We start from the raw sequence: 57074 nt of genomic DNA, 5'->3' as shown, positions 1-57074 counted from the left end.
CCAGGTAGCGGGTGCGCAGCTCTTCCACGTTGGGATAGAGCATTTCGGGAATGAATGCGCCGCCAAATTCGCCGTAGTAGCCGCGGGCGGTGGGTTGCTGATAAGAGGGAGTCATGACAGTTAGTAGTATATACTCAGGATGGAGTAGTTAGACTTTTCAGGAGTGCGGCGGCCGCAACGCGGCCAGCATCTGCCCCACCCGGCGAGCGTCTTTCACACCGGGCGCGGTTTCGAAACGGCTATTTAGATCCACTCCAACCAAGCCGGGAAGTTGTAGCGTAACCAGTTCGGCGGCGTGCTCCACCCCCAGCCCGCCCGCCAGGAAATACGGCACGGGCAGGTGGTAGTGTTTCAACAAATCCCAGTCGAAAACGGCGCCGTTACCGCCCGGCGCGGCCCCTTTGGTATCGAAAAGAAAAAAGTCGCAATGCGGCACATAGGGCATTAAGGCATCGAAATCAACGGATTTGCCCACCGAAAAAGCTTTCATTACCAGCAGCCCGGCCTCGTTCAGCTCTTCGCACTGCGCGGGGGTTTCCTGGCCGTGCAGCTGCACGGCGCCCAGCCCAAACCGCGCGGCGGTGGCTAGCATCGTTTCGGTGGTTTCGTTCACAAACACCCCCACTTTCCAGATGCTGGCGGGCAAGGCTTGCACCTGTGCCGGGGCCAGCACATCCCCTACAAAACGCGGGGAGGCGGGCGCAAAAATAAAACCCAGAAAGTCGGGCTTTAGCGCCGCCACTTCTGCCAGGGCCGCCGCGTCGCGCATGCCGCACACTTTCACCAGAAGCCGGGAGGGGCCCACCAACCGAGTAGCGGACTCTGACGCCTGGCCCGGCCCGGGCAAGCCGGCCGCCAAGGCAACATCAGCGGGTAAATGGCGCGGCGTTTTCATGTTTCGAAGCTGACTACGAAATGAGAGCTGCTTTGGGCAGCGCGGCGATTTCCTGCACCAAGGCGGCACAGGCGCGCTCGGGCCGGGCATTGCGCATAAAGGCTTCGCCCAGCAGAAAGCCGCGGTAGCCCACCTCGCGCAGCTGCCCAATGGCGGCCGCACTGGTGATTCCGCTCTCCGAAACCTTGACGAAGTCGTTGGGAATGGCGGTGGCCAGCTCCAACGAGGTGTCCAGACTCAGGCTGAAGTCGTGCAGGTTGCGGTTGTTGACTCCCACCAAATCCACGGCCTCGGCATTTACTGAGCGGGCCAGCTCTTCGCCATCGTGCACTTCCAACAGGACTTCGAGACCGAGCGAACGCGCCAGGCCACCCAACGCTTTGATTTCCTCCGGCGAGAGCACCGCCGCAATCAGCAGCACGGCGTCGGCCCCAATGCTCTTGGCTTCGAGAATCTGGTATTCATCTACCACAAAATCTTTGCGCAAAATGGGGCAGAAATTGAAGCGGCGCGCCGTGGTCAGGTCCTCGTTTTTGCCGCCGAAAAACTCCGCATCGGTTAGGATAGACAAGGCGGCCGCGCCGGCCTGCATGTAGCCCAGCGTGGTGCGTTCTACCGGCGCGTATTGGTTTATCCAGCCCTTGGAAGGCGATTTGCGCTTGAACTCGGCGATGAGGCCGCTGCCGTTTTCCCGCAGCAAATACTGGCGGAGCGACAGCGGCTGCGACGCGAAGTACAGGCTGCTTTCGAGCAGTTTGATGGGCACCAGCTCGCGGCGGGCGGCCACTTCTTTCCGCTTGTGCGCGACGATGGTTTGGAGGATGGTAGGCTGGGACATGGTTAGGGAAACAGGCAGGCAAAGCTTTTGCTTCGCGCAACGTTGATTAGTGAGAAAATTGGGCTGGAAACGCCACCATTATTTAAGGCTGAGCATGGTTTCGAAAGCGCGTTTGGCGGCTCCGGAGTCCAACGATTCGCGGCTTTGCGCCAGCGCGTCTTCCCAGTTCAAGCCGGGGCGGGCGCATTGCAGAGCAAGGGCGGCATTGGCGGTCACCACGTTGCGCTGGGCAGCAGTACTCTTTCCATCCAAAACCTGCTTGAATAGCTCGGCGGCGGCGGCGGCGGTGCTGCCGCCGGCCAAATCAGTAGCGGTGCAGCCGGCGAGACCCAACGAGTCGGGAGTGAGCAGCCGCTCGCCATCAAAGGACGACACCACTTTAGCCGGGCCGGTAAGGGCCAATTCATCGTAGCCATCCAGGGCGTGCACCACGGCGTAGCGTGTGCCGGTGGGCTGCATCAGGTAATGATAGACGCGCTGCAGTTCCAGGTTGAACACGCCCAGCAGTTGCGCGGCCGGCCGGGCCGGGTTCACCAGCGGACCGAGGATGTTGAAAAATGTGCGCAAGCCCAACTCGCGGCGCACCGGGCCGGCGTGCCGCATGGCCGGATGGAAAGCCGGCGCGTGCAAAAAGCAGATGCCCGCTTGGTCGAGTTGCCGCCGCAGTTGGTCGGAGGATGCCTCGAAATCATAGCCGTGGTGCGCCAGCACATTGGAAGCCCCCGATACCGACGACACGCCAAAGTTGCCGTGCTTGGCCACCTTCACTCCCGCCCCGGCCACCACGAAGCAAGCCAGTGTGGAAATATTGAGCGTGTTTTTGCCGTCACCGCCCGTGCCCACGATATCCAATACCTCGTTTGTACCCAACTCGGGGTTGCGGCTCAGGTCCAGCAAAGCCTGGCGGAAACCCGCCAGCTCCGCCACCGTGATGGGCCGCATCCGATAAACAGCCAGGAACGCGGCGGTTTCAGCCGGGTTAGACCCGCCCTCGCCCAGTTGCCGCATGGCGGCGTGCGCCTCGGCGTGGGTCAGGGGCTGGTGGTCAAAAAGCTTGGTGAGAATCTGTTTCAAAACAGTCGGTTGGTTCTCGAACGTCATGCTGAGGGAAGCCGAAGCATCCCTACTGCGCAATTCAATTCATTATTGGTTTACTCTCGTGGTGTTATGCTTCGGCTTCGCTCAGCATGACACCACTTAACTCATTTTTCAACTCTTAACTCAACCAATTTTCCAGCATTTTGTGGCCGTGCTCGGTGAGAATACTTTCCGGGTGAAACTGCACGCCGCGCACGTCGAACTGACGGTGGCGGAAAGCCAGTACCTCGCCGTTGGCGTCGCGGGCAGTGGTTTCCAGCTCGGCGGGCATGGTTTCGGGGCGCACGGCCCAGGAATGATAGCGGCCCACTTGGAAACGGGGCGGCAGGCCGGCAAACAGCCGCTCGTCGGGCGCGGTTACTTCCGCTTCGTTGGCCACGCCGTGCAGCACGGCCGGCATGTTGTAGAGTGTGGCGCCGAAGCTCTCGGCCAGCCCCTGGTGGCCCAGGCACACGCCCAGAATGCGCTTGGTGGGCGCGTATTGTTTGATGATTTGGGGCATCAGGCCGGCTTCGGCCGGAATGCCGGGACCGGGCGAGAGCATGATGGCATCGTAGGCGTCCACCGCCTCGAGGGGCAGCTGGTCGTTGCGGGTCACGGTCAGGTTGGCGCCGTGGCCCAGCTCGCGCAGCAGATGCACCAGGTTGTAGGTGAAGGAATCGTAGTTATCGAGAACGAGGATTTTCATGTCTGAATGGTCGGGCTTACTCCTATTTAACATCGGTGGCGGCGAGGAGCGCCGCCCGCAGTGCGCCCAGCTTGTGGTGCACCTCCTCCAGTTCCGACTGCACGCTGGATGCGGCCACCACCCCAGCGCCGGCCTGGAAATACAGTTGGTTGCCAGTGCTCAAAAACGAGCGAATCATGATGGCGTGGTTGAAATTACCGTCAAAGCCCAAGTGGCCGATGCAGCCGCCGTAGTAGCCGCGGGCGGTGGGCTCCAGGCCATCAATCAGCTGCAGGGCCCGGTGCTTGGGGGCGCCCGAGAGCGTGCCGGCCGGGAAGGTATCGGCCACTACCTGCAGGGTATCGGTGCCGGGGTCGAGTTCGGCCGTGACGTGGCTGACAAGGTGAATGACGTGGGAATAAAACTGGATTTCGCGCAGGGTGCGCACTTTCACCTGGGTACCATGGCGGGCCAGGTCGTTGCGGGCCAGGTCCACCAGCATCACGTGTTCGGCGTTTTCCTTGGGGTCGGCGGCGAGGCGCTGGGCGGCGGCGGCGTCGGCGGCATCGTCGCCGGTGCGGCGGTAGGTGCCGGCAATGGGGTACAGGCTGGCTTCGCGGCCCTGCACCAGCACCTGGGCCTCGGGCGAGGAACCGAAGATTTTATAGTCGCCGTAGTCGAAGTAGAACAGGTAGGGTGAAGGATTGATGGACCGCAGCGCCCGGTACACGTTGAACTCATCACCGGAAAAGCCCTGCTGGAACCGGCGCGACAGCACAATCTGGAATACATCGCCGCGCAGGCAGTGGGCCTGCCCCTGCGTGAGCCGCGCCAAAAACTCGGCATCGGTCTGGTTGCTGGCCTCCTCGCCTACCGTTGCGAAGTTGAACACCGGCACGCTGGGGTTGCGCACCAGGTTTTCGAGCCGTTCAAGGCCATCGTTTGGGGCTTCAACACCAGCCACGCCGTGCTCAAACAGGAACAGCTCCTGCCGGAAGTGGTTGAAGGCAATGACGTAACGATACACGCCGTAACGGATAAGCGGCACGTCGCCGGCCGGCACCTTGCTAGCGTCGAAGGTCACATCCTCGAAACTCTGCACGGCCTCGTAGCCCATGTAACCGAAAAGGCCCGTGTTGATGAACGGCATCTTCGCCGCAGCGGCATGGGGCACGAAGGCGGCGGCAAAGGCCCGCAACTCGGCCAGCGCCTGCCGCGGTTCACGCAGCTGCTGGCTGGTGGTGCGGCCGTCGGGAAACGATTGGCGCAACTCGCCACCGCGCCGCAGCTCAAACGTTCCCAGCGGCTCGCACACCAAGTAGCTGAAGGCGTTTTGCTGGCCGTGGTAGTCGGCACTTTCCAGCAGTAGGCAATTGGAATACTGGTCGCGCAGGCGCAGGTACAAGCCCACCGGCGTGACGGTGTCGGCGAGCAAGCGGCGGTGGGCAGTGGTGAGTTGGTAAGACACTGGAAGCGTGGTTTGGCAAGCGAGGCAAGTGGCAGGCCTCTGTTGGAATTAAATGCAAAAAGCCCGGCTAGCGGCCGGGCTTTTTGTGGTCAATGGCAAAATCACGGGTGACTTCGCTAGGCGCACAGGCAGGCCGGTCCGATGTTTCGGAGCTGCCACCACCAAGCCTGGGAAGTACGATGTAAGGTCATGTTTGGAATATGCGCTTTTCTGAAACGCGACGCAAAGATATGGCGACTTTGTTAAAAAACCAGCAACACCAACCAAAAAATCCTGCGATACTGACAACGGATTTTCAGTATCGCCAACATTATCACAAATTGCCTTTATAACTACTTGGCCGATTTCAGGTTGCCTGCAGCCGAGCGAAAGAGGAACTGATACGCCGCCGGAAACTCCCGCTGCCAGAACCACTCCCGGTGCTCTCCATCGGCCGGGGCGTGAAACGACAGGTTGGAAGCGGGCACGCCCTGGGCCCGCAGCTTATCGCGCCAGGCCGTCATGAGCGGCAACATGGTTTCGGATTCCTTAGGCCCACACACGAAATAGAAGCGCGTGGCCGCGGCCGCCGGGTGCGTTTTGGCAAAAGCCACCAGGGAATCGTTGCAAACCCAAAAAGCCGGCGAAAAGGCCCCGACTCGGCCAAAAACCCGCGGGTACTTCAACGCCGCGTATACTGAAATCAGCCCGCCCAAACTGGAGCCGGCAATGCCGGTGTGCGCGGCGTCGGGCCGGGTGCGGTAGCGCGCGTCGATGTAGGGCTTGAGGGTGCGGGCCAGAAAATCGACGTATGCGCCGCCCTGGCCGCCGGCTTTGATTTCGGTATTGCGCCAGGGAATGTATTCGTCGGAGCGGTGCTGGTTGTCGTTGTCAATGGCTACAACGATGCAGCTGCTGGGGTCCTGGCCCAGGGCGCGGAGGCGGTCCAGGGTTTCGTCAACGCCCCATTCGCCGCTGTAGCTCGTGGCTTCGTCGAACACGTTCTGGCCGTCGTGCATGTAGAGCACGGGGTACCGCTGCTTGGGCTTTTTGGCGTAGTCGGCGGGCAGGTACACCAGCACACGGCGCGAGCGGCCCAGCTCCGGAATCTGAAACTGCTCGCTCAGTACCTGCACCTGCGGCGAGGCTGTATGCTTCTTGGGCACCGCTTGGCCGGGCTCGCTCCAGTTGAGAATTTCGTGGGTGACGACGGCTGCCTGTTGCAGGTCGGCTTTGCGGTTGGCAATGGGTTCTTTGTTGGCACCGGCTTCGGCGGTTGCCCAGCTGCCCCTGGTGAACTTGTATTCCACAGCCCCGAGGCTGGCGGGCAAGGTAATCTGGTAGGTTCCGTCGGGGCTTTTGGCGAGGCGGTACGCGGAATTGCGCGGGCTCCACATATTGAAGGAACCCGCCACATAGAGCGTGTCGGCCGCGAGCGTATTGGCCGGGACGCGGCCCACTTTAAGCACAGTCTGGGCAGCGGCCGGTGCCGCGAGCGCGACAAAAAGGCCCATCCTACCCAACATTGGAATCAATCGCATACTTCTGTTTAAAAAATTTTAGCGCACGGTTTCGCCGCTGCCCGCGCCGCGTTCGGCCGAGTCCATTTTGCGCAACGTGTACACGGCCCGCACCGAATCGATGCCCGGCAGGCCATTGGCCTGAAAGTCAAGCAGGGCACCTTTTTTCTGCGGGCCTTTCACAAAGTGGCGGTACTCTTCGGCCGATTCGCGCACGACGTAAAGCGTGCCCGACGACGGCACCCGCAGCCGCGAGTAAAAGCTGCGGCCATCGCCGGCAGGGCGGCGGGTATCCTCGGCCACGGCGCTGGTTCCCAGCAGGCGGTACTTGGTGTCGTCGCTGCCCGGTAGGGGGCGGTTGCTGAGCCCGTCAACGAACACTTCGCGGCGATTCATGAGCTGCTCCAAGTCCAACGACTTGAGCAGGCTTAGGTTTTCTTCGGCCATGATGAGCTGTTGCACCGACTTGCCCGGCGCGGCCTGCTCGTAGTACACCAGCACCGGTTTCTTCAGCTTAATCTTGCCCACAAACACTTCCGGCGCCCCGTCATCGTCGCCCCCGGCCGGTTTTTGGCCGGCTGAATAAGCCGACGGCGGCCGCTTGCTCTTGGCTCCCGCCCCCAATTTGCTGTTTTTAGCCGGCGAAGGCTTTCGCGAGGCAGACCGCGACTGGGCCAGCGCACTGGTCAGCGTGGCCGCAAGCAGCCACACCACGAGCAGGAAGTGCTTTTTCATTTTCTTAGGGAAAGCCAAATGTAATTAGGAGATAATGGCCTTGCAAGGCCATTGCCACGCCACGCAAGCCAGGGTAGTACCATTACGTAATCTGTGGCACTTGCCAGGAAGCGGACAGCCTAGAGGACCAGTAGGCGCCTCAATTCAGGAACAAATGCGTCCATTTTCTGCCAATCGGGCGCCACTAAATCCCGAAAAAGAATTAGTTTTCACCCCCTCACCCCTTGCGGCATTGCAAATTTCGGGCACAGAATTCTACAAAAAAATCAGCAACTTAGCAGCAGGGCAATTCAGATTCCAAGTTCTGACTATCAAAGATTTACATATTTACTACCAGTCCTTATTTCTCTCCCAATCGTTTGATGAGTTTTATGAAGCGCATTGCCCAACTGATTTTCGTTGTAAATAGTTAAATTTAAGCAGTTTATTCAATTGCACAACGCTCGATGATAGCGCCATATTCGTAAACTTCGATTATTCCTCTCCGTCAAAACGCCGCTGAATACACGCAAAAAATCCATTGTAAAAACCGGCTTAAAAGGGGCTTACATGCTATTTATTAGATAACTTGCACCCTGTTTCCCAAACGTTTTTTTTACTTTCTCCCACCACTCACATTTTCCCACCAAATTCTTGTTTCCCATGAAACACCCTTATCTAGCGAAACTACTGTTTCTGCTATTATTCGCGGCCTTCGGTTTTCCTTCGGGAGCCTATGCCCAGACTGGCTCCATCAGCGGACGGGTTACCGATGGTAAAAACGAAGGCATTCCCGGGGCTACGGTCCTGATTGAAGGCACTTCGCTGGGCAGCTCATCCAACGTTGATGGCACCTACAGCATTCAGAACGTACCAGCCGGGGCCCAAACCCTGGTTGTCTCGTTTGTGGGCTACAACACCGTCCGCCGTCCCGTAACGGTGGTGGCCGGCCAGAACACGGAAGTAGCCGCTAGCTTGGTTGAAAACGCTACCCAGCTTTCCGAAGCGGTGGTAGTGGGCTATGGCACGCAGCGCCGCCAGGACGTGACCGGGGCCGTGGCCACGGTTGACTCCCGCGAATTTGTGCAAGGCCAGGTAACCAACCCCGAGCAGCTCATTCAGGGCAAAGTGGCCGGGGTGAGCATCACCACGGCCGGTGGTGCGCCGGGCACGGGCAGCGTTATCCGCATCCGCGGCAACTCGTCGCTCAATGCCAACAGCGACCCGCTGTATGTAATCGACGGCGTGCCGGTTGACAAAGGCGACATCAGCGGCGTTTCCAACCCCCTCTCGTTGATTAACCCCAGCGACATCGAAACCTTCACGGTTCTGAAGGACGCTTCGGCCACGGCTATCTACGGCAACCGGGCTTCGGGCGGCGTAATCCTCATCACCACTAAGCGTGGCCTGCAGGGCGAGAAGCTACGTGTAGAGCTGAACTCTCAAACGGGCATTTCGACAGTTGCTCAGCGCTATAAAATGCTTTCGACCGAAGAATTTCGTCGGCAGATACGGTTGAACGGCTCGCCATCTCAAGATACTACACTGGGCGATGCCAGCACCAACTGGCAAAACGAGATTTTCCGCAGCGCTATGACTTACGATAATACAGTCAGTCTGATTGGTAGCGTATCAAAAGTACCATTTCGTGTTTCTTATGGCAATCTGTATCAGGAGGGCATTGCCATCACCAACCAGTTGAAGCGCAATACTGGTTCAATTAGCTTAACTCCTACTCTGCTCAACGACCGGTTGCGCATTGACATAAACGCCAAAGGCAGTGTGGTAGACAACCGCTTTGTGAACTACGGCTACGTGGCAGGCGCCGCCCTCTACGACCCAACCCAGCCCGTCCGTTCTAGTGACCCTGAGTACACGCGTTTCGGCGGTTATTATCAGTATCTGAATCCCTCTTCTGGCAATCCATTGGGTAACGCCCCTACCAATCCCGTGGCGGCTATTAACAACGAGAACAACACCAGCCGGGTGAAGCGTCTAATTGGTAACGTGCAGTTTGACTATAAAATCCATGGCATCGAAGGCCTAAGGGCCAACCTCAATCTTGGCCTTGACGCATCGCGCAGCGAGGGCAGCAACATTATTAACCCAAATGACTTTGGCACCTTCAACCCCGACTCACAATTGCCGGGCTTGAATGGCTCTTATTCCCAATATGCCCAAGACCGGGACATGAATCTGCTCGAAACTTATCTTGCTTATGGCAAGCAGATTGGCGGCACCAAATTCGACGTGCAGGGCGGCTACGCCTATCAATCGTTCGTGACACAAGGCCCCAACTTCCTGCGCTTCCGCTCCGACCGTACCACTACCTACGTGAAAGATGATACCTTGAGTGTGCCGCTTTATTACAGCAAATATGTGCTGTTGTCTTATTTCGGACGGGCTACTATGAACGTCCAGGACAAGTACCTTGTGACGGCCACGTTGCGTAACGACAACACATCGCGTTTCAACAAGGCCTACCGTAGTGGTTGGTTCCCAGCATTGGGCTTGGCTTGGCGCGTGAAGAACGAAGCTTTCCTGAAAGACAACACCTTCTTCTCAGAATTGAAGGTGCGGGCTGGCTACGGTCGCACGGGTCAGCAGGATGTCGGTGGCGTGTACGACACCCAAGCACGCTACTCGCCCGGTGTTGCTACCTCCCAGTATCCCTTTGGCAATTCCCCAACGGGTTCGGGTGGCTTAACTTATAGCCCACGTGGCTATAATTCGGTGCTTACTTGGGAAACTACCAACACTTACAACGCAGGCTTGGACCTGGGTTTCTTAGACAATCGCCTTACAGCTACCTTGGATGTGTATCAGCGCACTGCCAGCGACCTGCTGGCCGAAGTTGACCAGACGGCTGGTTCGAATTTTACCAACCGTTTGAATGCCAACATTGGCTCGTTGCGCAACCGCGGGGTTGAGTTAGGACTGAACTACGGCATTTTGCGCAACGAAAACTTCACCTGGGACGTGAACCTGAACGGCGCATACAATGTTAACGAAATCACCGACTTAGGGCGTCAATTGGAAACATTTCCTGGTTACCTAGTTGGTGGCATTCCTGGCGGCACCGGTGGCACCATCCAAATCCAAGCCGTGGGCCAACCATCTAACGCCTTCTTTGTACGTCGCCAGGTATATGGTCCTGATGGCCGGCCCGTTCAGGGTTTGTACGTTAACAGCGACCGTAACCCCAACAACGTTAATGCCGGCGACTACTTCTACAAGCAGCCGGCACCTCTGGTTACGTTGGGCTTTAGCTCGAACATAGTGTACAACAAGTTTACGATGGCCTTTACATTGCGCGGCAACCTTGGCAACTACGTTTACAATGCCAACGCGGCGGGCCTAGGTACTTACGCCAATGCGCAAGAATCGGTCAACTTCGTAAACAACCTGAACCCTGACATCCTCAACACTGGTTTTTCCCGTCGGGAGTTGTACTCGGATTACTACGTACAGAATGCTTCGTTCCTGCGCTGCGAGAACATCTCGCTCGGTTACAATGTTGGCAAAGTTCTCGGAGCTTCTTCGCTCCGCGTTACGGGTAACGTGCAGAATGCCTTCCTCATTACGAAATATGAAGGCGTCGACCCTGAAATCTTCAGTGGCATTGACAACAGCTTCTATCCACGTGCCCGCACCTACACGCTCGGCCTTGCCCTCGGCTTTTAAAATTCCCACTACTCATGAAAAACAATTTATATCGTGGGCTAACGGCCCTGACTTTGAGCACGGCCCTGCTGGGGCTGAGCACATCCTGCACCAAGGACCTCGACCAAACGCCGAAGTATGAGTTGTCGCCTGATAAGGTTTATGTTGGGCTAAACGGTTACAAGCAGGTGTTGGCCAAATTGTACGGCGGCTTCGCCCTATCCGGCTCGAACGGCCCTGATTCAGGTGATATTACCGGTATTGATGCGGGTACATCCAATTATCTTCGTCAGCTCTGGAGTGCTCAGGAAATTACCACCGACGAAGCCGTTATTGCCTGGAACGACCCCGGTCTGCAGGATTGGCACAACCTAAACTGGGATTCCAACAACCCCCTCATTCGTGGCCTGTACAACCGCTGCTACTACCAGATAGCCACCTGCAACGAGTTCATCCGTGAATCTGCAGATGATAAGCTCGGCAGCCGTTTGGCGGGTGCCGAGGTGGCTCAAGGCAAGGTGTTTCGCGCCGAAGCTCGATTCCTGCGAGCGGTTTCGTATTCGCATATCATCGATTTGTTTGGAAACGGTCCCTTCGTAACAGAAGCAAACGAAATCGGTGGCGCGGCACCGCAATACTATACCCGCAAGCAGCTTTACGATTTTGTAGAATCAGAATTACTAGCCCTTACTACGGAGTTGGCACCGGCTCGCACCAATGAGTACGGCCGTATCGACCAAGCTGCCGCTCACGGCTACCTTGCTCGGTTGTACCTGAATGCCGGCGTATACACGGGTACTCCGCAGTTCGCCAAAGCCGCTGATGAAGCTAAGAAAGTTGTCGACTCGGGCTATACACTCGTGACGGCTGCCAGCCCAGCTTCGTCGGCTTATGGCCGCAATTTCTTGGCGGACAATAATCTCCCCCCGGCTGCTAATGAAATCATCTGGCCTGTCATCTTCGACGTGTCGCGGGTACAGAGCTATGGCGGCACCACCTTCCTAGTTAACGGGGCCACCAGCGGTGTTGATGGGGCGTGGCAGCGCTATGTTGGCCAATCTACCGGCTGGGGCGGTTTGCGCACCACTAGTGCTTTGGTAGACAAGTTTTTCCTCGCTGGAGGCGATACCCTAAAGGATACCCGCGGTCGGTTTTGGACCCCAGGCCAGACGTTGGCAATCAACGACCTTAGCCAGTTCACCCAGGGCCTAGGTGTGACCAAGTACCGCAACATCACTTCGGCGGGTGTCGGTCAAGGCGGCCCTCAAAACTTTTCGAGCGTCGACTTCCCCATGCTGCGCTTGTCGGACATGATGCTCACTTATGCCGAAGCGGCTATTGAAGGCGGCGGCAGCCGCGCCACTGCCCTTGAGTATGTAAACCAACTGCGTGCCCGTGCTTTCAAAGGCTCGACCGGTGCTATTACAGATGCTCAAATGACGAAGCAGTTCATCCTTGATGAGAGGGCCCGCGAGCTGCACTGGGAAGGTACCCGCCGTACCGACCTCATCCGCCACAACCAGTTTACCACGGCCACTTATCTCTGGCCTTGGAAAGGTGGCGTAGCTGCTGGTCGTAGCGTTGACGTTTACCGTTCGCTGTTCCCAATTCCATCGTCCGATATCACGGTGAACCCTAACCTAAAGCAAAACCCGGGTTACTAATTCATCAAAAATGGGATGGGTCGCGCTGGCGTGGCCCATCCCATTTTGATTTAAAAATCTTTACAAGAACTACTTTTCAAATCCCTGTCTGCTTGGTTACGATTAACCAATGCAACTGTTTTTTTGACGTACAACACGACACTTTTAAGAAAACCGATTTGTTGCATTCAGGAGTATGTACAGTTCTTGTTATCACCTCATCATTAAATCAACAATCATGAAAAATTGGCTTACCCAAGTGGTAGCAGGTTTATTTGCCTTAGCAACTCTTGCATCTTGTGAAAAGGATGAAGTAAAGGCAACCGTAACGCCTTCTAATTCCATGAAAATCACTGCTTCCACTAACAGTATTGTGTTATTGCAGGCTAACGAAGCCCAAATAGCTTCAACCTATACTTGGAATTCCATAACTTCTTTCAGCATGAGTAATGCTGAAAAAATGGCTGCTCCAACTCCTACATATCAGATTCAGTTTGCTAAATCTGCTGAATCGTTTGGTTACAATGGTTTTGTCGACGCTGGCACAAGCACAACCACAGCAGTGACAGTTAAGGACATGAACACGGCATTGCTCAAGGTTGGTCTTGCACCAGGGATTTCGACCACCGCGTACGCACGAGTTGCGGCGGTAATTGGCACTGATGCACAAAAGTTTCACTCTGAGCCCGTAGCTTTCACAGTGACACCTTATCAGGTTTGCTTGCCTCCCAATACCGATGTGTATTCCATCATCGGCCCAGCGGGCATCGATTGGAACACCGATGTGCCTTTGGTGTACAATTGCGTGACCAAAACCTACGACATCACGCGGGCTTTGAACGCCGATGAATTCAAGTTCCGTCTCAATGCGGCTTGGACCACTAACTACGGCAGCAGCGTTAACACGGGCGGCCCTGTGGCTCTGAATGGTGGCAACATCAAGGTTGCTACAGCCGGCACGTATACCATCAAGCTTGACGTTGCAAACCTGACGTATACCATCATTCCTCAGTAAAGGAATTCAGAATAAAAGCATTGGCTTTATTGCCTTAAGTTTTTATTTCGATTAAGCTAAAAGAAGCCGTTGGTAATCCCAGCGGCTTCTTTTTTTGTATGTAAGTGACCAGCATACACTGGCGCTTGTTGAGGGCATTTTTTAGGGCCGGCATGTTAAATATCAGTTCACGCTGAGCGCAGCTAAACCGCTCTCCCGCACCTCTCATGCTGAATCTGCGAAGCATCTTATCCGGTTAGAATCATTCGTTTTTCAGTGATAGGATGCTTCACAGGCTCAGCATGACAAGAGGTGCGGGAACTAGAGAAACGCATCGCTCAACTTATGACCGTTCCTGCTAAGGCGAAACCCATTGGCTGACCTGCTAGCAAAAGCAGATTTCCAGTTGGGAGCGAGGCACAAAAAAAGCCCCGCTGTGAATTCACAGCGGGGCTTTTGCGGGGTTAGGGAGTAATTACTCGATAACTACTTTGCCGCTGGTTTCCTGGCCACCAACGTTCAGTTTTACCACGTAGATGCCGGCACGCAAGCCGCTCAGCTTGTATGACTGCTGGCCAGCCTGGGCACCGCTGTTCGAACGAACCTGCTTGCCAGTGGCGTCATACACGTTCAACGACACTTGCTGCTTGCCTTGGGGCACTACGTACGTCACGTTCACGGCCGAGCCGGGATTGGGGTACACGCCGAAACGCAGGGCAGAAGCTACTTCGCTGCGGGTTGCGAGCAAGCCCGAACCCAACTGGTAGGTCAGGAATTGCTTGCCGGCAATGGCGGTAAAGTCCTGGTCGGCATCGAAAGCAGTAGCGCGACCAACTACTGGGGGGAAAATATCGGTAGTGAAGATGCCGCCATCGTTGGTGTACGCAACGAACATGTCAACGGCGCTGGTGGCTGTGAGGCCGAGGGCTGCCAAGTCGAATTCGAATTCAAGGGCCGAGTTGTCGGTGTTGGTAAGAACACTGGCTGCGTTGGTGTAAGCCACACGAGCATCCTTCAACGGACCGGTAGTAGCGGAAGCCGTGAGGGCAGTTCCTGGTTTCACGTTGCCTTGGTAGGCATCGGGAACACCACCGGTCACGTTGCCACCCGAATAATCTGCGAAGCTGAAGTAGCCACCATTGGCTGGGGTAGCGTCGAAGTTCACCCGGATGCCGTAATCAACTTCGAAGTCCATCGTGGGCTTGTGCTTCAGGGGGCTGTCGCCAGCGGCGCCGCCAGCCAGCTTAGTACCGGCCGCAACACCCGTTTTGCCGGGCACGTTCAGGTAAAGAATTACGGCGGGGTAAGTACCGCTTTGCAGGAATGCGCCAACTACTGCCACGTACAGTTTCGTAGCGGAAGCACCTACATATAACGTTTGCAGGCCTCTATCGGCAACGGAGTGTACGCCGGCGTAGGTGCTCACCAACTGGTATTTGTTGGCGGTGTTGGTAGCAGCGATTTCAGCAGCAGTCACTTTGCCGTCGAGCGTAATCTGGGCCTGGGCACCAAGTGAGCTGGCAACGATTGCGCTGGCAGCGGCGAGGGTAAATATTTTTTTCATGATAACCTGAAAAATGAGAATGGTGAGAAGGATAAAAAGTGAGTTGACGACCGCCAAAACATGGGCTGCAAGGCGGTATTCGAAGTAAATGTAAACAAACCGTCGCTAAAAAAACAATTCCAAACGGTACTGCGGAGCTATATTCCGACTTATTGAGACCACAGGCACTAGTCTGACAGTACGGGCAAATACCCGGCTGGTTGTTACTTTCGCCGTCCCTCCCAATACAAACCGTTATTATGATTCTAATTGCCGACGGCGGCTCGACGAAGTGCAGCTGGTGCCAACTCGACGGGGCCAACAACCGCGTGTACTTTAATACTGAAGGGTATAACCCCGATTTTGTGGACACGGCGGCCATTGTGGCCTCGCTCACCCACCACCTTCCCGACACGCTCCCGCGGGACGAAGTGCGCGAGGTTTACTTCTACGGCGCCGGCGTTTCATCGCCCCAAAAGGCCGAGGTTATCGCCGCGGCATTACGCCAGCTGTTTCCCCAGGCCACGGCCACGGTTACAGAGGATTTGCTGGCCGCGGCCCGCGCCCTGCTCGGCCGCAAGCCGGGCTTTGCCGCCATCCTCGGCACCGGCACGAACTCCTGCATTTACGACGGCGAAAAAATCACCTACAACGTCGATTCACTCGGCTACTTTTTGGGCGATGAAGGGTCGGGGTCGTACTTCGGCAAGCGCCTGCTGCGCGACTACCTCCGCGGCCTGCTGCCCGATGGCCTGGAGGAGTCGTTTCGTGAAACCTACAGCCTGGGTTCCCGCAACAGCATCCTGGACCGCATCTACAACCAGCCGCTGCCCAACCGCTACCTGGCCAACTTTGCCAAGTTTGCCTACGACCACAACAACGTGAGCTACTGCCGCGAAATCGTGCTCGAAGGCTTCGAAACGTTCTTCCAGAACTTGGTGCTCCACTACCCGAATTACCAGGATTATTCCTTCAACTGCGTGGGCTCGGTGGGCTACAATTTCCGCGACGTGCTGACCCAGGTGGCCCGCACGCACGGCATGGAAGTGGGCAAGATTATCCGCTCCCCCATCGACGACCTGGTGTCTTACCACGAAAGCTAAGGTCTTCAAGCAGTCAGTTAGCGCATCGCGGTTAATCGGCATTAAGCAAATAAAAAGGCCGCCTCTTTGCAGAGGCGGCCTTTTTGTTGACCTAACTGGCAAGGCCAGCTCTTCCCGAAGGCAATTAATGACTTACGACCAAGCGGGTAGTCTGGGTGAGCTGCCCGGTGCTGACTCGGACCAAATAGATGCCATTGGCCAAGTTTTGCACGGGCAACGTCAAGTCGTGGGTACCGGCGGATTGCCGCGACAGGGTGACGGTGCGCAGGGTGGCACCCAACACGTTGTGCACGGTCAGGGTGACGGGGGAAGGCGAGGCCAATTCGTACTCGATGCGGGCCACGCTGCTGCTGGGGTTGGGCGCGGCCGTGAGGCGCAGCGCCGTGGTCATGCGGGCTTTGGTGGTCGACAGCAAAACGGCGGTTTTCTTGATGCGCCGCGAGGTGTACACCGTGTATTCGCCGGGTTGCAGGGCAATTTGGGCGTTCACGTTGGTAACGGTGATGCTGTCGCCGCTCAGGTAGTTGTACCACTTGCCGGTTTTCTGGAAGGCCGGGTCAATGGTTTTGGCCGTCACGTCGAAGTTGCCGATAACGGTGACGCTCAGGTTGGCATCGGTGAGGTGAATGGATTTGGTAGCGCCGGTCATCTGCTGCGTGAACGTGCCGGTTTCGAAAACGGGCTGGCTCTTTTTCAGGGCAATCAGGTCGCGGTACACGTTGTAGAGCTTGCGGCGGTTGGCGTTCTGGAAGTAGTTCCACAGGATGGGCTTGTTGCCCACGCGGCCGTTCTGGTCGATGCTGATGTCGTAGCCCACTTCGCCAAACTGCCAAATCATTTTGGGGCCGGGCACGGTGAAGAAGAACGCCGCGCCGGCTTCGTTGCGGGCCAGGGCCGTGTTGAGGTCGCGCACGTTGTGGGCCGGGTTTGCCTGGTTGCCGAAGGTCAGGTTTTTGTACATCAGCCGCTCTTCGTCGTGGCTTTCCATATAGGTCACCAAGTTGGGATTTACCCAGTTGCGGGCGCCGTAGTAGCCGTAGCTTAGGTCGGAGGTGCTCACGTAGCCCATGGTGGCTTCGTTGTAGTTATGGCTCATGTTGCCCCATATCATCATGCCGTAGTCGGCCAGAACCTTCTCTTCGGAATTGTCGGCAAAGTGCTCCAGAATGCAGTACACGTTGGGGTCCACGGTCTTCATGAAGTCGTAGTAATCCTTCCAGATGTCGATGCGCGACTGGTCGTAGGCGCCCCAGGCCGCTACGTTAGTGGCGTTGTTGCGCTGGGTGAAGCCTTTGGACAAGTCGAAGCGGTAGCCGTCGATGCGGTATTCCTCCATCCAAAACTCCATCACGCGCTTCGAGAAGTACTTTGTAAACGGGCTTTCGTGGTTAAAGTCGTAGCCCACGTTGAAGGGGTGGGTGGCATCGGGGTTGAACCACGGGTTTTGCGGCGTGGGCTTGCCGTTTTCAAAATACATCTGCACCATAGGCGACTGGCCGAAGGAGTGGTTGAGCACCATGTCCAGCACCACGGCCATGCCGCGGCGGTGGCACTCGTCGATGAGGCGCTTCAAGTCGTCTTTGGTGCCGTAGTACTTGTCGGGCGCGAAGTAAAACGAGGGATTGTAGCCCCAGCTTTCGTTGCCCTCAAACTCGTTGATGGGCATCAGTTCGATGGCATTCACGCCGAGGCGCTGCAGGTAGTTCAGCGTGTCGCGCAGGGTGGCGTAGTCGTGGCGGGCAATGAAATCGCGCAGGTGCAGCTCGTAAATCACCAAATCGGCGCGGTTGGGGCGGGCGAAGGTGCCGGACTGCCACTGGTAAGCCGCCTGGTTGGTTTGCAGCACCGAGACGTTACCAGTCGTCAGGCCCGTGGGATACGCCTTCAGGTTCGGGTAGGTCACGGTTGGAATAAACCGGTCGTCCGTTTGCAGAATCTTCTCCGAATACGGGTCAGCAATGCGCAACGTGCCGTCTACCAGGTACTGGTAGGCATACTCGCGGCCGGCTGTCAGGCCGTTAATTTGTACCCACCAGCGGTTGCCGTCAGGCGTTTTGTTCATGTAGGTAGCGGTTTGAGCCTGCCAGTTATTGAATTCGCCCAGCACGTACACAAACTGCTTGTTGGGCGCCGTCAGGTTGAGAATAACCGAAGTGCCGCCGGCCAGGTAGGTGATGCCGTCTTTGGCTCCGGCTGGCAACGCCGCCGTCACCACGGTGGGCCGCACAATGAAAATCAGGGAGTCGGAGACCTGCGTGGTTCCGCTGCTCGCGGTGAACTTCACCACGTTCCGGCCCGCCTGCGTGGCCGTAACCGTGGTGGTGAGCGTGGTAGCGTTGGCCTGCTGGGCCACCTGGGTCCGGTTGAGGGAGAAGGACAAATTCGAAGCAGCCGAGGCCGTTCCCGTCACGCTGATGGTGGCGTTGGCGTTCACGAACAGCGGGTTGCCATCCGAATTCGGGGCGGGGCTGGTGATGCGGGCCGAAAGGCCGGCTTGCGCTACGTCGATAAAAATATCGCTGCCGCCCGTGGCGCGGCCCGACCGCGTGCCATCGGCGTTCTTAAACAACATGCTCAACCGATAAATAACCTCGTTGGCAAGCACGCCGGGGTAAAAGGTGCGGGGCGTAAACGTGATGGTGTACAGGTTCGGATTGGTGCTCGAACGCGTCATTTTCGAAGCGGGGTCGCCCGTATTAAAGGGCGAGCTTTTCACGTGGTTCCAGGTGGTGCTGGTGGGGCCCGCGGTCACGACTCCGGTGTAAATGAATACGTCGCCGGTGAAATCTTTGAGGCCGGCGTCGCCCTGCGTGGCATCGAAAATGATGGTAACCGGCGTGGTTTCGGTGAAGAAAACCGGCTGCGTGGTGACTACCTGGGCCTGCGTGGTCCACGCCACCAGGGTAAGCAGGAGGACTGTAATTCGTCGAAGTATTTGCATTGGGAACTGTTAGTGGGAAAGTGAGATGAGATAGCGGAGAGGCCAGCGGCTGAAAACGCAGCTGGGTTGGAGGATAAACGATTCGCAAGATACGGCGACTTGCCCGGCGGCCGGTTGCTCCCAACGTACCTTTGCGGTCAATTTGTGCCCGAATGACGCATTTTATTTACCAGTTGTTTCCACTGCGGCAGTGGTGCTTAGCAGCAGTAGTGGCTGGGTTAATGGTGGCCACGCCCGCGGGCAGCGCGGCGCAGCTTGCGCCCCGCACCGATAGCCTCGCGCGCCCGCTGGCCCCCGCCTTCCCGATGCCGCCCGATAGTGTGGCCCAGCGCCAACGCCGCCTGCGCTGGTTGCTGGGCGGCTCGGCCGTGGGGTACGGCGTCATCTACACCGGCCTCACCACGTCGTGGTACACCGGCGAGCGGGCCCCGTTGCGGTGGTTCAACGATTGGCCCGAGTGGAAGCAGCTCGACAAGGCCGGCCATTTCTGGGGCGCATTCCAAATAAGCCGGGGCGCGGTCGACATGCTGCGCTGGGCCGGGCTGAGCGAGAAAAAATCCGTTTGGTACGGCTCCTTTGTGGGGTTTGCCATCCAAAGCCCACTGGAGCTGCTCGACGGGCGAGACCCCGCCTACGGTGCGTCGGCTTCCGACCTGGCCGCCAATTTCCTGGGGTCCTCGGCCCTGCTGGCCCAGCAGCTGGCCTGGCACGAGGTCCGCATCATGCCGAAATGGTCGTTTCATCGAACTAGGTACGCCCAGCAGCGCCCCAACGTGCTGGGTAGCACTGTGCCGGAGCGCTGGCTCAAGGACTATAACGGCCAGACGTACTGGCTGTGCACCGACGTGGGTGCCTTCCTCAAGCCCGGCAACCGCTGGCCCCGCTGGTTGCAGCCGGCCGTGGGCTACGGCGGCGAAGATTTGGTGTACAACGACGCCGCAACCAATGCTGCGGCAGGCCTGCGGCCCTATCGCCAGTATTATTTATCGCTCGACGTGGATTTGCGGCGCATTCCCACGCGCAGCCCGTTGCTAAAAAAGGTATTCTACACGCTCAGCATCTTCCATTTGCCGGCGCCCGCCCTGGAATTTAACGGACGCAACGGTTTCCGTTTTCACGGACTCTATCTATAAGGTAAACGTCGGTTTTGGTCCGTAAAACACGCTTTCAAAACCCGTCCGCCTCTGCTACCCGTACTTTTGAAGACCCGCTCCCCGTTTATCCGGCCAAAATACCTTGGCCGTGCCGGGGGCAGCAAAGTAAAATCGACGTAATCCCAGCTATATGAACGTAGGAGATAGAGTGCGCCTGCTCACCGGCACCGAAGAAGGAATCGTAACCCGCCTGCTCGATAGCGAGTTGGTGGAAGTAGCCATAGACAATGATTTTACCATTCCCGTGCTCCGCCGCGAAGTCGTGGTGGTAGCGCAGGAAGAGGGCAACAACTTTGACCGCGCCGCCCCCGACTTTCGCGTGGGCCAGGTACCGGGCAAGAATGCCAATGCCAGCAAGAAAGACCGCAGCCAGCGCCCCACAACGCCCGCCGCGGCTAAACCAGCGCAACCCTCGCTGCAAGAAGCACTGGCAGCCGTGGCCTCCAGCGGCGCGGGAGTGGCCAAGGTGGGCGGCGGTACGGCCGCTGGTTCGAGCAAGCAAGCGGCGGCGGCCAAGGGCTTGTTTCTGGCGCTGGTGCACCAGTCGCCCGAATTGTTGGCCGTCACCCTCATCAACAACACGGAGGCCGACGTGCTCTACACCTACGGCGAAGAAACCAGCGCCCGCCCCTACCGCGCCCTGGCCGCCGACAAGCTTGGCCCCAAAGCCAGCACCAAGCCCCTCTCCTTCCTGCACATGAAGGATTTTGAGAACTGGCCGGCCGCCGTGTTCCAGTTGCTGCCCCACCGCCATAACGGCGAATCGGCCTACGAGCTGCTCACCAAGCGCCAGGCGTTCAAAGCCAGCACGTTTTATTCGAGCAGCCGGCCGGCGCCGGTGATTGGCAAGGACGCTTACTTGTTTCAACTCGATGAGAAGGCCGCGGCGGCCATTGCTCCCGAGCAGCTGGCTCAAGCAGCCCCCGTTGCCGCTCCTGCTCCCGCCAAGCCGGCCGGGGTCGATGCTGCGGCCCTAAAGGCCCAGCTCACCGGCGATGCACCCGCCAAGCCGGCGGCGGTAATCGCCGCCACCACGCCAACTCCGGCCGCACCGGTAGTAGCGCCTTCGCACGAGTTCGACCTGCACCTAGAGGCCCTGCGTCCCGACAACAAGGAGGAGCTGAGCAACACGGCCATCCTGCGCATCCAGCTCGATGCGTTTGAAGATGCGCTGAGCCGCGCACTGGCTACCAACATGCACGAAATCGTGTTCATTCACGGCATGGGCAACGGCGTGCTGCGCAAGGAAATCCATCGCCAGCTCAGCCGGAACAAGGACATTAAGTTCTTCGAGGATGCGCGCAAGGAAAAGTTTGGCTTTGGGGCCACGCTGGTGCGGCTAAAGTAAGCGCTTTGTTCGCATAATACTCAAACAGAACGTCATGCTGAGCGCAGTCGAAGCATCTTTACTACGCATTTAGTATTGCGGTAGAGATGCTTCGGCAAGCTTAGCATGACGTTCTTTTGTTTAATTCATCATATCAGACCTCTTTCCGCTTCATGCGCCACCTCTTCTTAGTATCCTCTTTTCTGCTATCCTTCGCGGCCTTGGCCCAGCAGCCGCTGCCCGTGCCGCGCAACCTGCAAGCCACCTACGCCAAGGGCACCCGCGCCGAATCTGGCCTGCCCGGCCCCAGCTACTGGCAAAACACTGCCGACTACGACCTTGCCATCCGCTTCGAACCCACCACGCGGCGCGTGGCCGGCACCGTGGCCATCCGCTACCAGAACAACAGCCCCGATTCGTTGCGTCAGCTATGGTTCAAGCTCTACCCCAACCTCTACCAAAAGGGCGCGCCCCGCAACCGGGCCATCGCGCCGGAAGATATTGGCGAAGGCGTCACCATCTCGGCCCTCACCATCAATGGGGAAGTGTTCGACGTGAAAAAGCTGGCCATTGAGGCCACCAATATGGTGGTGCCGCTGCGCCGGGCCCTTGGTGCGCGGCAGGCAACTACCGTGCAGGTCACCTACTCTTACAACCTCAACAAAGGCTCGCACCAGCGCACGGGAGAAGTGGAGCCGGGCGCCGCGTTTCTGGCCTACTTCTTCCCGCGCATCGCCGTGTACGACGACATTGACGGCTGGAACAAGCAGCCTTATACCGGCGACCAGGAGTTTTACAACGACTTCTGCAATTTCAAAGCCGCCATCACTGTGCCCAAGGACTTTGTGGTGTGGGCCACCGGCGACCTGAAAAATGCCAGCCAGGTATTGACCAAAAAGTACGCCCAACGCCTTCAGAAAGCAGAGCAGAAGGACGTCGTGGCCTACGTAATTTCAGCCGAGGATGCCCAGCGGCGCGACATCACCGCGCCCAATGCGGAAAATACCTGGCGCTTCGAAGCCCAGAACGTGACCGACTTCGCCTTCGCCACCGCCGACCATTACGTGTGGCAATCCACGAGCCTCGTGGTGGACCCCGCCACCAAGCGCCGCACCCGCGTGGACGTGGCCTACAATCCCAAGCACAAGGATTTTGAGGAAGTAATTGATTTCAGTCGCAAAACGGTGGAAGCCATGAGCTACACCTTTCCCAAATGGCCCTTCCCCTACGCCCACGAAACCGTGTTCGACGGCCTCGACCAGATGGAGTACCCCATGATGGTGAACGACAACCCCACCGAAACCCGCAAAGACGCCATTGAGCTGACCGACCACGAAATCTTCCACACGATGTTCCCCTTCTACATGGGCATCAACGAAACTAAATACGGCTGGATGGACGAGGGCTGGGCCACCATCGGCGAATGGCTTATTTCGCCGATAATCGACCCCAAAATAGTGGACGACTACGGCGTGGCCCGCTACGGCACCAACGCCGCCACCGAAAACGACGCGTCCATCGTCACGCTCAGCACCCAGCAGAGCGGCGTGCCCTTCTTCCTGAACTCTTATCCCAAGCCCGGCATGGGCTACCTCTACGTGAAGGATTTGCTCGGCGATGAGTTGTTCACGAAGGCCCTGCACACCTACATCCGCAACTGGAACGGCAAGCACCCCATGCCCTACGACTTTTTCAACAGCATGAACGCCGGTGCTGGCCGCAACCTCAACTGGTTCTGGCAGCGCTGGTTCTTCGACGGCGGCTACCCGGATTTGGCCATCGCCAACGTCACCAAAACCGGCCCCGGCTACGACATCACCGTGCAAGCCAAAGGCAGCAAGCCCGTTCCCGTTGACTTAACCGTGACTTTTGCCGACAACTCCACGCAGAAAATTCACCGCACCATCGCCGTCTGGGAAACGGGCGCCACGTCCGTTACCGTGCCCATCGCCACCAAGCAACCCGTGAAGCGCGTGACGCTGGGCAGCACGCTGGTGTCGGATAGTTTCCCGAAGGATAATGTGTGGGAGGGAAAGTAGAATTTCATAATGACTCTATGTCTTGCCAACTCAGGTTTACTGCCAAAAGCTTTGATGTTTATTCTTACCTGCTTACTTCTAAACTTCACCCTCACGAGATTTTTAAAGCTGGAGATTATCAGCAAACAATTTTGGCTAGTTGGACTACCAAAGATTCAGGATTTTGTGTCACCGCAAGTCACGCTGATTTTAATGATTTCGAAGGTCAAATAGTTGACGCCGAAAAGTTCATTTGGCAGCATATTGATGAATTGGAAGTACTTGGCAAAATGGAAGAGCGGATTACCTACTTCTTTGATTTTGGGTTAACAACTACTCTATTTGAGGAAGATGTCTGGGTTCAATCATTCCATTTTCCTGTAGAGTTTCTTTTGCTTCTCAGCAGAATTGGAGCTGGTCTAGAAATTTCATCTTACTACCCTACAAGCGAGGAAGAGGAGGAAAACAACTCTAATTAATACCCTTACCTTTGCCCATAGTGATGGGTCGCCCTACCGCGGCGCTTTCGGGCGACGAGGAAAGTCCGGGCAACGCAGAGCGCCCTGCTTCCTAACGGGAAGGACTGGCGCAAGCCAGGACAGCCAGTGCCACAGAAAACTACCGCCTACGTGGCCTTTCGGGGCCGCCGGTAAGGGTGAAAAGGTGCGGTAAGAGCGCACCAGCGGGCGGGTGACCGTCCCGGCTGGGTAAACCTCAGGGGTTGAAAGACCAAATAAGCTGGTACGCCGGCGCGGCTTCGGCCGCATCGGCACCGGGCGGCTCGTCCGGCGCCAGCGGGTAGGTTGATGGAGCCTTTCCGCAAGGACTGGCCTAGATAAATGGTGGGGACGCGCCTTCGGGCGCGGACAAAACCCGGCTTACAGACCCATCACCAGAGATGAAAACGGCCGCCCTTGCAGGGGCGGCCGTTTTTTTTACATAAATGTCGTGCTGAGCTTGTCGAAGCACCTCTGCCGCGCCGCTTGTTGTCAAGCTGACGAAGGAAGCATCTTATCACCTCCGAACGAGCTGTTTCAGCATGAGAAGGTTCTTCGACAAGCTCAGGATGACCGTTCTCTTATAGGTGGTTCTGCAATTTTCCCGCTCCGCAATTATTTCTTATTCGTGGCGCGCACGGCTTTCACCTCGGCCCCACTCAGGGCGCTGGCTTTGTTGCCGAAGCTGTTGCGCACGTAGGTCAGCACGTCGGCCAGTTGCTGGTCGGTGAGGTAGTCGAAGGCGGGCATGACATTGGCATACTTTTCCCCGTCCACTTCGACGCCCTGCATGCCGTTGAGCATCACTTTTACCAGGCGGGTTTTGTCGCCCAGCACCCAGGTGGTTTGGGTCAGGGGCGCGTTCATGCGGTCTACACCTCCCCCATCGGCCTGGTGGCAGCTGAGGCAGCTTTGGGCATACAACGCCTTTCCGGCGGCCAGCGAGGCGGCGGGCGCGGCCGCTTTAGCCGTGGGTTTGGCTTTGGGAGTTGCTTTTTTCTGGGCGGCTGCTGGCTCGCTAAACCAAGCTAATACCGCTAGCAATACAAGAATCTGCTTCATTAAAACGAGTTATTTCTTAGCGTAGACAATGCGGTAAACCGTGCCCTTTTTGTCATCGGTCACGTAGAGCGAGCCGTCGGTGCCCTGGGCCAGGCCGCAGGGCTTGTGGTCGGGGCGGCCAGCAGCAGCCTTTTCAGGAGAGCCCGCGAAATTATCGGCGAACACCTCATACTCGCCAAAGGGCTTGCCGTCTTTGAAAGGCTGGAATACCACGTAGTAGCCTTTCTGCGGCTCCGGGGCGCGGTTCCAAGAGCCGTGAAAGGCGATGAATGCACCGTTGCGGTACTTCTCGGGGAACATGGTGCCGGTGTAGAACAGCAGCGCGTTGGGCGCGGTGTGGGCCGGGTAGGCGGCGGCAGGCTCCAGGTAGTTGCCATCGGCTACTTTCTTGCCATCGCCGCCGTACTCGGGCGCCAGCATTTTCTTACGCTGCAGGGGGGCATAATAGATATACGGCCAGCCAGCATTGTCGCCCTTGTTCAGGGCATACAGGCACTCGGCCGGCAGCTCCGCCGACTGCTTGGTGGTGAACAGCTCCGGCCAGTTATCGCTGAGTTGGTCGCGGCCGTGCTGCATCACAAACAGCTGGTTGGCTTGCGTATTCCAGTCCAGACCCACCACGTTGCGCAGGCCGGTGGCGTAGCGCGTGCCGGCGGCGTAGCCTTGATTGAGCTTATCGGCCCGGAACTGCCAGATGCCACCGGCCGAGTCCAAGATGGGGCAATTGGGCCGGCCTTTGGAGCGTTTTTGCCGGTCATTCACCTGGCAGGCGTTGGCGTAGGCCCCGATGTTGACGTAAATATTTCCGGCCTTGTCCAGCGTGATGGACTTGCTTTCGTGCTGCCCGCGGTCAATCAGGCCGGTGATGATTTTTTCGGGCTGCGCCGGATTCGCTACTTCGCCTTTACTGTTAAGCTTGTAGCGGTACACGTCTTGGTCGGAGGAGGCGTAGAGGTAATCCTGGGTGCTGTAGATGCCCGTGCCGCCGTAGTTGCCCAGGCCACCCGCCACTTCGGCTTTGCCATTGGCGGTGGACCGCAGCATCAGAATGCCCTTGCCGGCCGCGTTGGGCCGGTTCAGCTTCACGTAAATCAGGCCCTGGGGCGTGACGGTGATATGCCGGGCGCGGCCGCCGGTTTCGGCAGCTACCAGGGCGCCAAAACCGGCGGGGAGCTTCAGGCCGGCGTTATCGGCATCGGGCACCACCTTGTCTTCGGCTTTGAGGGCGAACAAGGACACGCTCCCAACCAGGGCGGCCGATGCAAGCAGGTAGCGGGTGAGGTTGCTTTTCATGAAGTGAGAAATTCGTTTCAGCTGAGTGTTTGATTTGGACAAACGGACTCGAAGGATGGTTTTGCCGATGGCTACACGGCCAGCACGGCTTAAGTACTCGTTCGTCGGGGTGGCGAAGATAAGGTGCGTGGACAAGGCGTGCCCTCGCACGGGTTCCTTGCGGCAAACCGCAACATGCCGCGGCAGCTCCCGGGTTCTTACGCCAAAGAATATTCTACGGTCGCGTTGCTTTTCATTACTTTCGGCCTCGACTTACCAAGCCCGTTTCCATGCCCCGCATCCTCATTATCGACGACGAACGCGCCATTCGGCACACGCTCAAAGAAATACTGGAGTTTGAGAACTACACCGTCGACCAAGCCGAAGACGGCCCGGCCGGCCTCGACATGCTGATTCAGCAGAAATACGACGTGGTGCTCTGCGACATCAAAATGCCCAAAATGGACGGCCTCGAAGTCCTCACCCGTGCCCAGGCCATGGGCACCGATGCGGCCTTCATCATGGTGTCGGCCCACGGCAGCATCGACACCGCGGTGGAAGCCACCAAAAAAGGCGCTTACGACTTCCTTTCCAAGCCGCCAGACCTCAACCGCCTGCTCGTGACCGTGCGCAACGCCCTCGACCGCACCAAGCTAGTGAGCGAAACCAAGACGCTCAAGAAGAAGCTGTCCGTGGCCAAAGGCTCGGCCATGGTGGGCTCTTCGGCCGCACTGGGCGCCGTGCGCAAGGCCATAGAAAAAGTAGCCCCCACCGACGCCCGCGTGCTTATCACCGGCCCCAACGGCGCCGGCAAGGAAATGGTGGCCCGCCAGCTGCACGAGCTCAGCCAGCGCGCTCAAGGCCCCATGGTGGAAGTAAACTGTGCCGCCATTCCTTCGGAGCTCATCGAAAGCGAGTTGTTCGGCCACGAGAAAGGTTCGTTTACCTCGGCGGTAAAGCAGCGCATTGGCAAGTTTGAGCAGGCCGATGGCGGCACGCTGTTCCTGGACGAAATCGGCGACATGAGCCTCTCGGCCCAGGCCAAGGTGCTGCGGGCCCTGCAGGAAAACAAAATCACCCGCGTGGGCGGCGAAAAGGAAATTTCGGTGAACGTGCGTGTGCTGGCCGCCACCAACAAAGACCTGATGCAGGAAATAGCGGACAAGAATTTCCGCGAAGACTTGTACCACCGCCTATCGGTCATTCTGATTCAGGTTCCGTCCCTGAACGACCGCCGCGAAGACATTCCCGACCTGATTCAGAAATTCCTCAACGACATCGCCGCCGACTACGGCAACAAGCCTAAGAAAATTGATGCCGCCGCGCTGGAGTACCTGAAAGGCCTGGATTGGCGCGGCAATATCCGCGAGCTCCGCAACGTGGTTGAGCGCCTTGTGATTATGAGCGACGACACGATTACGGAAGGCGACGCGAAGGCATTTGCTGGTAAGTAATTTCTTCGATTATTAGATTCCAATCTATCTGTCATCCTGAGTGCAACGACGGACCTTATCAAGCCAGAACGACTTGTTCAGCCGTGATAAGGTCCGTCGCTGCGCTCAGGATGACAGCTTTTTACACCATCTGATTACACCCGCGAACGTCGGAATTATCCATCCGGCCCAGCACCTCAAATCCGCCATCGGGGTGCATGCGGGCGAGGTCTTTGGTTTCGATAAAGGCGCAGGAATCCACGTTAGCCAAATCGATGACGTTGATGGCGCCGTCGGGTCGGAATTCGGCGACCGAGAAGGGGTCGGAAGGTTCGCGCAGCAGCACGCGCAGCGGCGGCGGACAGTGGAAGCGGCCGTCGCCCAGCGAGTAAGCCTGGCTGAGCAGTTCGGTCATGCCGTACTCGGAATGGATACCTGCGGGCCCGAAAGCCTGCTGCAACTCTTGGTGCAACTCGTCCCGAATCATTTCCCGCCGCCGGCCCTTCATGCCGCCGGTTTCGAGCACGGTGAGGCCCTGTAATTCGGGCGCGGGGCCGATTTCAGCGGCGAAATCCAGCAATGCGTAGCTCACACCAATGAGCATCACGCGGCGGCCGGGCACCTGCTTGGCTTCGGCCAGCGCGGCGCGCAGAGCCGCGTGGTCGTGCAGGAAAAACGCGGACTGCGCCTGGCCCGATTGCCGGGCGAAGTAATCTACCATCGCCACCAGTGACGAATTTCCCTGCTCCAGGTACGAAGGCAGCAGCGCCAGAAACGTCCAGTCGCTAAGAGGGCCGTAACGCAGCTCGAAAATTCGAGCGGCATTTTCGCGGTACAGAGCAGGGTCGCGGACCAAGTGGCGGCTGCGCTGCTGCAGCGTGGTGCCGCTGCTCAGAAATTCCTCCTGCGCCTCCCACTCGGCCGGTGCGGTACGCACCTCGTGGGTCTTAAAAAATTCGATGGGCAGGAAAGGTATATCCACGAGCCGGGCCACGGCGGACGGGTCGCGGCGCAGTTGAGCCACGTATTCGGCGTAGGGCGGGCAGTGGGCGGCTTGGTGCCGGAACAGCGCCAGCGCCGCCGCTTCGAAAGTGGTGGGCGTGAGTTGCGGCAGGGCACGCAGGAAATCGGAACGGAAACTCATGGCCTAGCAGCAAGGTTAGCAACGCAGGGCGAACCAACAACTGCCGCTGTTCGTTGGAAAAAATGTACTTTGGGGCCGCTTCGGCCGTTGTGCTCACGTCTATTCACTTCTACTCTATGAACCTGTTTCGTACCCTGAGCAGCGCCGCGCTGATTTGCCTGACTGCTGCGGGCCTCACCAGTTGCCTCACACCGCCGGACTATCCCGACGAGCCGGAAATCGAATTCAAAAGCCTCACCAAGATATACGTGCCCTCAACAGGCGGGCAACTGGCTGCAGATACCCTCCTGTTTGCCATCGACTTTAAAGACGGCGACGGCGACTTGGGATTATCAGACGAGGACATCACGAATGCCCCGTTCAATACCACCACCGGCGGGCCAAACAACCGAGGCTACCAATATAATTACTTCATTCAGCCGTTTAAGAAAAACGCAAGTAGCGGCGTGTTTGAGCCCTTTATCGCGCCGGGAGGCGAGCCAGGAGAGTACGATGGCCGCTACCCTCGCCTCGATGGCGACAACGGGGAAGATGCGAAGCCTGCCCCGCTGCGGGGTACGCTGCGGTACAAGCTTCCTCTATTTTTAGATGGATTTGTTTTTTCTCCCGGCGATGTCTTCCGGTTTGAAATCAGCATCATGGACCGGGAGTTGCACCAGAGCAACAAAGTCACGACCAGCGAAGTAACGCTGGGCCAGTAATACTAGCCCAGCTACTTCCTAGCTAATAAATTTCGGGGAACCGTGCGGGCTCGGCTTCACTCATCATCTCGTAGATGGTGTCGAATACGTCTTCCGCGTTGGGCTTGCTGAAGTAGTCGCCGTCGGAGCTATAGGCGGGGCGGTGGGGCTGCGCCGCCAAGCAGCGCGGCTGCGCATCCAGAAAGCGGTAGGCGCCTTGCTCGTCCAGCACGTGCTGCATCATGAAAGCGGTACCCCCTCCGGGCACATCCTCGTCGGCAAATAGCACACGGTTGGTTTTCTGCACGCTGTCCACAATCAGGTGCTCGATGTCGAACGGCAGCAGGGTTTGCACGTCGATAACTTCGACGGAGATTCCGACATCGGCCAGTTGCTTGGCGGCTTCCATCACAATGCGGCACATCGAACCGTAGGTCACCACGGTCACGTCGGTGCCGGCTTGTAGCACTTCGGGCCGGCCCAGGGGCAGCGTGAATTCGCCCACGTTGCTCGGAATCCGCTCCTTCAGGCGGTAGCCGTTCAGGCACTCAATCACCAAAGCGGGCTCGTCGCTGCGCAACAGCGTGTTGTAGAAACCAGCGGCCTGGGTCATGTTGCGGGGCACGCACACGTGCATGCCGCGGAGGCTACCCAGAATCATGCCCATCGGCGAACCGGAATGCCAGATGCCTTCGAGGCGGTGCCCGCGGGTGCGCACAATCAGAGGCGCTTTTTGGCCGCCCTTGGTGCGGTACTGCAAACACGCCAAGTCGTCGCTCAGAATCTGAACGGCGTAGAGCAGATAGTCCAGGTATTGGATTTCGGTAATGGGCCGCAGGCCGCGCAGAGCGGCGCCAATCCCCTGCCCCACAATGGTGCATTCGCGAATGCCGGTATCGGTCACGCGCAGCTCGCCAAACTTTTCCTGCAAGCCGGCAAAGGCTTGGTTCACGTCCCCAATCTTGCCCACGTCCTCGCCAATGGCGAAGATGCTGGGGTCGCGCTGGAAATTGGCATCGAAGCAGGCCTGGAGTACCTCGCGGGCATCCACGGTGGGCGCATCGGCGGCGAAGGTGGCGGGTACCTCCTCGATATTGCCCACAGCGTACTCGCTTTGGCTGAACAGGTTGGAGTTGTAGCGGTTCGCGTTTTCAGCCAGTAGCTGCTCCAGATGGCGCTGCACGGACCGGCGACCGAAGCTGCGCTTCTCGTGGCGCACGTGGCGCAAGGCCCGGCGCATGGTCCGCACAATGTCGGCGCGAATGGGCGTGGGGTTTACTTTCAACTGCTCCACCATTTCGTGCAGCGTATTTTCGGTACCGGTGTCGGCCACCAGCTTGTCGAGCAGCTCCACCGCTTCGTCGCGCTCCGCTTTGATAGTATCAAAAAAGGCCGACCAAGCGGCCGTGCGGGCCGTTTTGATGACGGCAGCAGCCGTTTTTTCAATTTCATCCAGTTCGATTTCGGTGGCGTGGCCTTCGGCCAGCAGCCACTCGCGCAGCTTGTGCAGGCAGTCGTGGGCCTCTTCCCAACCGAGCCGTTCCTTGCTCTTGTAGCGCTCGTGCGAGCCGCTGGTGCTGTGGCCCTGGGGCTGCGTGAGCTCCGTGACGTGGATGAGCACGGGTACGTGCTGCTCGCGGCACACGGCGGCGGCGCGCTGGTAGGTGTCCACCAAGCCGGCGTAGTCCCAGCCGCGCACCACGTAAATTTCAAAGCCCTGCTGGCCTTCGCCGTCGCGCTGCAAGCCGGCCATGATTTCCGAAATGCTCTGCTTGGTGGTTTGGTATTCGGCCGGCACCGAAATGCCGTAATGGTCGTCCCACACGCTCACCAGCATGGGCACTTGCAGCACGCCCGCTGCATTCAGCGCCTCGAAGAACATGCCCTCCGACGTGCTGGCGTTGCCAATGGTGCCGAAGGCCACCTCGTTGCCGTTGGTAGAGAGCGTGGTGAGCGAATGTAACTCCGGGTTCTGGCGAAACAGCTTCGACGCGTAGGCCATACCCAACAGGCGCGGCATTTGCGAAGCCGTGGGCGACACGTCGGCCGAGGAGTTCTTGGTTTGGGTGAGGTCGGTGAGGTTGCCGTCCTCGTCCAGCATGCGCGTGGCAAAGTGGCCGTTCATGGCGCGGCCGGCCGTGGCGGGCTCCGCTTCCGGGTCGGGGTTGGCGTAGAGCTGGGCGAAGTACTGCTCCCAGGTGAGCTGGCCGATGGCCACCATAAAGGTCTGGTCGCGGTAGTAGCCGGCGCGGAAGTCGCCGTTCTGGAAGGCGCGGGCCATGGCCAGTTGCGGCACTTCCTTGCCATCGCCGAAGATGCCAAACTTGGCCTTGCCCATAAATACCTCCTTGCGGCCGGCCAAGGACGCCAGGCGGCTTTCCCAAGCCAAGCGGTAATCATCGAGAAAATCGGCCTTGGAAAGGGGAATGGATAGCGCAGGCACAGCGGTTTCGGCAGCGGGCATAATGAACTTAAAAAGGGAGGGTGGGATGAACGCAGGAAGGACGAGACGGCCGGGGCCGTGGCGCAAAAATACGGAATTGCGACCGGCTGGGTGGTACCCGGGTTTCTTACGCGGGCTTTCAGCGTATATTTGAGGGGTAATGGCTTGGCCCGCCGGACACTGGCGAGCTTGGCTATTACCATTCGGTGGCATTTATTGTTAAACGTAAGCACGCCACGCCCACTCGTGCAGGCGCGGGGCAGGCAGTTCAACTTTCAAGATTATGAAACAGTTATTCACCATCTGCCTGATGGCCTTTGCCTTCAGCGCCAGCGCCCAGGGCGTGATGAAATTCGAATCGGACAACCACGACTTCGGCAACGTGGCCGAGGGCACGATGGCGACCTACGAATTCAAATTCAAGAACACCGGCAATCAGCCCGTGGTCATTGCCAATGTGCAAGCCAGCTGCGGCTGCACCACGCCCGACTGGACCAAAACCCCGGTACTGCCCGGCAAAACGGGCATTATCAAGGCCATGTACAGCAGCGCCGGCCGGCCCGGCGTGTTCAATAAAACCGTGACGGTGACCAGCAACGCCAGCGAACCCAGCAAGGTGCTCACCATCAAAGGCTCGGTGCTCACGAAGGACCAAATCAAGCCCACGCTCACGGCGGCCCAGCTGGCGCAGTCGCCGCGGCTGGTTTTAAACAAAAGCGTCCATGATTTCGGGAAACTGGAAGCCGGGCAGCAGCCCACCGCGCGCTTCACGGTGAAAAATGCCGGCAAAAGCCCGCTGGTGCTCGGCGCGCTTTCGGCCGATTGCTATTGTGTCGGCTACAAGGCCACGCCCAGCCCCATTGCCCCCGGCCAAACGGCTACCATCGACCTGCTCTACACCCAGCGGCAGCTCGGGCAGTCGAATGACGTGGTTACAATTACCTCCAACGACCTGAACGGCGACACCAAGCTCACGCTTAAAGCCACCATCGTGCGCGACCTCAGCGGCAACAGCATGGTGAAGGAAAGCACCACCGCCGTGCCTTTTAAGTAATAAGCACGAGTCCGCACCCTCATTTGAAAAGCCTTGCCGGTATGGCGAGGCTTTTTTATTTCGAATTTACCTGCGTCACTCTCTAATACTGCTTTGTAAGTTCTATAAAGACATTTAAAGCGTCGTGCTGGGCTTGCCGACGCATCGCTCCTGCTTCGTATAAGTCGTTCAACGAAGCAAGAGCGATGCGTCGGCAAGCTGCAAGGCGTTCCAGTGAAATCCAAGCATCTTCACCAGCTTAGCCGGTGCTCTCCCACAACACCGCTTTCAACATGGAAAACCAGTCATCAAACCCCGTTAAAGAGCCGGCTTCTTACGAAGTCCCCGCGCAAACCCGCATCGGCCACATCCACTTGCAGGTCACGGACCTGGAAAAAGCCCTGGCGTTTTACCGCGACATTCTGGGCTTTAAAGTCATGCAGCGATTTGGCAACCAAGTAGCTTTTATTTCGGCCGGGGGCTACCACCACCACATCGGGCTAAATACCTGGAACAGCCTGGGTGGGCCACCCGCCCGCAAGCAGGGCGCGGGCCTCTACCACACCGCCATTCTCTACCCCACGCGGTCCGATTTGGCCCAGGCCATCCGGCAGTTGGCGGCCGCCAATTACCCCATCACCGGCTCGGCCGACCACGGCGTTTCGGAGGCCATTTACCTCGACGACCCCGACGGCAACGGCGTGGAGTTGTACTGGGACCGGCCGCAGCACCAGTGGCCCATGGCTCCGGACGGCAGCGTGCAGATGTATACCCGCCCCATGGACATGGCCGGGCTGCTAGCGGAGAAATAACTTTCCCTGTATTCAGCACCGATAAGGGCAACATTCTGTGCCATGCGAGCAAGCGGCGGCGGCTTATCTTTGCACTCAGAATTCTCACCTACTGGTTTTACCTCCACTCCCACCACTCCGCTCATGATAATCGGCGTTCCTAAGGAAATTAAAAACAACGAAAACCGCGTGGGCCTCACGCCCGCCGGCGTTGCCGAGCTGCGCAAGCACGGCCACACGCTGCTGGTGCAAACCACCGCCGGCGAAGGCAGCGGCTTCTCGGACGAAGAGTACCAAACGGCCGGCGCCACCATGCTCGCCACCATCGCCGATGTGTACGAGCAGGCCGAGATGATTATCAAGGTGAAGGAGCCAATTGCCGAAGAATATCCCCTCATCAAGGAGAACCAACTGCTCTTCACGTACTTCCACTTTGCTAGCGGCGAAGAGTTGACCCACGCCATGATTGAGCGTAAGGCCATCTGCCTGGCCTACGAGACCGTAGAACTCAGCAACCGCGCCCTGCCCCTGCTCATTCCGATGAGCGAAGTGGCCGGCCGCATGGCTCCGCAGGAAGGCGCCAAGTACCTGGAGAAGCCTTTGAAAGGCCGCGGCATTTTGCTGGGCGGCGTACCCGGTGTGAAGCCCGCCAACGTGTTGGTATTGGGCGGCGGCGTGGTAGGCACGCAGGCGGCGAAAGTTGCCGCCGGCCTCGGCGCGCAGGTGACCATCATGGACATCAGCCTGAACCGGCTACGTGAGCTCGACGACTTCATGCCCAAGAACGTGGTGACGCAGTACTCGAACGAGTACAACATCCGCGAAGCCATCAAAACGTCGGACCTGATTGTGGGTGCCGTGCTGATTCCTGGTGCCAAGGCGCCGCACCTCATCACCCGCGACATGCTGAAGACCATGCGCCCCGGCACCGTGGTGGTTGACGTGGCCGTGGACCAGGGCGGCTGCATTGAAACCTGCCATCCCACCACCCACGAAAACCCCACGTTCATCATCGACGACGTGGTGCACTACTGCGTGGCCAACATGCCCGGCGCGGTGCCCTACACCAGCACCCTGGCCCTGACCAACGCCACCCTGCCCTACGCCGTGAAACTGGCCAACCAGGGCTGGCAGGAAGCCTGCCGCCGCGACGAGGCCCTGCGCCTCGGCCTGAATGTGGTGCACGGCGAGGTGGTGTACAAAGGCGTAGCCGACGCGTGGGGCCTGCCCCTCGTAAACGTGGAAACCGTGTTAGAATTGGCCTCCGTTTAGGGCCGCCAGTACAAATAGAAAGCCTTCCCGGTGCAAGTCGGGAAGGCTTTTTGCTTGCACTACTTAAGCTTTTTTGTTGTTGCGCTTTTCCAATTCAATCCCCATCGATTTGCTTCCCTCACCTGCCATTCGCCTGCTAATGCGCCGCTTTGCGCTGCTGATGGGCGTTTACACACTCCTGCGGCTGGGGTTTTACCTGTTCAACCGCGGTACGTTCCGGGGCATTGACCCCAGCTCCATTTTTCTGGCGTTTACCCACGGGCTACGCTTCGATGTTGCCGCCATTCTGTGGCTCAACCTGCCCCTGGTGGTGCTCTCGCTGCTGGTGCCGGTTTCGGTGCGGCGCGGGCAGCGGTGGCTGCGCGGGCTGTTTGTGCTGCTGAACATGCCGGGGTTTCTGTTGAATGTGATTGATTGGGAGTACTTCAAGTTCATTGGCCGGCGGCTCAGCAACGAGTTTACCACGGTGGGCGACGACATCATGCGCCAATCGGGGCAAATTGTGGAGCACTACTGGTACTTGCTGCTGCCGCTGGGCGGGCTGGTGTATTTGCTGTGGTGGCTGTGCCCCATGCCTACCCCAGCGGAGGTTGCAGCCCGGGCCGGCCGGCGGCCGTGGCTGCAACGCGGCGTTGAGGTCGTGCTGCTGGCGGGCCTTGTGGTGCTGGGTTTGCGGGGCGGCTGGCAACTCAAGCCTCTGCGTTCGGGCGCGGCGTTCGAGCAACAGCCCGCCGTGTTAGGCCACCTGGTGCTGAACAGCACCTTCACGGTACTCAAATCTGTGGACCAAGCCAAGGTGGAACGTGAAAACTATTTCTCCACTGAGGCCAGTCTGCGGGCCGCGCTCGGTTCTGTGCCGCTTCCCAAACGGCCGACGCCCGCGGCTCCCGTCAACGTGGTGGTCTTGCTGCTCGAAAGTTTTGCTTCCGAATATACGGGCGTCGAAAACGGTGGCCTGGGCGGCTACACGCCTTTTTTCGACTCGCTGGCCACGGCGCCCGACGCGCTGCTGATGCGTGAGCACTACGCCAACGGCCGCCGGTCCATAGAAGCGCTGCCGGCGGTGCTTTCGGGGCTGCCTTCGCTCATGGACGAGCCGTTTATTACCTCCAGCTTCCAGACGGCGGAGCTCCACGGGCTGGGCGAAATTCTGGGTCGCCGCGGCTACACCACCGCCATCTACCACGCCGGCACCAACGGCACCATGGGCTTCGATATGTTTGCCGGCATTGCCGGTATCCAACGCTATTACGGCCTTAGTGAGTACCCCGGCGCGGCCCGCAGTCCCGACTACGATGGGCATTGGGGCATTTTTGACGAGCCTTACCTGCAGTATTTCAACCGGCAGCTCGGCAGTACCAAGCAGCCGTTTTTTGCTACGCTCTTCACGCTCAGCGCCCACGACCCGTTCACGATACCGGCGCAGCACACGGGCAAATTTCCGGCGGGTACGCTGCCCATTCATCCCACCATTGCGTACTCGGACTTTGCCTTACGGCGCTTTTTTCAGGTGGCCCAACAGGCGCCCTGGTATCGGAACACGCTTTTTATTCTGACGGCCGACCATACCTCGCAAACCGACCGCAAGAATTACAAAAATCCGCTGGGCTACCACAAAACGCCCTTGCTGTTGTTTCGGCCCGGCCATCGCCTGCCCGCTGCGAACCCCCACCGCATTACGCAGCAAGCCGATATTCCGGCGCTGGTACTCGATGCGCTCGGCCTGCAAACCGAGCAAAAGTATCTGCTGCCCTTCGGCTCCTCCGTGTTTGATTCGACCAGCCAGGGCCGCGCTATTTTCCGCGATGGCAACTCGTATTATCTGGTCCACGCTGATTTTGTCACCGAATTGAAAGACGACAACACGGTGCAGCTCTATCCCTACCAAACGCATTTCATTCCTACCATCCCGCTGGCAAACCCGGACCCGGCACTGGTTCGCAAATACGGCAATGAGGTGCGCGCAATGGTGCAGTTTTACGTCAACGGGCTTCTAGACAACCGGCTATACAAGTAGCAGGCTATGAGCTGCTTTGAAGGCGACTGCTACGCAGAACGGTATTCTTGAAATCCGAAAATTGAACCCAATATTATATTTTACCGTTAGAGGCAACCCAATACCAGCGTTGAGCAAACGTTGGGTTATTGTTTCTCTTACCAACTGATACTATGAAAAAGCAAATCTCCCTCCTCGCACTTCTCTTGGTTTCGGGTGCCTACGCAGCTAGTGCCCAAACCAGCACCACCACCACCCAGCAAACCACGGTTACGCCGGCTACGCCCGCTTCTCCCGCAGTAGTGACCCCAGCCCCCGCATCCACGACGACCACCGAGTCGACCACGACCACCGTGCAGCCCGCCACTACCGTGGTAACGCCTGCTCCCGTCGTGCAAGCGGCTCCCGCTGAAGGCAAAGTGAAAGAGAAGCGCAACAAGAAGAAGATTAAGGCCCGCGACTAGTTCTAAGCCAGCCTCAATAGGCAAAAAAAGCCCCGCTGCAAGTTGCAGCGGGGCTTTTTGCTGTATCAAACAGCTAGGTGACGGCTATTGCACCGCCACGGCATAAGCCGGAATCTCTTCCAGCCGCTGGTTGGTGCGCGTTTCAAAATCCACCCGCCAGCAGTAGTGCACCAGCCCATTGGTGAGCAGCAACAAGGGCGCCCCGATGGTTTGATTGTAGGTAGTGGCCTGGCGGGCCACCGCGGCCGTTATGGGCACCGATGGCGCCTTGCATTCCACCAACAGCAGGGGCTTGCCATCGGGACCAAGGGCCAGCAAATCGGTGCGTTTACGGCGCTGGTTGTAGCGTAGGCCGCGCTCCAGGGCCAGCAAGCCGCGCGGATAGCCGAGGTGGTCGGCGAGGTAGTGCACCACGTGCTGGCGCACCCACTCTTCGGGCGTGAGCACGACGTGTTTACGGCGGAGGCCATCCCAGATGAGTGGTTGATTTGTGGCCGATTGCGTAAGTTTGGCGTCGAAAGGCGGCAGGTCCAGAGCTTGCATCACCTCCAAAGGTACGGGGCCAAATCGAGTGACTGAGTAGCTGAGCGACTGAGTGGCATCGGGTTTTGCGTCCTTTCTCTCATCATTTACTCAGTCGCTCAACCAATCCGTCACTCCTTATGAAGACCAAAGAAGAAATTGTCAATAACTGGCTGCCCCGCTACACGGGCGTGCCGCTGGACGAGTTTGGGCAGTACATCCTGCTCACCAACTTCAGCAACTACGTGTACATGTTTGCCGAGCAGTTCGACTGCGAAGTGCGCGGCCTCGACAAGCCCATGCAAACGGCCACGGCCAACGGCATCACCATCATCAACTTCGGCATGGGTTCGCCCATGGCAGCCACGGTGATGGATTTGCTCTCGGCCATCAAGCCCAAGGCGGCCCTGTTTCTGGGCAAGTGCGGCGGCCTGAAAAAGACCAAGCTCGGCGACCTGGTCCTGCCCATCGCGGCCATTCGCGGCGACGGTACTTCCGACGATTATTTGCCCAAGGAGATTCCGGCCCTGCCCTCTTTCCGGTTGCAGCGCGCCGTGTCTTCCATGATTAAAAAGCACGAGCTGGACTACTACACCGGCACCGTGTACACCACAAACCGCCGCGTGTGGGAGCACGACACGGAATTCAAGGACTACCTGCGCCGGGTGCGCGCCATGGCCGTGGACATGGAAACAGCGACCATTTTCGTGGTCGGTTTCATGAACGACATTCCCCACGGCGCCCTGCTGCTCGTGAGCGACAACCCCATGACACCCGAGGGCGTGAAAACCTCGGAATCAGATTCTAAGGTGACCATCGATTTCGTCAAGCGCCACCTGCAAATTGGCATCGAGTCGCTGCAGGAACTGCAGTTCTCCGGTGAATCGGTGAAGCACATGCGCTTCGAGTAGGAAGCCCGGTAAAGCTGCGCCAGCAGCTAAAAATAGCACGTCATGCTGAGCGAAGTCGAAGCATCTCTACCGCCGTACTAACCTTGATTAGTGGCGAGGTAAAGATGCTTCGGCTCCGCTCGGCATGACGTTCTTATTTCGGGGGTAGCCTTGTCAAAAACACCCGGTTTCGTAGCGTTCTGGTTTCGTGCCGTACTTGTGCAGAATTTCAAAAACCAAGCAAAACGCATGATGAACTTTACCAAGCCTTTGGGGCAGAAGTTGGGAGTGGCAGTTCTGGCACTGAGCGCGCTGGCTGGCTGCCAGAGCCAGCGGGAAACCGTGGATTTGCTCGTGACCAACGCCACCGTGTACACCGTCGATTCCACGTTTACAAAAGCCGAAGCTTTTGCGGTGAAGGACGGAAGGTTTGTAGCCGTGGGCTCCACAGCCGACCTCAAATCCCGCTTCAGTGCCGCGAAGGAAGTAGACGCCAAAGGCCAATTCGTCTACCCCGGTTTCTACGACGCGCACTGCCACTTCTACCGCTACGCCCTGGCCCTGCCCAGCGCCGATTTGGTGGGAACGACTTCGTGGAAAGCCGTCGTGCAAAAGCTGCAGGAGAACCGGAAAAAGTACCCCCAGGCTGCTTGGCTCACCGGCCGCGGCTGGGACCAGAACGACTGGCCCAACAAGCAGTTCCCCACCAAAGACACCCTGGACGCACTGTTTCCGGATGTGCCCGTGCTCCTCACCCGCGTCGATGGCCACGCCGCCGTGGTCAACCAGAAAGCCCTGGACCTGGCCGGCGTCACGGCCAGCACGCCCATTAGCGGCGGCACCATCACGCGCGATGCCCAAGGCCGCCTCACCGGCCTGCTAGTAGACAATGCCACGCGCCTCGTAAGCAGCAAAATCCCTGACCCCTCCCCCGCTGAAGCAGCCCGCTTGCTACTGCAAGCCCAGCAAAACTGCTTGGCCGTGGGCCTCACCAGCCTCGCCGATGCCGGCCTCGACCGTGCCGATGTGGAGCAAATGGCTGCCCTGCAGCAACAGGGCCAGCTCAAGATGCGCCTCTACGCCATGCTGAACCCCACGGCGCCCAACCGCGAGCATTACTTGAAAACCGGCCCCATTCTCACTGACCAACTCACTGTAAGTTCCTTTAAGGTGTATGCCGACGGCGCCTTGGGCTCCCGCGGAGCCTGCTTGGTAAAGCCCTACGCCGATAAACCTAAGGAAACCGGGTTTCTGCTTTCCACCGAAAAGGAATACCGCGCTTTGGCTAAGGAGTTGGCCGCGTCGAAGTTCCAGATGAACACCCACGCCATCGGCGACTCGGCCAACCGCATTATCCTCAACATCTACGGCGAGGCGCTGAAAGGCCAAAAGGACCGCCGCTGGCGCATCGAGCACGCTCAGGTTATCACGCCGGCTGACATGCCCAAGTTTGGCCAGTTCGGCATCGTGCCCTCGGTGCAGCCCACCCACGCCACCTCGGATATGTACTGGGCCGGGGAGCGCCTCGGCGCCGAGCGCCTCAAAACGGCATATGCCTACCAGGAGCTACTCAAGCAGTACGGCCAGTTGGCCTTGGGCTCCGACTTTCCGGTGGAAGACATCAACCCTCTCTATGGCTTCCACTCCGCCGTGGCGCGGCAGGATGCCAAGAACTTCCCCAAAGGCGGCTTCCAGATGGAAAACGCCATTTCCCGGCCCGACGCCCTGCGCGGCATGACCACTTGGGCCGCCCACGCCGGCTTCGAAGAAAAGCGCAAAGGCCAAATCAAGCCCGGCATGCTGGCCGATTTTGTGGTGATGGGAACGGACCTAATCACGGCCCCCAACGAGCAGTTGCGCAATGCCAGCGTACTACAAACCTGGATTGGCGGCCAGCAGGTGTTTGTGAGAAAATAGTTAGTCGAATAAACAGAATACAAAAAAGCCGTCCTGCAGGACGGCTTTTTTGTATTCTTTACTCAAGGTTAAAATGCCCCTTGCTCGTCGGCGCTGGGACCGTAGAGGCCGGGCACCGGAATATCCAACAGCCGCAGATACACGGAGAGCTGACCGCGGTGGTGAATGCTGTGGTTCAGGCCCATGATGCGCAGGGCGGCGCCCTTGGGGCGGTCCATCAGCACTTGCTCGCCGCGGGTGAGCTGGAAGTGCTTGGTGAGCTTCTCGTCGTCGCTGCTGTGCAGCGAATCGAGCAGGGTTTTGCTGTACTCATCGAAGCGGGCCATGAGCTGTTCGTGCGAAGTGGGCGTGGGGCCGGGCTTGGGCGCATTGGGGTCGAGAAAGTCGCGGGAATTGGCATTCACAAACAGGGTTTTGAAGGCCAACAAATTCACCACATGAGACGCCAACTGCCACAAAGACATGCTCTTCGGGTGGGGCTTGTAATCGGCCTGCTCGAAGGGCACCCGCTCGAGCACTCGGCGGGTATTGGCCAGCTCGTGGTCGAGCTCTGCCAGGATGTTTTGCTGAAGGGATGAGGTATGCATGCGAGGAGGTGGGGGTGGGTTTGGTGAACGCGCGGGCCGCTGGTATGCCGCTGTAGCTCGAGGGTAGTCTATTTAACCGTGGCCGGGATGCTGGCTACGGCCGAAGCTGGTGGTGGGCCGGGCAGCACAGCAGAAGCCGTCGGAGCATCTTCGCGCAGCTTACGGCCGCGCAGCTGCAACAGAAAAATCAGCCCCAGAATGAAGAAGACAATCAGGGCCAGGATGCTGTAGCGCATGTTGCCGCCCATAAGCTGCGAAATGCCGCCAAACACGACCAAGCCGATGACAATACCCACTTTCTCCGTCACATCAAAAAAGCTGAAATAAGCGGCCGAGTTGGGCGTATTTTCGGGGATAATCTTGGAATACGTGGAGCGCGACAGGCTCTGCACCGCGCCCATGGTGAGGCCGATAATGGAGGCCAGCAAATAGAACGACCAGCCGGCCTGCACGTAATAGCCCGCAATGCAAATCAGCATCCAGATGAACACGGCCCAACTCAGGGCCCGGGTGTTGCCGATGCGCTCCGAAAGCTTGGCAAACAGATAAGCGCCCAAAATGCCTACTAGCTGCAACAGCAAAATGGTGGTAATGAGCGCAGTGGTGTCAAGCTTTAATTCTTCGGAACCGAAGAGCGTGGCTACGTACATCACCGTTTGCACGCCCATATTGTAGGTGAAATACGCCAGGAGAAAGCGCTTGAGGTTGGGCTGTTGCTTGGTTTCTTGCCACACTTTGCCCAACTCCCGGAAGCCATTGAGCAGCCAGCCGGCGTCGGAAGTGGTGCCGGCCGGGCGGCCCGGGTCGGGAGGCAGCGTCGCGAAAGGAATCTGGGCAAAGCCCGCCCACCACAGGCCCGTGAGCAAAAAGCTGTACTGCGTGGCTTTCCCAACGCTTAGCCCAAACATGGCCACGCCCTTGGGCCCGCCCATGATTTCGGGCCCTTGAATAAGAGCGAGGCACATCACCAGCAGCAGCACCGAGCCAATGTAGCCCATCGAAAACCCGCGCGCTGAGAGAGAGTCAAACTTTTCCTCAGAGGAAATGTCCGGCAGGTAGGAATTGTAGAACACGATGGAGCCGGAAAAGCCAATCGTGGCCATGATGAACACAAACACACCCATGGTGAACGTGCTGGGTTCAAAAAAATACAGTCCCGCGCAGGAGGCCGCCCCGATGTAGCAGAACACCTGCAAGAAGAGCTTCTTGCGGCCCGAATAGTCGGCCAGCGAGGTGAGCAGGGGGCTTATCAGCGCGATAATCAGGAAGGCGGCCGACACCGAATAATTCTGCAGCGAGGTGCCGGGAATGTGCATGCCCAGGAAGTCTACCGGCGTTTTGCCCGAGTCGGTGTGCGTCACCTCCTTCACCACCGAGCTCCAGTAAATGGGGAAAATGCTGCTCGTAATGACCAACGGATACACCGAGTTGGCCCAGTCGTAGAACGTCCAGCCGGTGGTGGTGCGTTTGTTGTCTTTTTCGACGGCGGCAGGAACAGCCGTCGGCATTGGGGAGGAGGCCATAAGTGGGGGCGCGGTTGGTGCGGTATTGCCGGGCAAGGTAACGGGTTTTAAGCGCTTGCGTTGCGCATAGCGAAGAGGTAAATGGGCTGCGGCGTTGCCACGCGGGCAGTTCGGCACTCGGGCCAACTTATCTTCGCGAAATATTAGTTTGTATTCCTTTTCGACAATGACGCGTTATTTGCTCATCCTAACGGGGTTGCTTTCCTCCGTTTCTGCTCTTGCCCAAACCGGTAACCCGGTCATCGACAGCCCCGCGGCCTACCGCCAAGCGGGCCTGCACAGCCCCGAACACGGCCGCCTGGTGGCCGAGCTGCTCCGCTACGAGCTGCAAAATATACGCAGCTTGGTTGCAACCCAGCTGCAGGTACGGCCCACCGGCTACACATTCGTGTTCACCAACCGGGCTACGGTGGCTGAAATCACGGAGGGCCGCTATGCGGTGAAGTATTACAATGCCCAAGACCAGGTAATTAAAACCGCTACCGGCCGCTTTGCAGGCCTAGCGCCCGGAGCCAGCCGCAACCAGTCCGTCACCTTTCCGCGCCCGCCCGACACGGCTCGCACCGAACTCACAGTGACGGAAGTCACGGCTGAGTAAGGAAATCCAGCTCCGAATGCTGTCATAAAAAAACGCCCCGACTATGAGTAGCCGGGGCGTTTTTTTATGACATTTACTCCTAAATTCCCTTGTTTAATACGCCCATGAGTCGGGCAAATATTCCCCCGCCGGTGCCGGTAGCGGGCGCAGGGCGCAGCTGCCACACCTGCTGAAAGGCCTCTACGGGCAGGGTTTGCTCGGTGTGGTTGGTACCGGGCTGGCGGTACGTCACTTGGCCGGTGTGCTCACAAATTTCTAAATCGTAAGACCAGCCGGGTAGCCAATCGGCCGCCTCGACGGTGCCGCAGTAGTAAGCTTGTACCGTTTTAAATTCTATTCTGCTTGTTTTTGATTTCATGCTATTCTTGCTGAATTCGCGCTCTGAGTCGTCGTTTCTGAACTTCATGAGATGCTTGCTGAACCCAGGTTATTGTTTCTAAATTCCATTTTCTCTGATATGATTTTGATGTAACTATGCGGGCAGTTGAACCCTCAAGGCGAGGGAGGTGTATATTCACTGCCAATTCAGCCCTACCATGGAAGTCTCCAACCACACCATTGCCGAAGCCACCACCACTGCCCCCTATCTCGACTACGCGGTGTGCGTAGATGCCGATAATCGGCCCGCCAAGCATGTTGGCGACTGGCCGGTAGAAGGCGGCATCTACACCGTACGCGTTGCCGAAAGCCGGACCGAAGGCATTGCCTTGGTGCACGTGCTCGGCTTCGAGGGCGAGGCACCGTACTTCAACGCGTTTGCGCCGCATCGGTTTCAGATAATCGAGCGAGTTTGGTTGAATTAATGCATTTACTGCTGCCTGCCGACGGGCAGCCCGCATTGCGCTGCCCGTCCTGAAATGGGTGTAAGCCGGCGGCTTCGTTGCCAACTTTCCAAGAAAAAAGCCTCGCTATACTTCCATTCGGAAGGCTTAGCGAGGCTTTTTCGGCAAACTGTTGAGGGGATGGGATTCGAACCCACGATGACCTTTTGAGCCATACACACTTTCCAGGCGTGCTCCTTCGACCACTCGGACACCCCTCAAGGATGGTGGTTGATGGGGCAAATATAGGGCGGGAAGGGCAGTTATCAGTAAGCCAGTCCCGGTTATCGGCGAAAAGTTGTGGGCACCAAGCCCAACCACAGCAAGGGCCTTCACCAGCCGCTGCTTTCGAACCGCTACCTAAACCTCTCCCTTACAGCGTGATTTCGCCGCGCAGGTCCTGCGCCAAGAGCTGCCGGGTGCGCTCCTCCCCTAGCCCCAAACCCAGTACAAACATGAGCTTGGTGACGGCGGCTTCGGTAGTGATATCTTCGCCGCCCACGATGCCCATTTCCGCAAAACGGGCGCTGGTTTCGTACTTGCCCTGCACCACGCGGCCTTCCTCGCATTGGCTCACATTGAGCAGCCACACGCCGCGGGCGCGGGCGTCGGCCAAGCACTGCAAAAACCAAGGCGCCGTGGGCGCATTGCCCGAGCCGTAGGTTTCGAGCACACAGCCCTTCAGGCCCGCAATGCCCAGAATGGCACTCACCACTGCCTCCGTTATGCCCGGAAAAAGGCGCAACACCGCCACCCCGGTTTCCAGGTTGGTGTGCACTTTCAGGCGAGCACCTGGCAGCATGCGAATGCTTTTGTCGTCAAATTCCAGGCCAATGCCGGCGCGGGCCAGCGGCGGGTAGTTTTCGCTTTTGAAGGCCGCGAACTGCTGGCTCTCAACCTTTTTGGCGCGCGTCCCGCGAATGAGGATATCATTAAAAAACACGCACACTTCCGGCACGCGCACGGTGTGGGCGCGCGGATGCCGCGCAGCGGCAATTTCCAGGGCGGTGATGATGTTGCGCTGGGCATCGGAACGGTTGGCGCCCACGGGTACCTGCGCCCCGGTAAACACCACGGGTTTGCCCAAATGCTCTAGCACGTAGCTCAGGGCAGCGGCCGAGTAGGCCATGGTGTCGGTGCCGTGCAGGATGACGAAACCGTCGAAGTCGGTGTAGTGCCGGCCGATAAGCTGGGCCAGAAACAGCCAGTCGGCGGGCGTCACGTTGCTGCTGTCGATGGGCGCGGGCAGGCTGAGCAGCGCCACTTGGTACGGCAGGCGCGCCAGCTCCGGCATCTTGCGGTCGAGGCGGCCAAACTGCATGGGCACCAGTTCGCCGGTGCGGTTCACGGCCATGCCCACCGTGCCGCCGGTGTAGATGATGAGCAGCCGCGGGGCTGCGGTATTGGTGGCATCGACGCGGGTGGGAAGCGGCAGCAGCGGTAAATCAAGGTCGGGCATGGGAAGCGGGAAGCGCGGTGGGTCGGCAGGGCAGTCCTTCGTTGCGGCCGGGGCCCCGAAGTTATTGTTCACCCGTGCAAGGTAGGCCACCGGTTTTTTTCGGCAACCAATAGCCCAACGCTAGCTGCTTTCGTATTGCTTGCGGCCCTTCTATTCCTTTTTCTATGACCCCAACGGACCAATCCCCTGCGAAACCTGTTTCCGACGTCATTGTCATTGGCGCTGGCATCATGAGCGCCACGCTCGCCGTGCTGCTCAAATCCCTGGACCCCAACCTCACCATTGCCGGCTACGAACGCCTCGATGCCGTGGCCGCCGAAAGTTCCGATGCTTGGAACAATGCCGGCACCGGCCACTCCGCTTTCTGCGAGCTGAACTACACGCCCGAGCGCCCCGACGGCTCCATCGACATCAGCAAAGCCGATAAAATTGCCGAACAGTTTGAACTCAGCAAGCAGTTTTGGGCCTCGCTGGTGCAGGAAGGCGTGCTGCCCGACCCGGCTTCCTTCATTCAAAGCATTCCGCACATGAGCTTTGTGTGGGGCGCGGCTAATGTGGAATACCTGCGCAAACGGCACGCCGCGTTGCTCCATTCGCCCCTATTCCAGGGCATGGAATTCAGCGACGACCCCGCCCAGATTGCCGCTTGGGTGCCGCTGATAATGAACGGTCGCGACCCCGCCGTGCCGGTAGCCGCCACCCGCATGGCCATCGGTACCGACGTGAATTTTGGCGCCCTCACCCGCACCATGTCTAACTATGTAAAAGGCTTGCCGGGCGTCGATTTCAACCTGGGCCACGAGGTAGAAGACTTCCGGCGCAAAGACGACGGTATTTGGCGGCTCAAAGTTCGCAACGTAGCCACGGACGAAAGCCGCATCGTGCGGAGTCGTTTTGTTTTCATTGGGGCCGGGGGCGGCACGCTGCCCCTGCTCGAAAAAACGGGCATTCCGGAGGCCAACGGTTTCGGGGGCTTCCCCGTGAGCGGGCAGTGGCTGAAGTGCCAAAACCCCGCCGTGATTGCCCAACACGAGGCCAAAGTGTACGGCAAGCCGGCCGTGGGCTCGCCGCCCATGTCGATGCCGCACCTGGACACGCGCCAAATCAATGGCCGCAAAGAGCTGCTGTTTGGGCCGTACGCCGGCTTTAGCACCAAGTTTTTGAAGAAAGGCTCGTACACCGATTTATTCCGCTCAATTGAATTGGGCAACATCCGGCCCTTGCTCTACGCCGGTGCCCGCAACCTGGGACTGACGCGCTACCTCATCGGGCAGGTGCTGCAATCGCCAGAAGACCGCACCGCTGCGCTGCGCGAGTACTACCCCAACGCCAACCCCGCCGACTGGCAGCTGGAGGTGGCCGGCCAACGTGTGCAGGTCATCAAGAAAGACAAAAAGGCGGGCGGCGTGCTCGAGTTCGGCACTGAAATGGTGACGGCGGCCGACGGCTCCATTGCGGCCCTGTTGGGCGCCTCGCCCGGCGCCAGCACGGCCGTGGCCATCATGCTCGATTTGGTGCAGAAGTGCTTCCCCGACCGCGCCGCTACGCCGGCGTGGCAGGCCCGCTTCCGTTCCCTGGTGCCGTCCTTCGGCCAGCCCCTGGCCGACGACCCGGCGCTCACGGCGGCGGTGCGGGAGCGCAGCCGCCACCTGCTCCAGCTCGATGCGTAGCCAAGCCGCGGCGGGGCAATACTCGCCTTGCTCGGCGCCCCTACATATGCGCTTGCGTCAAACGAGCTGTAAGCAGAGTCGTGCTGCTCAATAAACCCGTGAAAACGAGGGAGGATTTGCGATATTTAAGGGTTAACAAGCAGGCCCGCCGGCCGGTTGAGCTTACAGCCCGACCGGAGGCTTATCTTGCGGGCTTATTTATCGCCCCGTCCTTCGCTTCGCCGCGTTTTTATGATTGTACTGGAAGCCTTCACCCCTGCTGATTTTAACCAACTCATAGACTGGGTCGACGACGAGCGGCTGATGAAAGAATGGAGCGGCTCCATGTTTTCGTTTCCCCTCACCGAAGCCGGACTAACCTGGTACGTTCAGGACTCGAACAACTTGGCCGACCCCAGCGTGTTCATTTACAAAGCGGTGGATTCAAAAACCGGGGTGACGGTCGGCCATATTTCCCTCGGTGGCATCAGCCAGCGCGACCGGGCCGGGCGCATCACCCGCGTGCTGGTGGGCAAAACCACCGAGCGCCGCCGGGGCATTTGCCAAGCCATGATAAAAGCCTTGCTGCGCATCGGCTTCGAAGACCTGAAACTGCACCGCATTAGCCTGGGCGTGTACGATTTCAACCACGCCGCCATCAATTGCTACCTCAAAGCCGGCTTCGTGCAGGAAGGCGTGATGCGCGACGTGGTGCGGCACGGCGAGGATTATTGGAGCTTAATTGAAATGGGCATTTTGGAAGCTGAATGGCAGGCGCTGCAAGCCCCACTCAGCGCATCGGCAGCCTAACGGCGTCTTTTCTAACCGAATTGTTTCCTTTCTTGTGCGCGCAAAATGCCCGGGATTGGCAACGGCCGTTCCGGCAAGCTTTAAAATTTTGCTGCACAACGCAGTTGGCCAATTCCTAAATCGGCGGGATAATTGCAAAGCGCGCTGCTAATCCGAAATAAATTCACCCAGTTTATTCCTTTCCTCATGTTTCTTACCAAAATAAATCTGCGTCACGCTTCGCTGGTTGGCGTTCTGCTAATGGGTGCTGCCAGCGCGCAGGCGCAGCAAGCCGGCACCGTGCCAGACGGCGCAGCCGCCCAAGCCAACTTGGCCGCGCTGGCTTCGGGCTCTCCTACCGTGGTGCCCCGGGGCGCCAGCGAGGGCCTGAAAGGCTCGCCTTACGCCGAGAATCGGTGGCTGCCCGCCCAGATTACCCTCACCAACAACCTGCCGCTGGCGCCGGTGCCGCTGAAATACGACGTATTGGAGCACCGCCTGCTGATGCGAACGGTGGCCAGACCCAACGACTCGCTGCAGCTCGACGACCGCCAAGTGGTGCGTTTTGTGCTGCAAGAACCGGCCTCGCCTTTTGGCCCAGCGCGGCAGCGGGAGTTTCGCCGTTTTTTAGAAGCGCCCCTCGACCGGCACCGCACCGATTATGTGGAAGTATTGCACGAAGGCCGCTACACGCTGCTGAAGCACTACCAAAAGAGCTTAAAAAAGGCTGATTTCCAAGGCGCGTATAGCTCAGACCGTCGTTTCGACGAAATCGAAGACAAGTCGGTGTACTACTTGCGCACGCCCGAGGCCAAGTTGGTACCGGTAAAACTTGGCTTGAAGCCCTTGACTGCCGCCGCCCCACCCCTGGCGGCGGCGCTAAAATCCGCAGTAGACCAGAAAAAACCCAAAACGGACGCCGACTGGGTAGCCGTGCTCCACGCCGCCGACCCCGCTCCGGCTAAATAGGCAACCGGCCCGGCAGCCGTATACCAAAATTGGTTTCCAAGGCCAGTGCATAGGTGCTGGCCTCATTTAGCGTGCTGGTGGCAATACTGCCATCGGCACGTCTCGTTTTAAGCTCTTGGTCAACCAAGCTCACGCGGAAACCGGGCGCAGCCAGCGTGGTGATGCGCTGCTTGCGGAAGGGCGAATCGGGCGACTGCGAGTAGTAGAAATTCATCATTTGAAAGTCGCTGGGCTGGGCCTCGTCCAGAGTAAAGGTGTAGAGGCTTTGCCACTGGCCCTGCATATGCAGCTGCAATTGGAAGTTGTGCTGCGGCGCAGCTTGCAGGCGGTAGCGGTCGAAAAACTGCTGGTGCTCGGGGCCCGCCACCAACGGAATGGGTTCGATGAGCCCATTGGTCCCAAAACCCAGGTCGACCAGCCACGGCTGCGCGTCCACATCCACCAGCAGCACCTGGTGCGCACGGGGACGCAACGGATATCCGGCGAGCAGATTGCGTCCCACCAAGCAGGTCACCGCAAAGCCCAGTTCCTGCAATACCAATCGAAACAAGCCATTGAGCTCGTAGCAGTAGCCGCCCCGCCGCTCATGCACTAGCTTCTGCACCAAGCTGGCGGGGTCGAGTTGGATGGGCCGGTTTAGGTGGATGTCGAGGTTCTCGAAGGGAATGCTGAAGGCTTGCGCCCGGTGCAGCCCAATGAGCGTTTCCAAGGAGTGCGTGAGGGGGCCCTGGTAGCTCACGCGAGCCGAATAGGCGGCCAAATCGATGATGGAGGTAGCCATGAGCAGGAAAAGGATGGAGCCTGAGCAGAAACCCGAGCAGAAAACGGCCCTAATTACGCCAGAAACTGTGTACCGGTGAGTTGCTCGCTCGCCTCCCAAAGCTGGCGGGCGTGGTCAGCTGTGTTGAAGGAATGCTTTACCGCGACGGGTTTTTGCTTATCGAAATATCCGCCACTAATGGCCGCTACTTCGGGCGACGACGACAGAAAAATGCTGGTCTCCGCCCCTTTTTCCACCGAAATCATGAACGGGCGGCCCAATTGCGAGAGCTTGCTCAGCCAGCCACCGGCACTGGCCCCGAAGTTGCTGGCCACTACGCCGGGATGTAAGGCATTGGCAGTAACATTGCTAATGCCGTGGGCGCGCAGGCGGCGGGCCAGTTCCTGCGTGAACATGATGTTGTAGAGCTTGGTATTGCCATAAACCCGCATGGCGCTGTAGCGCTGCGCCGATTGAATATCCGCCAGATTGGGTTTGGCTACGTGGTAGGCCATCGACGCCAGGTTGACCACGCGGGCGGCGGGGCTGGCGCGCAACTTATCGAGCAGCAGGGCCGTGAGCAGGAACGGGCCCAGGTGGTTGGTGGCCAGCCCCAACTCGTTGCCATCGACGGAAAGCTGCCGCTGGGCCCCGAATATCAGCCCTGCGTTGTTCACCAGCACGTCGAGGCGCGGGTAGCGGGCGTTGAACTCGGCAGCGGCCCGGCGCACCTGCGCCAAGTCGGCTAGGTCGGCCAGCAGCACATCGACTTGGTCGTGGCCGGCCACTGCTTTTATTTCACGCTGCGTCGCTTCGGCTTTCTCGGCACTACGGGCCAATAGCACCACGCGCGCACCCATTTGGGCCAGTTTGGTGGCCGTGACTTTGCCGATGCCCGATGTGGCGCCGGTAACCAAGATGATTTGATTCGGAAGACTGGGCATGAAACGGTTCTTGGGTGGTTGAGTAACTGACTGCGTAAACGTAACTGGCGGCTCAATGCTTGGTTTTTCCGTTCTGCCCACGACCTTTCCCCTATGAAAGCCCTTTTGCTCATCGATATTCAGAACGATTTTGTGCCGGGGGGCCGGTTAGCCGTGCCCGACGGCGATGCTATTATTCCGTTGGTCAATGCCTTGCAATCCCGTTTTGATTTGGTTGTGGCCTCTCAGGACTGGCACCCGGCAGGGCACCAGAGTTTCGCCAGCAGCCACGCAGGCAAAGCGCCATTTGACCAAATTGACTTGCACGGCCTGCCCCAGACCCTGTGGCCCGACCACTGTGTGCAGGAGACACCCGGCGTAGCCTTACACCCAGCTCTGGATACGCGCCAGGTGGAGGCAATTTTCCGCAAGGGCATGGCGCCCGACATCGATTCTTACAGCGCCTTTTTCGACAATGGCCACCGCAAAGCCACCGGCTTGGCCGATTACCTACGCGGCCGTGGCGTGACCGACGTATACCTTGCGGGCCTGGCGGGCGACTATTGTGTGTATTTCTCCGCGCTGGATGCGCTAGCGATGGGCTTCGCTACCTACGTGGTGACCGATGCCACGCGGGCCATCAACGCCGACGGGTTCCGGACGGCCCTAGCTGATTTGCAGCGCAATGGGGCAAGGCTGCTGGAAAGCAGTGTCCTGCTGGACTCCCCGCAGCAATAGCTTCCGGGACTTATCCTTACTTACTGCCCGGTACCCTCAACACTTCTACTGCATCACCTATGGATTTGCGCCCCCGCGATACCGACAAAGGCTGGAAGCGTACCGGCTACAGTATTATTTTTGAGTCGGACACCCGCGCCGGTCTGTTGTTCGACATTGTGTTGCTGGTAGTAATTGCCTTGAGCGTAGCCTTGGTGATGCTCGATAGCGTGCGGACGGTAAATGCCCGGTATGGCACTTATTTGCGGGCAGCGGAGTGGTTTTTTACTATTCTCTTCATCCTCGAATACCTGGCGCGGCTGCTGGTAGTGCGCCGTCCGCTCAACTACGTCTTTAGCTGGCTGGGGATTGTTGATTTTTTGGCCACTGTGCCGGCCCTGGCGGCCCTATTGCTTACGGGCAGCCATTACCTGGTGGCCATTCGCACGCTGCGACTGTTGCGCATGTTCCGCATTTTTAAGCTGGGGCAGTTTGTGGGCGAGGGCGAATTTATCGTGATGGCGCTCAAGGCCAGCCGATTCAAAATCCTGGTCTTTCTGACGGCTGTGCTCACGCTTACCATTGCAATGGGCACGCTGATGTACGTGGTCGAAGGGGGGGAAAACGGATTTACCAGCATTCCCAAAAGCGTGTATTGGGCCATCGTAACCGTCACGACGGTGGGTTACGGCGACATTTCCCCTGTCACCGTTCTTGGCCAGACCCTGGCTTCCGTGCTTATGATTATGGGCTATGCCATCATCGCCGTGCCCACCGGCATCGTGTCGGCCCAAATGGCGGGGACCCAAACAACGCCTTACAAATCCCCGGCATTCAAGCAAGTGATTTGCCACGTGTGCCGGGCCACCGAACACCGGCCCGACGCGGAATTTTGCTGGCATTGCGGCGAGAAACTCTAGCCGCAATGCCAGCTCCATTGCTAGCGCAAACCGAGTTGCGCTAGAGCTGCTTCGTCAACACCAGCCCGCTGTAGGAATAGCCGTTGACATTCACGCCCTGCATCGGCACCATGCTCACGCCCTGGCCCCTACCGGCTTTGTGCAGCTGCGGCACCACAATGCCCATGGTAGCTCCCACGGCGTAGCCAACGATATTATCGGTTAAGAAGTGCTTGCCAGCCTCTAGGCGGTAGTAGCCCACGGCGGCGGGCACGAGGGCCGCGGCACCCCACACAAACGGCTCAGCCGTCGAACCGGGGTTGAAATCGTGGAAAACTTTGGCGGCGAAAAACGTGGCCGTGGCCGTATGAGCGGTGTGGCCGGCAAAGAAGGAATTGGTTGCGATTTTGCCGGAACGGCGGCCGCCGCCTTCCGTGCCGTAGAGGTAGGGACGGTACCGGTACACGTTGCCCACGGTCATGGTGAACATGGCGTCGGTGGCGAGCATGGTTTGGAGGTAAAGCCCCAACACTTGGCCGTAGCGGCCGCGCACTTCGGGGTTCAGGGCCAGCAGGCCGGGCGCAATTAGTAGCGTAGGATAGCAGAGTAGGTCGCTGACGGTTTGGGCCCGTTCATCGTAGTTGCCAGCTGCAAACCGGTCAATTTTGGGCACATCGTTGCGGTCCAACGCGGCAAGCTGCTCAGGAGTCAGTCCCGATTTTTGCTGAACCAGGTACAAGCCAGTGCCGGTCAGCACGGTGAGGCCGGCGGTGATGGAACCATCTACCAGGAAGCTGGTGCGGTAAGGCGAGGGCGACTGTTGAGCGGTGGCAACGGGGGCCGACCCTAAAAACAAACTTCCCGAAAGTGCAAGGGAGAAAAAGAGCTTCATAAGCGTGTAAGAAATTGAATAGAAGCTCAAACGAGGAATAACGGCATGAGGTTAGTTTCGCCGCCGAAGATTGAGGCTGAACAGTGCGGCGGCCGGGCGTGATTATTGCTCTATCACACCTCAATAATTGGTGAATCAGTTACTTACATCCCATAACAGCCCGATACGGTTGCCGTCCGCATTTCCCTCTGAGTCTAGGACTCCTACGCATTTCACGCCTCCACCATTCGCTGTTACCTTCGCCGTGCGTTCCATCGCATAGGCACGTTGCGCCTGCTAGTGCGCTAACAAACTGAGTATTGGCCGTTGGCAGAACGGGGGATTCGGCAGTGCGAATGGCGGCGGCCAATAGCCGCAAACACCGGCAACACCGCACGGCGATAAGCGGCTTTTATTCAAAAAAAGGCTTAAGCAACAACCACTTTGGCTCGCCTTTTAGCGCAGGGCATCTCTTCTCATCCAACCGGTGCTCGTCACATTTTCCCAGTTGGTGAACGTCACGTACACTGCCTCACCACGGGTTTCACCCAGCCTCACTTTGTCGCCACGCACGCAGTGTGCTTTGCGGGGGGCGGTGAGGTCGGGCGTGTTGTAGAAATAGGACCGGTCGACCTGGACCACGGCGGTTCGGGCATTGCTAGACACCGTTGGGACCGGCTGCAGAGGGGCCTCAGGGGTTGCGCGGGCATCGTTCGCAGTTGCATTGGCAGCGGCAGCTGGCGGGTTCGCAGCGCCCCCTCGAGGGGCTGTTTCGGGCGCTGAGCCTGCCGAAATCCTGGCCAGTTCCCGGACCTTTAGCCAGCCGGTACTCTTGACCCCATTGGGCGTTACAAAGCCGGTTTTCACGAAACCGTTCAACTCGCCCTCACCGTAGAACACGTCGCCGCGTCGCAGATAGCGGCCGTTGGGGGTTGATTGCTGGGGAGAATCAAAAAAATATGCCGTCCCCACCGCCACCTGGTAGCGGCGTCCTGCCCCAGTAAGCCGTTGGGAGGCGGCGGTTACAGTGGCATCAGAGACCTCTTCCGGAGCCGTGGTACCATCTGCTACCGGCGCAACGGGCGGGTCGACCAGCAACTCAGAATCGGAACGGCGGGGCTTATCTTCGGAACACGAGCCCAAAGTTGCCATCGCACAAAGTAGACCATACGCCAAAGCCAACGAACGCAAATGCGTACGGTTTATGGCCGCGGCGACGGGCCGGGATGCGTGGTATTTGGATGGAGGTAAAAGCATTGCCGTTTTGTTCAGCCAAGGATTTCCTTGCTTACTGCGAAACGCATACGTGGTTTCGTTCTCAAGCAGCGATTTTAGTTCGCGACTTTGAGTGAAAGGCTGCACGCGCCACCCGACACAACCAACGCGGCGGCCTCAGGCCTTCACACCACGCGAATCCACGGCCGAGCAGCTGCAATGAGGTCTTTGCTGGCAAATTTGAAAGTGAGCGTGTTGCCAGCGCCCGTTTGAATGGCGGTGGTATAAAACGTCATCCACAGGGATTGCTCGGAATGGAATGGCCCGAACGCCGACCACGGAATGAGCAGCGGCGGGTGCCCGGTGCCGAACGGGAAACCGGTGGACAGGGCCAGGCCCTCGGCCGAAGCACCTGCCTGCATGGCTCCGCGGTAGCTCACGCCACCCACGCTCGCTTGGCCCAGCCGGAACTGCGGCCCCGGCGGCAGGGCCGCCACGCGGTATTGTGCGGCCAGCCGCTGCCAGCCACCCAGGGCCACCAGTTTCACCACCAAGCACCAGAACCCCACGAACGCGGCCAAAGCCAGGGGTGGAATCAGCAGAAAATAGTAGTTCATGGCGTAGCATACGGTGGGGCGAACTGAACGGTGCGGAAGCAGCGGCAGTAGCAGGCGAGACTGGAAGTTGGCAGTAAGAGGGAATTTCACCCCTGCCAGCCCCGTTTCGCGTCATATACGAAGCCAAAAGTGCGACAAGCCTAACGACAAACCGAAGGCCCCATTGCGGTTGCAACGGAGCCTTTTGGGTTTGCAGTAAAGGATGACTCAACTGGCATTCAGCCAATGTGTGACTTCCTGTATCAGCAACGGCAGGTGGCGCACCACAAGGCCCGATAACATTTCATTGAAATCGGTGCCGTAGGTGTGCACTATGCGTTTGCGGGAATGATTTGGCAGGTGTATGAGAACTGAAACGCGGGGTTGGCCCTGTGGATACGCCGACGACTTCACCGATGATTTCGAAGTTGTGCTCGGTGGCGCAGTAGGTGCTACTCAGTTTCTTAAGAAACAGCATGAAGCGGGAGAGACGATTGGACTGCGCTCAGCAGGACGGGATTTTTTCTTGGCAAGCCCCGCTCCTACTACAGCGCCGGAATCTTGGCGCCGCGCTCACGAGCTACGTCCTGCGCAATCTCATAGCCGGCATCGGCGTGGCGGAAGATGCCCATGCCGGGGTCGGTGGTGAGAACGCGGCGCAGGCGTTCGGCTTTTTCAGGGGTGCCGGTGGCTACTATCACCATGCCGGAATGGGTAGAGTTGCCGATGCCCACGCCGCCGCCGTTGTGCAGGCTCACCCAGTCGGCTCCGCTGGCGCAGTTGGCCAGGGCGTTGAGCAGGGGCCAGTCGGCCACGGCGTCGGAGCCGTCCTTCATCCCTTCCGTTTCGCGATTGGGCGAAGCCACCGAGCCGCAGTCGAGGTGGTCGCGGCCGATGACGATGGGAGCCGAGACTTCGCCCCGCGCCACGAGGTCGTTGATGACGAGGCCGAACTTCTCGCGCTCACCATAACCCAGCCAGCACACGCGGGCCGGCAGACCGATGAAGGGCACTTTGGCCTGCGCCTTTTCAATCCAGCGGGCCAGCATCTTGTTATCGGGGAAGGTTTCGAGCAGGGCGCGGTCGATGCGCAGAATGTCCTGCGGGTCGCCGCTGAGAGCCGCCCATCGGAAGGGCCCCTTGCCCTCGCAAAACAGCGGGCGGATATAGCCGGGCACGAAGCCAGGATACAGAAATTGGCCGGCTTCGTCGCGCACCTTTAGGCCGCCTTTTTCGGCCTGGCCGCGCAGGTTGTTGCCGTAGTCTACGGCAATGGTGCCGCGCCGCTGCATTTCCAGAATGGCTTCGACGTGCTTTACGATGGAAGCCAGGGCTTGCTTTTTGAACTCTTCGGGGTTGGCGGCGCGCAGGGCCAGCACTTCGGCTACGTCGCCTTCGGGAATGTAATCCATCAGGTCGTGGGCCGAGGTTTGGTCGGTCACGATTTCGGGTTTGAAGCCCAGGTCCAGCAATTGCGGCAACACGGTGGCAGCGTTGCCGGTGAGGCCCACGGACCAGCCTTTGCCCTCGGCTTTGGCACGTTCGCACAGCTCCAGGGCGTGGGTAAGGTCGCGAGCCTGCTCGTCCACGTAGCCTTCGCGCACTTTCTGCTTCACCCGCTCGTCAATCGGCTCAATGACGAGGCAGACGCCGTCGTTCATGGTCACGGCCAAGGGCTGGGCGCCGCTCATGCCGCCCAGGCCGGCCGTGACGGTGA

General features: G+C 58.7%; 50 protein-coding genes, 1 tRNA gene and 1 other RNA gene (2 of these 52 cut by a window edge). 26 read left to right on the top strand and 26 right to left on the bottom strand.

Annotated features, from left to right (window positions below; translation table 11 throughout):
- The 8 genes from trpB to I2I05_RS11225 all read right to left on the bottom strand — a co-directional run.
- A protein-coding gene (trpB, locus tag I2I05_RS11260) for a tryptophan synthase subunit beta (protein WP_196282340.1) crosses the window boundary here: on the bottom strand, positions 1 to 115 show its beginning. It extends 1082 nt beyond the left edge of the window; the window shows 115 of its 1197 coding nt (coding positions 1–115); the start codon lies at positions 113 to 115; the stop codon falls past the left edge of the window.
- A gap of 42 nt (positions 116 to 157) precedes the next feature.
- A complete protein-coding gene (locus I2I05_RS11255; protein ID WP_196282339.1) occupies positions 158 to 895 on the bottom strand; it encodes a phosphoribosylanthranilate isomerase in 738 nt (245 codons plus the stop codon).
- 13 nt (positions 896 to 908) lie between these two features.
- Positions 909 to 1733 carry an indole-3-glycerol phosphate synthase TrpC gene (trpC, locus tag I2I05_RS11250; RefSeq protein WP_196282338.1) on the bottom strand — a complete coding sequence of 275 codons (825 nt, stop codon included), beginning with the start codon at positions 1731 to 1733 and terminating at the stop codon, positions 909 to 911.
- A 78-nt stretch (positions 1734 to 1811) separates the two neighbouring features.
- Positions 1812 to 2807, bottom strand: coding sequence for an anthranilate phosphoribosyltransferase (gene trpD, locus I2I05_RS11245; protein ID WP_196282337.1), 996 nt, complete (start codon positions 2805 to 2807; stop codon positions 1812 to 1814).
- A 142-nt stretch (positions 2808 to 2949) separates the two neighbouring features.
- On the bottom strand, positions 2950 to 3519 hold the full coding sequence (locus tag I2I05_RS11240; RefSeq protein ID WP_196282336.1) for an anthranilate synthase component II: 570 nt from the start codon (positions 3517 to 3519) through the stop codon (positions 2950 to 2952).
- A gap of 22 nt (positions 3520 to 3541) precedes the next feature.
- Complete coding sequence (locus tag I2I05_RS11235; protein ID WP_196282335.1) at positions 3542 to 4966, bottom strand: anthranilate synthase component I family protein; 1425 nt, start codon at positions 4964 to 4966, stop codon at positions 3542 to 3544.
- 332 nt (positions 4967 to 5298) lie between these two features.
- Positions 5299 to 6459, bottom strand: coding sequence for an alpha/beta hydrolase (locus I2I05_RS11230; protein WP_230688280.1), 1161 nt, complete (start codon positions 6457 to 6459; stop codon positions 5299 to 5301).
- A 45-nt stretch (positions 6460 to 6504) separates the two neighbouring features.
- Positions 6505 to 7200, bottom strand: coding sequence for a hypothetical protein (locus I2I05_RS11225; protein ID WP_196282334.1), 696 nt, complete (start codon positions 7198 to 7200; stop codon positions 6505 to 6507).
- Between the two features lie 154 nt (positions 7201 to 7354).
- Between I2I05_RS11225 and I2I05_RS11220 the strand changes: the two genes are divergently transcribed.
- From I2I05_RS11220 to I2I05_RS11205, 4 genes are all read left to right on the top strand, one after another.
- Positions 7355 to 7609 (top strand): hypothetical protein, encoded by a 255-nt coding sequence (locus I2I05_RS11220; RefSeq protein WP_196282333.1) that lies wholly within the window; start codon positions 7355 to 7357, stop codon positions 7607 to 7609.
- Positions 7610 to 7842: 233 nt separating this feature from the next.
- On the top strand, positions 7843 to 10863 hold the full coding sequence (locus I2I05_RS11215; protein ID WP_196282332.1) for a SusC/RagA family TonB-linked outer membrane protein: 3021 nt from the start codon (positions 7843 to 7845) through the stop codon (positions 10861 to 10863).
- A gap of 14 nt (positions 10864 to 10877) precedes the next feature.
- Positions 10878 to 12506, top strand: a complete 1629-nt coding sequence (locus tag I2I05_RS11210) for a RagB/SusD family nutrient uptake outer membrane protein (protein WP_196282331.1) — start codon at positions 10878 to 10880, stop codon at positions 12504 to 12506.
- A gap of 217 nt (positions 12507 to 12723) precedes the next feature.
- Complete coding sequence (locus I2I05_RS11205; RefSeq protein WP_196282330.1) at positions 12724 to 13500, top strand: SusE domain-containing protein; 777 nt, start codon at positions 12724 to 12726, stop codon at positions 13498 to 13500.
- Positions 13501 to 13954: 454 nt separating this feature from the next.
- On the opposite strand, the gene I2I05_RS11200 is transcribed toward I2I05_RS11205, so the two are convergent.
- A complete protein-coding gene (locus I2I05_RS11200; protein ID WP_196282329.1) occupies positions 13955 to 15043 on the bottom strand; it encodes a T9SS type A sorting domain-containing protein in 1089 nt (362 codons plus the stop codon).
- A gap of 239 nt (positions 15044 to 15282) precedes the next feature.
- Between I2I05_RS11200 and I2I05_RS11195 the strand changes: the two genes are divergently transcribed.
- A complete protein-coding gene (locus tag I2I05_RS11195; RefSeq protein WP_196282328.1) occupies positions 15283 to 16125 on the top strand; it encodes an N-acetylglucosamine kinase in 843 nt (280 codons plus the stop codon).
- A 124-nt stretch (positions 16126 to 16249) separates the two neighbouring features.
- On the opposite strand, the gene I2I05_RS11190 is transcribed toward I2I05_RS11195, so the two are convergent.
- Complete coding sequence (locus I2I05_RS11190) at positions 16250 to 19066, bottom strand: alpha-amylase family glycosyl hydrolase (RefSeq protein WP_196282327.1); 2817 nt, start codon at positions 19064 to 19066, stop codon at positions 16250 to 16252.
- Between the two features lie 152 nt (positions 19067 to 19218).
- On the opposite strand from I2I05_RS11190, the gene I2I05_RS11185 reads away from it, so the two are divergent.
- The 5 genes from I2I05_RS11185 (at position 19219) to rnpB (ending at position 24462) form a co-directional block, all read left to right on the top strand.
- On the top strand, positions 19219 to 20199 hold the full coding sequence (locus I2I05_RS11185; RefSeq protein ID WP_230688279.1) for a DUF2279 domain-containing protein: 981 nt from the start codon (positions 19219 to 19221) through the stop codon (positions 20197 to 20199).
- A gap of 151 nt (positions 20200 to 20350) precedes the next feature.
- Entirely contained in the window at positions 20351 to 21568 is a 1218-nt protein-coding gene (locus tag I2I05_RS11180; RefSeq protein WP_196282326.1) for a Smr/MutS family protein, read from the top strand.
- A gap of 152 nt (positions 21569 to 21720) precedes the next feature.
- Entirely contained in the window at positions 21721 to 23586 is a 1866-nt protein-coding gene (locus tag I2I05_RS11175) for a M1 family metallopeptidase (protein WP_196282325.1), read from the top strand.
- A 17-nt stretch (positions 23587 to 23603) separates the two neighbouring features.
- A complete protein-coding gene (locus tag I2I05_RS11170; protein ID WP_196282324.1) occupies positions 23604 to 24044 on the top strand; it encodes a hypothetical protein in 441 nt (146 codons plus the stop codon).
- 20 nt (positions 24045 to 24064) lie between these two features.
- Positions 24065 to 24462, top strand: an RNA gene (rnpB, locus tag I2I05_RS11165) — RNase P RNA component class A.
- Between the two features lie 215 nt (positions 24463 to 24677).
- Here rnpB and I2I05_RS11160 read toward each other — a convergent pair.
- The gene (locus I2I05_RS11160) at positions 24678 to 25124 is read right to left on the bottom strand and encodes a c-type cytochrome (protein WP_196282323.1); all 447 of its coding nucleotides are present in this window, start codon (positions 25122 to 25124) and stop codon (positions 24678 to 24680) included.
- A gap of 9 nt (positions 25125 to 25133) precedes the next feature.
- A complete protein-coding gene (locus I2I05_RS11155) occupies positions 25134 to 26417 on the bottom strand; it encodes a PQQ-dependent sugar dehydrogenase (RefSeq protein WP_196282322.1) in 1284 nt (427 codons plus the stop codon).
- A 269-nt stretch (positions 26418 to 26686) separates the two neighbouring features.
- Here I2I05_RS11155 and I2I05_RS11150 point away from each other — a divergent pair, with 269 nt between their 5' ends.
- The gene (locus I2I05_RS11150) at positions 26687 to 27850 is read left to right on the top strand and encodes a sigma-54-dependent transcriptional regulator (RefSeq protein ID WP_196282321.1); all 1164 of its coding nucleotides are present in this window, start codon (positions 26687 to 26689) and stop codon (positions 27848 to 27850) included.
- 121 nt (positions 27851 to 27971) lie between these two features.
- Here the strand turns inward: I2I05_RS11150 and I2I05_RS11145 are convergent, their stop codons facing one another.
- Positions 27972 to 28973 carry a long-chain-fatty-acid--protein ligase gene (locus I2I05_RS11145; RefSeq protein ID WP_196282320.1) on the bottom strand — a complete coding sequence of 334 codons (1002 nt, stop codon included), beginning with the start codon at positions 28971 to 28973 and terminating at the stop codon, positions 27972 to 27974.
- Positions 28974 to 29089: 116 nt separating this feature from the next.
- Between I2I05_RS11145 and I2I05_RS11140 the strand changes: the two genes are divergently transcribed.
- Positions 29090 to 29674 (top strand): hypothetical protein, encoded by a 585-nt coding sequence (locus tag I2I05_RS11140; protein ID WP_196282319.1) that lies wholly within the window; start codon positions 29090 to 29092, stop codon positions 29672 to 29674.
- Positions 29675 to 29696: 22 nt separating this feature from the next.
- On the opposite strand, the gene I2I05_RS11135 is transcribed toward I2I05_RS11140, so the two are convergent.
- A complete protein-coding gene (locus I2I05_RS11135) occupies positions 29697 to 32117 on the bottom strand; it encodes an alpha-ketoacid dehydrogenase subunit alpha/beta (RefSeq protein ID WP_196282318.1) in 2421 nt (806 codons plus the stop codon).
- Between the two features lie 262 nt (positions 32118 to 32379).
- Between I2I05_RS11135 and I2I05_RS11130 the strand changes: the two genes are divergently transcribed.
- The 5 genes from I2I05_RS11130 (at position 32380) to I2I05_RS11110 (ending at position 37652) form a co-directional block, all read left to right on the top strand.
- Positions 32380 to 33150 (top strand): DUF1573 domain-containing protein, encoded by a 771-nt coding sequence (locus I2I05_RS11130; protein ID WP_196282317.1) that lies wholly within the window; start codon positions 32380 to 32382, stop codon positions 33148 to 33150.
- 272 nt (positions 33151 to 33422) lie between these two features.
- Entirely contained in the window at positions 33423 to 33941 is a 519-nt protein-coding gene (locus I2I05_RS11125; RefSeq protein WP_196282470.1) for a VOC family protein, read from the top strand.
- A gap of 123 nt (positions 33942 to 34064) precedes the next feature.
- The gene (gene ald / locus I2I05_RS11120) at positions 34065 to 35192 is read left to right on the top strand and encodes an alanine dehydrogenase (RefSeq protein WP_196282316.1); all 1128 of its coding nucleotides are present in this window, start codon (positions 34065 to 34067) and stop codon (positions 35190 to 35192) included.
- 109 nt (positions 35193 to 35301) lie between these two features.
- Positions 35302 to 37209, top strand: a complete 1908-nt coding sequence (locus I2I05_RS11115) for an LTA synthase family protein (protein WP_196282315.1) — start codon at positions 35302 to 35304, stop codon at positions 37207 to 37209.
- A gap of 152 nt (positions 37210 to 37361) precedes the next feature.
- Positions 37362 to 37652 (top strand): hypothetical protein, encoded by a 291-nt coding sequence (locus tag I2I05_RS11110; RefSeq protein ID WP_196282314.1) that lies wholly within the window; start codon positions 37362 to 37364, stop codon positions 37650 to 37652.
- A gap of 84 nt (positions 37653 to 37736) precedes the next feature.
- On the opposite strand, the gene I2I05_RS11105 is transcribed toward I2I05_RS11110, so the two are convergent.
- Positions 37737 to 38195 carry a type I restriction enzyme HsdR N-terminal domain-containing protein gene (locus tag I2I05_RS11105; protein WP_196282469.1) on the bottom strand — a complete coding sequence of 153 codons (459 nt, stop codon included), beginning with the start codon at positions 38193 to 38195 and terminating at the stop codon, positions 37737 to 37739.
- Positions 38196 to 38314: 119 nt separating this feature from the next.
- Here I2I05_RS11105 and I2I05_RS11100 point away from each other — a divergent pair, with 119 nt between their 5' ends.
- Positions 38315 to 39085 carry an AMP nucleosidase gene (locus tag I2I05_RS11100; protein ID WP_196282313.1) on the top strand — a complete coding sequence of 257 codons (771 nt, stop codon included), beginning with the start codon at positions 38315 to 38317 and terminating at the stop codon, positions 39083 to 39085.
- 231 nt (positions 39086 to 39316) lie between these two features.
- On the top strand, positions 39317 to 40981 hold the full coding sequence (locus tag I2I05_RS11095; RefSeq protein ID WP_196282468.1) for an amidohydrolase: 1665 nt from the start codon (positions 39317 to 39319) through the stop codon (positions 40979 to 40981).
- Positions 40982 to 41049: 68 nt separating this feature from the next.
- Here I2I05_RS11095 and I2I05_RS11090 read toward each other — a convergent pair whose 3' ends face one another.
- The gene (locus I2I05_RS11090) at positions 41050 to 41568 is read right to left on the bottom strand and encodes a DinB family protein (protein ID WP_196282312.1); all 519 of its coding nucleotides are present in this window, start codon (positions 41566 to 41568) and stop codon (positions 41050 to 41052) included.
- A 68-nt stretch (positions 41569 to 41636) separates the two neighbouring features.
- Complete coding sequence (locus I2I05_RS11085) at positions 41637 to 43091, bottom strand: MFS transporter (RefSeq protein WP_230688278.1); 1455 nt, start codon at positions 43089 to 43091, stop codon at positions 41637 to 41639.
- Positions 43092 to 43257: 166 nt separating this feature from the next.
- Between I2I05_RS11085 and I2I05_RS11080 the strand changes: the two genes are divergently transcribed.
- Positions 43258 to 43689, top strand: coding sequence for a hypothetical protein (locus I2I05_RS11080; RefSeq protein ID WP_196282311.1), 432 nt, complete (start codon positions 43258 to 43260; stop codon positions 43687 to 43689).
- 79 nt (positions 43690 to 43768) lie between these two features.
- On the opposite strand, the gene I2I05_RS11075 is transcribed toward I2I05_RS11080, so the two are convergent.
- Positions 43769 to 44047 (bottom strand): hypothetical protein, encoded by a 279-nt coding sequence (locus I2I05_RS11075; protein ID WP_196282310.1) that lies wholly within the window; start codon positions 44045 to 44047, stop codon positions 43769 to 43771.
- A 178-nt stretch (positions 44048 to 44225) separates the two neighbouring features.
- Between I2I05_RS11075 and I2I05_RS11070 the strand changes: the two genes are divergently transcribed.
- Positions 44226 to 44492 (top strand): hypothetical protein, encoded by a 267-nt coding sequence (locus I2I05_RS11070; RefSeq protein WP_196282309.1) that lies wholly within the window; start codon positions 44226 to 44228, stop codon positions 44490 to 44492.
- Between the two features lie 151 nt (positions 44493 to 44643).
- Here the strand turns inward: I2I05_RS11070 and I2I05_RS11065 are convergent.
- A tRNA-Ser gene (locus I2I05_RS11065) sits at positions 44644 to 44731 on the bottom strand.
- Positions 44732 to 44883: 152 nt separating this feature from the next.
- Positions 44884 to 45969, bottom strand: coding sequence for an asparaginase (locus I2I05_RS11060; RefSeq protein WP_196282308.1), 1086 nt, complete (start codon positions 45967 to 45969; stop codon positions 44884 to 44886).
- Between the two features lie 134 nt (positions 45970 to 46103).
- Between I2I05_RS11060 and mqo the strand changes: the two genes are divergently transcribed.
- The 3 genes from mqo (at position 46104) to I2I05_RS11045 (ending at position 49376) form a co-directional block, all read left to right on the top strand.
- A complete protein-coding gene (gene mqo / locus I2I05_RS11055; protein WP_317192346.1) occupies positions 46104 to 47639 on the top strand; it encodes a malate dehydrogenase (quinone) in 1536 nt (511 codons plus the stop codon).
- Positions 47640 to 47870: 231 nt separating this feature from the next.
- Positions 47871 to 48428: a GNAT family N-acetyltransferase gene (locus I2I05_RS11050; protein ID WP_196282306.1), complete on the top strand. Its 558-nt coding sequence runs from the start codon at positions 47871 to 47873 to the stop codon at positions 48426 to 48428.
- A gap of 186 nt (positions 48429 to 48614) precedes the next feature.
- Positions 48615 to 49376: a hypothetical protein gene (locus I2I05_RS11045; RefSeq protein ID WP_196282305.1), complete on the top strand. Its 762-nt coding sequence runs from the start codon at positions 48615 to 48617 to the stop codon at positions 49374 to 49376.
- Here I2I05_RS11045 and I2I05_RS11040 read toward each other — a convergent pair.
- Together I2I05_RS11040 and I2I05_RS11035 are read right to left on the bottom strand one after the other, a co-directional pair.
- Complete coding sequence (locus I2I05_RS11040) at positions 49369 to 50157, bottom strand: arylamine N-acetyltransferase family protein (RefSeq protein WP_196282304.1); 789 nt, start codon at positions 50155 to 50157, stop codon at positions 49369 to 49371. The two genes, I2I05_RS11045 and I2I05_RS11040, sit on opposite strands and share 8 nt — an antisense overlap.
- A 53-nt stretch (positions 50158 to 50210) precedes the next feature.
- The gene (locus I2I05_RS11035) at positions 50211 to 51080 is read right to left on the bottom strand and encodes an SDR family NAD(P)-dependent oxidoreductase (protein WP_196282303.1); all 870 of its coding nucleotides are present in this window, start codon (positions 51078 to 51080) and stop codon (positions 50211 to 50213) included.
- Positions 51081 to 51173: 93 nt separating this feature from the next.
- On the opposite strand from I2I05_RS11035, the gene pncA reads away from it, so the two are divergent.
- Together pncA and I2I05_RS11025 are read left to right on the top strand one after the other, a co-directional pair.
- Positions 51174 to 51797 carry a bifunctional nicotinamidase/pyrazinamidase gene (gene pncA, locus I2I05_RS11030; protein WP_196282302.1) on the top strand — a complete coding sequence of 208 codons (624 nt, stop codon included), beginning with the start codon at positions 51174 to 51176 and terminating at the stop codon, positions 51795 to 51797.
- A 59-nt stretch (positions 51798 to 51856) separates the two neighbouring features.
- Positions 51857 to 52696, top strand: a complete 840-nt coding sequence (locus I2I05_RS11025) for an ion transporter (protein WP_196282301.1) — start codon at positions 51857 to 51859, stop codon at positions 52694 to 52696.
- 40 nt (positions 52697 to 52736) lie between these two features.
- On the opposite strand, the gene I2I05_RS11020 is transcribed toward I2I05_RS11025, so the two are convergent.
- The 4 genes from I2I05_RS11020 to hutU form a co-directional block, all read right to left on the bottom strand.
- Entirely contained in the window at positions 52737 to 53567 is an 831-nt protein-coding gene (locus I2I05_RS11020) for a phosphatase PAP2 family protein (protein ID WP_196282300.1), read from the bottom strand.
- 435 nt (positions 53568 to 54002) lie between these two features.
- Complete coding sequence (locus tag I2I05_RS11015; protein ID WP_196282299.1) at positions 54003 to 54698, bottom strand: hypothetical protein; 696 nt, start codon at positions 54696 to 54698, stop codon at positions 54003 to 54005.
- Between the two features lie 248 nt (positions 54699 to 54946).
- Positions 54947 to 55378 carry a hypothetical protein gene (locus tag I2I05_RS11010; protein ID WP_196282298.1) on the bottom strand — a complete coding sequence of 144 codons (432 nt, stop codon included), beginning with the start codon at positions 55376 to 55378 and terminating at the stop codon, positions 54947 to 54949.
- A gap of 524 nt (positions 55379 to 55902) precedes the next feature.
- A protein-coding gene (gene hutU, locus I2I05_RS11005) for a urocanate hydratase (RefSeq protein WP_230688277.1) crosses the window boundary here: on the bottom strand, positions 55903 to 57074 show its 3' portion. 610 nt of this gene lie beyond the right edge of the window; only the last 1172 of its 1782 coding nucleotides appear in the window; its start codon lies beyond the right edge, outside the window; the stop codon is at positions 55903 to 55905.

Source organism: Hymenobacter jeongseonensis (assembly GCF_015694725.1).
GTDB classification, from domain to species: Bacteria; Bacteroidota; Bacteroidia; order Cytophagales; family Hymenobacteraceae; genus Hymenobacter; species Hymenobacter jeongseonensis.
Note: the sequence above shows the minus strand (reverse complement) of the source record. Positions and strands in the feature narration are given on the sequence as shown.

Bases quoted from the DNA above. Each gene is read 5' to 3' on its own strand.
- I2I05_RS11190 (WP_196282327.1), bottom strand. From the start codon at position 19,066: ATGCAAATACTTCGACGAATTACAGTCCTCCTGCTTACCCTGGTGGCG.
- trpC (WP_196282338.1), bottom strand. From the start codon at position 1,733: ATGTCCCAGCCTACCATCCTCCAAACCATCGTCGCGCACAAGCGGAAA.
- I2I05_RS11150 (WP_196282321.1), top strand. From the start codon at position 26,687: ATGCCCCGCATCCTCATTATCGACGACGAACGCGCCATTCGGCACACG.
- I2I05_RS11100 (WP_196282313.1), top strand. From the start codon at position 38,315: ATGAAGACCAAAGAAGAAATTGTCAATAACTGGCTGCCCCGCTACACG.
- I2I05_RS11015 (WP_196282299.1), bottom strand. From the start codon at position 54,698: ATGGCAACTTTGGGCTCGTGTTCCGAAGATAAGCCCCGCCGTTCCGAT.
- I2I05_RS11130 (WP_196282317.1), top strand. From the start codon at position 32,380: ATGAAACAGTTATTCACCATCTGCCTGATGGCCTTTGCCTTCAGCGCC.
- I2I05_RS11105 (WP_196282469.1), bottom strand. From the start codon at position 38,195: ATGCAAGCTCTGGACCTGCCGCCTTTCGACGCCAAACTTACGCAATCG.
- I2I05_RS11075 (WP_196282310.1), bottom strand. From the start codon at position 44,047: ATGAAATCAAAAACAAGCAGAATAGAATTTAAAACGGTACAAGCTTAC.
- I2I05_RS11070 (WP_196282309.1), top strand. From the start codon at position 44,226: ATGGAAGTCTCCAACCACACCATTGCCGAAGCCACCACCACTGCCCCC.
- I2I05_RS11110 (WP_196282314.1), top strand. From the start codon at position 37,362: ATGAAAAAGCAAATCTCCCTCCTCGCACTTCTCTTGGTTTCGGGTGCC.
- I2I05_RS11170 (WP_196282324.1), top strand. From the start codon at position 23,604: ATGTCTTGCCAACTCAGGTTTACTGCCAAAAGCTTTGATGTTTATTCT.
- I2I05_RS11020 (WP_196282300.1), bottom strand. From the start codon at position 53,567: ATGAAGCTCTTTTTCTCCCTTGCACTTTCGGGAAGTTTGTTTTTAGGG.
- pncA (WP_196282302.1), top strand. From the start codon at position 51,174: ATGAAAGCCCTTTTGCTCATCGATATTCAGAACGATTTTGTGCCGGGG.
- I2I05_RS11180 (WP_196282326.1), top strand. From the start codon at position 20,351: ATGAACGTAGGAGATAGAGTGCGCCTGCTCACCGGCACCGAAGAAGGA.
- I2I05_RS11255 (WP_196282339.1), bottom strand. From the start codon at position 895: ATGAAAACGCCGCGCCATTTACCCGCTGATGTTGCCTTGGCGGCCGGC.
- I2I05_RS11095 (WP_196282468.1), top strand. From the start codon at position 39,317: ATGAACTTTACCAAGCCTTTGGGGCAGAAGTTGGGAGTGGCAGTTCTG.
- I2I05_RS11040 (WP_196282304.1), bottom strand. From the start codon at position 50,157: ATGGCTACCTCCATCATCGATTTGGCCGCCTATTCGGCTCGCGTGAGC.
- I2I05_RS11140 (WP_196282319.1), top strand. From the start codon at position 29,090: ATGAACCTGTTTCGTACCCTGAGCAGCGCCGCGCTGATTTGCCTGACT.
- I2I05_RS11025 (WP_196282301.1), top strand. From the start codon at position 51,857: ATGGATTTGCGCCCCCGCGATACCGACAAAGGCTGGAAGCGTACCGGC.
- I2I05_RS11155 (WP_196282322.1), bottom strand. From the start codon at position 26,417: ATGAAAAGCAACCTCACCCGCTACCTGCTTGCATCGGCCGCCCTGGTT.
- I2I05_RS11230 (WP_230688280.1), bottom strand. From the start codon at position 6,459: ATGGGCCTTTTTGTCGCGCTCGCGGCACCGGCCGCTGCCCAGACTGTG.
- I2I05_RS11060 (WP_196282308.1), bottom strand. From the start codon at position 45,969: ATGCCCGACCTTGATTTACCGCTGCTGCCGCTTCCCACCCGCGTCGAT.
- I2I05_RS11090 (WP_196282312.1), bottom strand. From the start codon at position 41,568: ATGCATACCTCATCCCTTCAGCAAAACATCCTGGCAGAGCTCGACCAC.
- I2I05_RS11185 (WP_230688279.1), top strand. From the start codon at position 19,219: ATGACGCATTTTATTTACCAGTTGTTTCCACTGCGGCAGTGGTGCTTA.
- I2I05_RS11195 (WP_196282328.1), top strand. From the start codon at position 15,283: ATGATTCTAATTGCCGACGGCGGCTCGACGAAGTGCAGCTGGTGCCAA.
- I2I05_RS11225 (WP_196282334.1), bottom strand. From the start codon at position 7,200: ATGAAAAAGCACTTCCTGCTCGTGGTGTGGCTGCTTGCGGCCACGCTG.
- I2I05_RS11200 (WP_196282329.1), bottom strand. From the start codon at position 15,043: ATGAAAAAAATATTTACCCTCGCCGCTGCCAGCGCAATCGTTGCCAGC.
- I2I05_RS11210 (WP_196282331.1), top strand. From the start codon at position 10,878: ATGAAAAACAATTTATATCGTGGGCTAACGGCCCTGACTTTGAGCACG.
- I2I05_RS11035 (WP_196282303.1), bottom strand. From the start codon at position 51,080: ATGCCCAGTCTTCCGAATCAAATCATCTTGGTTACCGGCGCCACATCG.
- ald (WP_196282316.1), top strand. From the start codon at position 34,065: ATGATAATCGGCGTTCCTAAGGAAATTAAAAACAACGAAAACCGCGTG.
- I2I05_RS11175 (WP_196282325.1), top strand. From the start codon at position 21,721: ATGCGCCACCTCTTCTTAGTATCCTCTTTTCTGCTATCCTTCGCGGCC.
- I2I05_RS11240 (WP_196282336.1), bottom strand. From the start codon at position 3,519: ATGAAAATCCTCGTTCTCGATAACTACGATTCCTTCACCTACAACCTG.
- I2I05_RS11050 (WP_196282306.1), top strand. From the start codon at position 47,871: ATGATTGTACTGGAAGCCTTCACCCCTGCTGATTTTAACCAACTCATA.
- I2I05_RS11125 (WP_196282470.1), top strand. From the start codon at position 33,423: ATGGAAAACCAGTCATCAAACCCCGTTAAAGAGCCGGCTTCTTACGAA.
- I2I05_RS11080 (WP_196282311.1), top strand. From the start codon at position 43,258: ATGACGCGTTATTTGCTCATCCTAACGGGGTTGCTTTCCTCCGTTTCT.
- I2I05_RS11220 (WP_196282333.1), top strand. From the start codon at position 7,355: ATGCGTCCATTTTCTGCCAATCGGGCGCCACTAAATCCCGAAAAAGAA.
- I2I05_RS11085 (WP_230688278.1), bottom strand. From the start codon at position 43,091: ATGGCCTCCTCCCCAATGCCGACGGCTGTTCCTGCCGCCGTCGAAAAA.
- I2I05_RS11045 (WP_196282305.1), top strand. From the start codon at position 48,615: ATGTTTCTTACCAAAATAAATCTGCGTCACGCTTCGCTGGTTGGCGTT.
- I2I05_RS11160 (WP_196282323.1), bottom strand. From the start codon at position 25,124: ATGAAGCAGATTCTTGTATTGCTAGCGGTATTAGCTTGGTTTAGCGAG.
- I2I05_RS11205 (WP_196282330.1), top strand. From the start codon at position 12,724: ATGAAAAATTGGCTTACCCAAGTGGTAGCAGGTTTATTTGCCTTAGCA.
- I2I05_RS11145 (WP_196282320.1), bottom strand. From the start codon at position 28,973: ATGAGTTTCCGTTCCGATTTCCTGCGTGCCCTGCCGCAACTCACGCCC.
- I2I05_RS11010 (WP_196282298.1), bottom strand. From the start codon at position 55,378: ATGAACTACTATTTTCTGCTGATTCCACCCCTGGCTTTGGCCGCGTTC.
- I2I05_RS11215 (WP_196282332.1), top strand. From the start codon at position 7,843: ATGAAACACCCTTATCTAGCGAAACTACTGTTTCTGCTATTATTCGCG.
- I2I05_RS11135 (WP_196282318.1), bottom strand. From the start codon at position 32,117: ATGCCCGCTGCCGAAACCGCTGTGCCTGCGCTATCCATTCCCCTTTCC.